61 protein-coding genes, 2 pseudogenes and 1 riboswitch (2 of these 64 cut by a window edge) are annotated in these 56,606 nt (G+C 43.5%); of the genes and pseudogenes, 51 read left to right on the top strand and 12 right to left on the bottom strand.

All coding sequences use genetic code 11. The features are described 5' to 3' along the window. Positions 1–65, top strand: the final stretch of a protein-coding gene (locus MHI53_RS15400) for an SDR family oxidoreductase (RefSeq protein ID WP_061144366.1). It extends 727 nt beyond the left edge of the window; 65 of the gene's 792 nt are visible here — the last part of the coding sequence; the start codon falls outside the window, past its left edge; it ends in the stop codon at positions 63–65. 317 nt (positions 66–382) lie between these two features. Here MHI53_RS15400 and MHI53_RS15395 read toward each other — a convergent pair whose 3' ends face one another. Next, positions 383–781: an effector binding domain-containing protein gene (locus MHI53_RS15395; protein ID WP_061144365.1), complete on the bottom strand. Its 399-nt coding sequence runs from the start codon at positions 779–781 to the stop codon at positions 383–385. Between the two features lie 210 nt (positions 782–991). On the opposite strand from MHI53_RS15395, the gene MHI53_RS15390 reads away from it, so the two are divergent. Next, positions 992–1,519, top strand: a complete 528-nt coding sequence (locus tag MHI53_RS15390; protein ID WP_061144364.1) for a hypothetical protein — start codon at positions 992–994, stop codon at positions 1,517–1,519. Positions 1,520–1,732: 213 nt separating this feature from the next. Here the strand turns inward: MHI53_RS15390 and MHI53_RS15385 are convergent, their stop codons facing one another. Next, on the bottom strand, positions 1,733–2,392 hold the full coding sequence (locus tag MHI53_RS15385; RefSeq protein ID WP_340371682.1) for an NlpC/P60 family protein: 660 nt from the start codon (positions 2,390–2,392) through the stop codon (positions 1,733–1,735). Between the two features lie 423 nt (positions 2,393–2,815). Here MHI53_RS15385 and MHI53_RS15380 point away from each other — a divergent pair, with 423 nt between their 5' ends. The 3 genes from MHI53_RS15380 to MHI53_RS15370 all read left to right on the top strand — a co-directional run bounded on the left by MHI53_RS15380 (position 2,816) and on the right by MHI53_RS15370 (position 4,920). Then, the gene (locus MHI53_RS15380) at positions 2,816–4,078 is read left to right on the top strand and encodes a UV damage repair protein UvrX (RefSeq protein ID WP_340371681.1); all 1,263 of its coding nucleotides are present in this window, start codon (positions 2,816–2,818) and stop codon (positions 4,076–4,078) included. A 29-nt stretch (positions 4,079–4,107) separates the two neighbouring features. Next, positions 4,108–4,443 carry a YolD-like family protein gene (locus MHI53_RS15375; protein WP_061144361.1) on the top strand — a complete coding sequence of 112 codons (336 nt, stop codon included), beginning with the start codon at positions 4,108–4,110 and terminating at the stop codon, positions 4,441–4,443. A 153-nt stretch (positions 4,444–4,596) separates the two neighbouring features. Then, positions 4,597–4,920 carry an iron-sulfur cluster biosynthesis family protein gene (locus MHI53_RS15370; protein WP_340371680.1) on the top strand — a complete coding sequence of 108 codons (324 nt, stop codon included), beginning with the start codon at positions 4,597–4,599 and terminating at the stop codon, positions 4,918–4,920. 19 nt (positions 4,921–4,939) lie between these two features. On the opposite strand, the gene MHI53_RS15365 is transcribed toward MHI53_RS15370, so the two are convergent. After that, positions 4,940–5,869 (bottom strand): alpha/beta hydrolase, encoded by a 930-nt coding sequence (locus MHI53_RS15365; protein ID WP_340371679.1) that lies wholly within the window; start codon positions 5,867–5,869, stop codon positions 4,940–4,942. Positions 5,870–6,001: 132 nt separating this feature from the next. Between MHI53_RS15365 and MHI53_RS15360 the strand changes: the two genes are divergently transcribed. Together MHI53_RS15360 and MHI53_RS15355 are read left to right on the top strand one after the other, a co-directional pair. Then, positions 6,002–6,259, top strand: coding sequence for a YqkE family protein (locus MHI53_RS15360; RefSeq protein WP_061144358.1), 258 nt, complete (start codon positions 6,002–6,004; stop codon positions 6,257–6,259). A gap of 167 nt (positions 6,260–6,426) precedes the next feature. Beyond that, complete coding sequence (locus MHI53_RS15355; RefSeq protein WP_061144357.1) at positions 6,427–6,864, top strand: MarR family transcriptional regulator; 438 nt, start codon at positions 6,427–6,429, stop codon at positions 6,862–6,864. A 59-nt stretch (positions 6,865–6,923) separates the two neighbouring features. Here the strand turns inward: MHI53_RS15355 and MHI53_RS15350 are convergent, their stop codons facing one another. The 3 genes from MHI53_RS15350 to mciZ form a co-directional block, all read right to left on the bottom strand. Continuing rightward, the gene (locus MHI53_RS15350; protein WP_061144356.1) at positions 6,924–7,349 is read right to left on the bottom strand and encodes an Ohr family peroxiredoxin; all 426 of its coding nucleotides are present in this window, start codon (positions 7,347–7,349) and stop codon (positions 6,924–6,926) included. A 254-nt stretch (positions 7,350–7,603) separates the two neighbouring features. Beyond that, entirely contained in the window at positions 7,604–8,512 is a 909-nt protein-coding gene (locus MHI53_RS15345) for an aldo/keto reductase (protein ID WP_340371678.1), read from the bottom strand. Positions 8,513–8,569: 57 nt separating this feature from the next. Next, positions 8,570–8,731, bottom strand: coding sequence for a Z-ring formation inhibitor MciZ (mciZ, locus tag MHI53_RS15340; protein ID WP_081092573.1), 162 nt, complete (start codon positions 8,729–8,731; stop codon positions 8,570–8,572). A 75-nt stretch (positions 8,732–8,806) separates the two neighbouring features. On the opposite strand from mciZ, the gene MHI53_RS15335 reads away from it, so the two are divergent. Both MHI53_RS15335 and MHI53_RS15330 read left to right on the top strand, forming a co-directional pair. Further along, entirely contained in the window at positions 8,807–9,358 is a 552-nt protein-coding gene (locus tag MHI53_RS15335) for an NUDIX hydrolase (protein WP_061144354.1), read from the top strand. After that, a complete protein-coding gene (locus MHI53_RS15330; protein ID WP_061144353.1) occupies positions 9,359–10,537 on the top strand; it encodes an endonuclease Q family protein in 1,179 nt (392 codons plus the stop codon). A gap of 183 nt (positions 10,538–10,720) precedes the next feature. On the opposite strand, the gene MHI53_RS15325 is transcribed toward MHI53_RS15330, so the two are convergent. Further along, positions 10,721–11,284: a GNAT family N-acetyltransferase gene (locus tag MHI53_RS15325; RefSeq protein WP_061144352.1), complete on the bottom strand. Its 564-nt coding sequence runs from the start codon at positions 11,282–11,284 to the stop codon at positions 10,721–10,723. Positions 11,285–11,422: 138 nt separating this feature from the next. On the opposite strand from MHI53_RS15325, the gene spoIIM reads away from it, so the two are divergent. From spoIIM to lysA, 17 genes are all read left to right on the top strand, one after another. Continuing rightward, positions 11,423–12,070, top strand: a complete 648-nt coding sequence (gene spoIIM / locus MHI53_RS15320; RefSeq protein WP_340371677.1) for a stage II sporulation protein M — start codon at positions 11,423–11,425, stop codon at positions 12,068–12,070. 119 nt (positions 12,071–12,189) lie between these two features. Next, on the top strand, positions 12,190–12,648 hold the full coding sequence (locus MHI53_RS15315) for a Fur family transcriptional regulator (protein ID WP_061144437.1): 459 nt from the start codon (positions 12,190–12,192) through the stop codon (positions 12,646–12,648). 184 nt (positions 12,649–12,832) lie between these two features. Further along, positions 12,833–13,060 (top strand): YqzK family protein, encoded by a 228-nt coding sequence (locus MHI53_RS15310; RefSeq protein ID WP_057914302.1) that lies wholly within the window; start codon positions 12,833–12,835, stop codon positions 13,058–13,060. A gap of 2 nt (positions 13,061–13,062) precedes the next feature. After that, positions 13,063–13,956 (top strand): site-specific tyrosine recombinase XerD, encoded by an 894-nt coding sequence (gene xerD / locus MHI53_RS15305; RefSeq protein ID WP_061144350.1) that lies wholly within the window; start codon positions 13,063–13,065, stop codon positions 13,954–13,956. A 295-nt stretch (positions 13,957–14,251) separates the two neighbouring features. Then, entirely contained in the window at positions 14,252–15,439 is a 1,188-nt protein-coding gene (deoB, locus tag MHI53_RS15300) for a phosphopentomutase (protein ID WP_340371676.1), read from the top strand. Between the two features lie 15 nt (positions 15,440–15,454). Next, complete coding sequence (locus tag MHI53_RS15295) at positions 15,455–16,267, top strand: purine-nucleoside phosphorylase (protein ID WP_061144348.1); 813 nt, start codon at positions 15,455–15,457, stop codon at positions 16,265–16,267. A gap of 65 nt (positions 16,268–16,332) precedes the next feature. Then, on the top strand, positions 16,333–17,637 hold the full coding sequence (locus MHI53_RS15290; protein ID WP_061144347.1) for a pyrimidine-nucleoside phosphorylase: 1,305 nt from the start codon (positions 16,333–16,335) through the stop codon (positions 17,635–17,637). Positions 17,638–19,030: 1,393 nt separating this feature from the next. Then, entirely contained in the window at positions 19,031–20,197 is a 1,167-nt protein-coding gene (locus MHI53_RS15285) for a D-alanyl-D-alanine carboxypeptidase family protein (protein WP_340371675.1), read from the top strand. Between the two features lie 129 nt (positions 20,198–20,326). Further along, positions 20,327–20,677: an anti-sigma F factor antagonist gene (spoIIAA, locus tag MHI53_RS15280; protein WP_061144345.1), complete on the top strand. Its 351-nt coding sequence runs from the start codon at positions 20,327–20,329 to the stop codon at positions 20,675–20,677. A gap of 1 nt (position 20,678) precedes the next feature. Further along, positions 20,679–21,119 carry an anti-sigma F factor gene (gene spoIIAB / locus MHI53_RS15275; protein WP_057914309.1) on the top strand — a complete coding sequence of 147 codons (441 nt, stop codon included), beginning with the start codon at positions 20,679–20,681 and terminating at the stop codon, positions 21,117–21,119. 13 nt (positions 21,120–21,132) lie between these two features. Beyond that, a complete protein-coding gene (sigF, locus tag MHI53_RS15270) occupies positions 21,133–21,900 on the top strand; it encodes an RNA polymerase sporulation sigma factor SigF (RefSeq protein ID WP_061144344.1) in 768 nt (255 codons plus the stop codon). Between the two features lie 310 nt (positions 21,901–22,210). After that, positions 22,211–23,500, top strand: coding sequence for an NCS2 family permease (locus MHI53_RS15265; protein WP_061144436.1), 1,290 nt, complete (start codon positions 22,211–22,213; stop codon positions 23,498–23,500). Positions 23,501–23,637: 137 nt separating this feature from the next. Continuing rightward, positions 23,638–24,261: a stage V sporulation protein AA gene (locus MHI53_RS15260; RefSeq protein WP_061144343.1), complete on the top strand. Its 624-nt coding sequence runs from the start codon at positions 23,638–23,640 to the stop codon at positions 24,259–24,261. Then, positions 24,251–24,673 carry a stage V sporulation protein AB gene (locus tag MHI53_RS15255; protein WP_061144342.1) on the top strand — a complete coding sequence of 141 codons (423 nt, stop codon included), beginning with the start codon at positions 24,251–24,253 and terminating at the stop codon, positions 24,671–24,673. The genes MHI53_RS15260 and MHI53_RS15255 overlap by 11 nt, the downstream gene beginning before the upstream one ends. A 40-nt stretch (positions 24,674–24,713) precedes the next feature. Continuing rightward, positions 24,714–25,319 carry a stage V sporulation protein AE gene (locus MHI53_RS15250; RefSeq protein WP_061144341.1) on the top strand — a complete coding sequence of 202 codons (606 nt, stop codon included), beginning with the start codon at positions 24,714–24,716 and terminating at the stop codon, positions 25,317–25,319. Continuing rightward, positions 25,276–26,760 (top strand): spore germination protein, encoded by a 1,485-nt coding sequence (locus MHI53_RS15245; protein WP_260320340.1) that lies wholly within the window; start codon positions 25,276–25,278, stop codon positions 26,758–26,760. The genes MHI53_RS15250 and MHI53_RS15245 overlap by 44 nt, the downstream gene beginning before the upstream one ends. Positions 26,761–27,047: 287 nt before the next feature. Continuing rightward, the gene (gene lysA, locus MHI53_RS15240) at positions 27,048–28,376 is read left to right on the top strand and encodes a diaminopimelate decarboxylase (protein WP_061144339.1); all 1,329 of its coding nucleotides are present in this window, start codon (positions 27,048–27,050) and stop codon (positions 28,374–28,376) included. A gap of 87 nt (positions 28,377–28,463) precedes the next feature. On the opposite strand, the gene MHI53_RS15235 is transcribed toward lysA, so the two are convergent. Next, positions 28,464–29,333 (bottom strand): DUF1002 domain-containing protein, encoded by an 870-nt coding sequence (locus MHI53_RS15235; protein ID WP_340371674.1) that lies wholly within the window; start codon positions 29,331–29,333, stop codon positions 28,464–28,466. A 557-nt stretch (positions 29,334–29,890) separates the two neighbouring features. Here MHI53_RS15235 and MHI53_RS15230 point away from each other — a divergent pair. Beyond that, complete coding sequence (locus MHI53_RS15230) at positions 29,891–30,235, top strand: GNAT family N-acetyltransferase (RefSeq protein ID WP_061144338.1); 345 nt, start codon at positions 29,891–29,893, stop codon at positions 30,233–30,235. Between the two features lie 28 nt (positions 30,236–30,263). Here the strand turns inward: MHI53_RS15230 and MHI53_RS15225 are convergent, their stop codons facing one another. Next, positions 30,264–30,800, bottom strand: a complete 537-nt coding sequence (locus MHI53_RS15225; RefSeq protein WP_061144337.1) for a DUF309 domain-containing protein — start codon at positions 30,798–30,800, stop codon at positions 30,264–30,266. A gap of 159 nt (positions 30,801–30,959) precedes the next feature. Then, on the bottom strand, positions 30,960–31,052 hold the full coding sequence (locus tag MHI53_RS15220; RefSeq protein ID WP_072273196.1) for a YjcZ family sporulation protein: 93 nt from the start codon (positions 31,050–31,052) through the stop codon (positions 30,960–30,962). Positions 31,053–31,269: 217 nt separating this feature from the next. Between MHI53_RS15220 and MHI53_RS15215 the strand changes: the two genes are divergently transcribed. The 18 genes from MHI53_RS15215 (at position 31,270) to MHI53_RS15130 (ending at position 49,357) form a co-directional block, all read left to right on the top strand. Next, the gene (locus MHI53_RS15215; protein WP_340371673.1) at positions 31,270–32,037 is read left to right on the top strand and encodes a segregation/condensation protein A; all 768 of its coding nucleotides are present in this window, start codon (positions 31,270–31,272) and stop codon (positions 32,035–32,037) included. Continuing rightward, positions 32,024–32,605, top strand: a complete 582-nt coding sequence (gene scpB / locus MHI53_RS15210; RefSeq protein WP_061144335.1) for an SMC-Scp complex subunit ScpB — start codon at positions 32,024–32,026, stop codon at positions 32,603–32,605. Before MHI53_RS15215 ends, scpB begins: the two co-directional genes overlap by 14 nt. 55 nt (positions 32,606–32,660) lie before the next feature. Beyond that, the gene (locus MHI53_RS15205) at positions 32,661–33,077 is read left to right on the top strand and encodes a hypothetical protein (protein ID WP_061144334.1); all 417 of its coding nucleotides are present in this window, start codon (positions 32,661–32,663) and stop codon (positions 33,075–33,077) included. A 22-nt stretch (positions 33,078–33,099) separates the two neighbouring features. Beyond that, positions 33,100–33,585: a YpuI family protein gene (locus tag MHI53_RS15200; protein ID WP_061144333.1), complete on the top strand. Its 486-nt coding sequence runs from the start codon at positions 33,100–33,102 to the stop codon at positions 33,583–33,585. A 123-nt stretch (positions 33,586–33,708) separates the two neighbouring features. Further along, positions 33,709–34,584, top strand: coding sequence for a superoxide dismutase (locus tag MHI53_RS15195; RefSeq protein ID WP_061144332.1), 876 nt, complete (start codon positions 33,709–33,711; stop codon positions 34,582–34,584). Between the two features lie 437 nt (positions 34,585–35,021). Continuing rightward, positions 35,022–35,585 carry an alkyl hydroperoxide reductase subunit C gene (ahpC, locus tag MHI53_RS15190; protein WP_061144331.1) on the top strand — a complete coding sequence of 188 codons (564 nt, stop codon included), beginning with the start codon at positions 35,022–35,024 and terminating at the stop codon, positions 35,583–35,585. A 115-nt stretch (positions 35,586–35,700) separates the two neighbouring features. Next, entirely contained in the window at positions 35,701–37,347 is a 1,647-nt protein-coding gene (locus MHI53_RS15185; RefSeq protein ID WP_061144330.1) for an FAD-dependent oxidoreductase, read from the top strand. Between the two features lie 332 nt (positions 37,348–37,679). After that, positions 37,680–38,840, top strand: a complete 1,161-nt coding sequence (locus MHI53_RS15180) for a D-alanyl-D-alanine carboxypeptidase family protein (protein WP_061144329.1) — start codon at positions 37,680–37,682, stop codon at positions 38,838–38,840. Beyond that, positions 38,833–39,426, top strand: coding sequence for a nucleoside recognition domain-containing protein (locus tag MHI53_RS15175; RefSeq protein WP_061144328.1), 594 nt, complete (start codon positions 38,833–38,835; stop codon positions 39,424–39,426). The genes MHI53_RS15180 and MHI53_RS15175 overlap by 8 nt, the downstream gene beginning before the upstream one ends. A 4-nt stretch (positions 39,427–39,430) precedes the next feature. Beyond that, a complete protein-coding gene (locus MHI53_RS15170; RefSeq protein ID WP_155645593.1) occupies positions 39,431–39,967 on the top strand; it encodes a spore maturation protein in 537 nt (178 codons plus the stop codon). Positions 39,968–40,282: 315 nt separating this feature from the next. Then, complete coding sequence (gene rluB / locus MHI53_RS15165) at positions 40,283–41,023, top strand: 23S rRNA pseudouridine(2605) synthase RluB (protein ID WP_061144327.1); 741 nt, start codon at positions 40,283–40,285, stop codon at positions 41,021–41,023. 205 nt (positions 41,024–41,228) lie between these two features. Then, positions 41,229–41,759 (top strand): thiol-disulfide oxidoreductase ResA, encoded by a 531-nt coding sequence (gene resA, locus MHI53_RS15160; protein ID WP_061144326.1) that lies wholly within the window; start codon positions 41,229–41,231, stop codon positions 41,757–41,759. A gap of 18 nt (positions 41,760–41,777) precedes the next feature. Further along, positions 41,778–43,427 (top strand): cytochrome c biogenesis protein ResB, encoded by a 1,650-nt coding sequence (locus MHI53_RS15155; RefSeq protein WP_340371672.1) that lies wholly within the window; start codon positions 41,778–41,780, stop codon positions 43,425–43,427. Beyond that, entirely contained in the window at positions 43,420–44,598 is a 1,179-nt protein-coding gene (gene ccsB / locus MHI53_RS15150) for a c-type cytochrome biogenesis protein CcsB (protein WP_061144324.1), read from the top strand. The genes MHI53_RS15155 and ccsB overlap by 8 nt, the downstream gene beginning before the upstream one ends. A 293-nt stretch (positions 44,599–44,891) precedes the next feature. After that, entirely contained in the window at positions 44,892–45,608 is a 717-nt protein-coding gene (locus tag MHI53_RS15145) for a response regulator transcription factor (protein ID WP_064463121.1), read from the top strand. Continuing rightward, complete coding sequence (locus MHI53_RS15140) at positions 45,605–47,392, top strand: ATP-binding protein (RefSeq protein WP_061144322.1); 1,788 nt, start codon at positions 45,605–45,607, stop codon at positions 47,390–47,392. Before MHI53_RS15145 ends, MHI53_RS15140 begins: the two co-directional genes overlap by 4 nt. A gap of 224 nt (positions 47,393–47,616) precedes the next feature. Then, positions 47,617–48,177, top strand: coding sequence for an RNA polymerase sigma factor SigX (gene sigX / locus MHI53_RS15135; RefSeq protein WP_340373696.1), 561 nt, complete (start codon positions 47,617–47,619; stop codon positions 48,175–48,177). Beyond that, the gene (locus tag MHI53_RS15130; RefSeq protein ID WP_340371671.1) at positions 48,143–49,357 is read left to right on the top strand and encodes a hypothetical protein; all 1,215 of its coding nucleotides are present in this window, start codon (positions 48,143–48,145) and stop codon (positions 49,355–49,357) included. Before sigX ends, MHI53_RS15130 begins: the two co-directional genes overlap by 35 nt. Positions 49,358–49,422: 65 nt before the next feature. Here MHI53_RS15130 and serA read toward each other — a convergent pair whose 3' ends face one another. Continuing rightward, positions 49,423–50,997 (bottom strand): phosphoglycerate dehydrogenase, encoded by a 1,575-nt coding sequence (gene serA / locus MHI53_RS15125; protein ID WP_340371670.1) that lies wholly within the window; start codon positions 50,995–50,997, stop codon positions 49,423–49,425. A 633-nt stretch (positions 50,998–51,630) separates the two neighbouring features. Beyond that, positions 51,631–51,767, top strand: a riboswitch (FMN riboswitch). A gap of 166 nt (positions 51,768–51,933) precedes the next feature. Here serA and MHI53_RS15120 point away from each other — a divergent pair. The 3 genes and pseudogenes from MHI53_RS15120 to MHI53_RS15110 form a co-directional block, all read left to right on the top strand. Then, positions 51,934–52,515, top strand: a complete 582-nt coding sequence (locus tag MHI53_RS15120) for an ECF transporter S component (RefSeq protein WP_340371669.1) — start codon at positions 51,934–51,936, stop codon at positions 52,513–52,515. Positions 52,516–52,847: 332 nt separating this feature from the next. Further along, positions 52,848–53,085 (top strand): annotated as a pseudogene (locus tag MHI53_RS15115) (transposase); the annotation flags it as partial. Next, positions 53,074–53,220 (top strand): annotated as a pseudogene (locus MHI53_RS15110) (transposase); the annotation flags it as partial. The pseudogenes MHI53_RS15115 and MHI53_RS15110, both read left to right, overlap by 12 nt. Positions 53,221–53,446: 226 nt before the next feature. Here MHI53_RS15110 and MHI53_RS15105 read toward each other — a convergent pair. Beyond that, positions 53,447–53,695, bottom strand: a complete 249-nt coding sequence (locus MHI53_RS15105; RefSeq protein ID WP_034308087.1) for a ferredoxin — start codon at positions 53,693–53,695, stop codon at positions 53,447–53,449. Positions 53,696–53,984: 289 nt separating this feature from the next. On the opposite strand from MHI53_RS15105, the gene MHI53_RS15100 reads away from it, so the two are divergent. The 3 genes in view from MHI53_RS15100 to MHI53_RS15090 are tightly spaced (each overlapping or abutting the next) and all read left to right on the top strand, a layout consistent with a single transcriptional unit that may run on beyond the window. Then, entirely contained in the window at positions 53,985–55,049 is a 1,065-nt protein-coding gene (locus tag MHI53_RS15100; protein ID WP_340371668.1) for a helix-turn-helix domain-containing protein, read from the top strand. Next, on the top strand, positions 55,049–56,560 hold the full coding sequence (locus MHI53_RS15095) for an ATP-dependent DNA helicase RecQ (RefSeq protein ID WP_081092577.1): 1,512 nt from the start codon (positions 55,049–55,051) through the stop codon (positions 56,558–56,560). Before MHI53_RS15100 ends, MHI53_RS15095 begins: the two co-directional genes overlap by 1 nt. Next, positions 56,550–56,606, top strand: partial view of a type II CAAX endopeptidase family protein gene (locus MHI53_RS15090; protein ID WP_340371667.1) — the 5' end (the start) only. The gene runs 570 nt beyond the window's last position; 57 of the gene's 627 nt are visible here — the first part of the coding sequence; it begins with the start codon at positions 56,550–56,552; its stop codon lies off the right edge, out of view. The genes MHI53_RS15095 and MHI53_RS15090 overlap by 11 nt, the downstream gene beginning before the upstream one ends.

Below are 56,606 nucleotides of genomic sequence, written 5' to 3'. Positions count from 1 at the left end.
AATGGTATACCTTGTTTCCGGGAATCACCGAATTTTTAGGAAAAAAAGCATTTTTTAAAAAATAATTCATGTACGGATCCATATCCAAGCGTTCAGACAGAAGGGTTTTGAAATGGAAACATTTCGAAGCCTTTTTTTTGAAGCCTGTATAAGAAAGTCCTCATACATATTGCAGGGGAAAACGAACGGTCAAAGTACAAACCTCCAAATCTGTAAGCAATTGGGACGTCACTTTCGTTTTAAAGCAAAGTGGGGAGTGTAACGGTCAAATTGTAAAAATGAAAAAACAGCAGACAAGCTCCATTTTGATCGGAGTTTGTCTGCTATATCGAAGACCTTATTTTGGTGTGATCGTTTTTCGTCATTCATCCATGCATGCACACTATCTTAATGCTATGTAAACTTCAATTTCTCCATTAGGGTAATATTTTTCGAAATCAAATGAATATGCCCTTTCCAATGTACCCGCATCCTCACGAGCCCATATTTCTTTCCAGGTGTTGATGACTCCATGTTCTACCTTTGTATCCACGATGAAGATTTCATATTTTACGTTATTCGGAATTTCCAGTGAAGGTTCCCCATCATCATCTTCAACAGTTATACTTAATGAATAATCACCTTTATAGTCACTTTCATACTTATGATATACAGCGTGGGTAATTCCCTGGTGATCAGCCAGACGATCGGAAGCCTTCTGCCATAATTCCGTAATCCTTTGCATCAAACGTTCGTCATTAAAATTATTGGTTCGTATGCTGTTTATGACTTTTAATTTCATGTGTTTTCTTCCTTTCAAAAGTTAGTATGTACTAATTCTATAAAAACACGTGAATTCCCTTCCTAAGATGACTGAATCATCAGGTATCGAGATCCCATTTTCCTTACAAAAAACGAGGTACGGATCCTATTTTTGCGATGGGATATTTATTTTTAATCGATTGGTAACCAAATCATGGTGAATTGCGTCTATTTCTTAGGAGGGATTTTCATGAAGAAGATGGTGAACCTTTATATGTTTTTGCTGGTCGTCTGCATGCTGGGGGGCTGTCAAACCTCCGATTGGAACAAGGAGGACATTGATAAGGGAGAAGAAGGCTTCATTACGGATCTTGATGATAGAAGGCTCCTGATTAAAGGAACGTACTATAAGGTGACCAATGATACATATATTCAAGATCAACATGGAAAGAACCTCGATTATTCCGAGTTGGAGGTTGGGATGAAAGTGAAGCCGTGGCACAGGGGCGGGGTCACGAAAAAAACATTTCCTGGGAAAGCGAAAGCAGAACTGATTCTTGTTTTGACGGATGAGAAAAGCGCAGCCGAGCAGCGGGCGGTCACTGCTGCCCTCGAGCATGTCAGCGAAGCCGACAGTCAGCGATTCATCATTCTTGAAGTCACTCATCTGCCGTCAGAGCATGTGTACACGATCGAAATGATGAATCGTTCCAATATGGATTCTTCCTTCATGGTGACTGTAGAGGATGTAACGGATGAAATCTTATATTTAAAATAGTGTAGGAGCAACCGGGGCAGGTTCCTTTGACAATGAGGTGATGAAGATCACGGATTGTGGATTCACGGTTTCTTAGTTCATTGTCATTCACTGCGGTCCACACCTAAAAGTACCCTTCAAGGGTCTTTTTTTGTTCGGGCTCAAACAATGAAATGGCCTAAACAAAATAAAGAGCCGGACAGAAGATCTATCCGGTTCTTTGACGTATGGGGTTTATAAAGTTTTTGCACCTAAATACCTTGGTTTCCAATAAGAATTATCCATATCCGTGATGGTTACTCCTTTTGAAGTCGAAGCCTGAATGAATTGGCCATTCCCGATATAGATGCCAACGTGTGATACACCTGTTCTTCCGGAAGAAGTATCAAAGAATACAAGATCCCCCTTAGAAGGTGACGAAACTTTTAAACCTGTATTGGAATAGAGCAAGGATGTGGTACGCGGAAGGGTGATTCCTTGTGACTTCTGGAACACGTAATAGATGAAGCCGGAACAATCGAATCCAGCCGGAGTCGTTCCGCCCCATTTGTACGGTTTGCCCATCAAGGTTTTTGCATAGTTGATCATGCTTGTATTATTGACTTTATAAACGCCAAGTGCATTGAATGTGGCTCGGCCGGCGATTCCGTCGGCTGTTAGGCCTTTAGCTTTTTGGAATTTTTTTACTGATGATGTGGAATAGGTTCCATAATATGTAGTCAGTGAACCTGAATATGTGAAATAACCTTTGGTTTTTAAAAGTTGTTGTAGTTGTTTGACATCGCTATGTGTCATTCCGGGTCTGAGGGTTTGGTCTCCAATATTAGCAAAGGCTTGCAGTGGGGTTAGCGTCATGGCAGAAGCAACAGCAGCTGAAGCGATCCATTTCTTCATTATTTTCATTTCCTCTCTATCTATCTCACGATTGTTCTTAACAATATTATCCTACAATACCATTATGACAATTAGACATATTTTTAGTTACAATTACATTACAAAAATTAGATATAAAGACCTAGATAAATGTCAGGCGAAAGCCTATTGAAATTAACTGTAATATAGAAGAGTCAGTAAGCATTTGGATTCATTTCCAATAATTCAAGCTACGAATTGTTTGATTATAAAAAAACTATATGGGTATACAGAGAAATATTGGATATTCATCCATTGTTAGGATGAATATATTTTCTTGAGGAAATTGCAATAAAAAGTAGAAAATTGGCTGAAAACTTCCATTGAACAAGAACGTATATTCGGTTAAAGTAATGAGTATAATATAAGCGAACATATATTCTTGTTAGAGCGGATGGATGATGGATGATGGATTATGGGACGATGCCGAACCACTCAATTATGTGTATCGATATGAAGAGCTTTTATGCAAGCTGTTCAGCGGTCATGCTTGGTTTGAATCCGCTTGAGTGTTATCTGGCGGTGGTTGGTGATTTGCAAAGGACGGGGAGCATCGTGCTTGCTGCTTCCCCAAAGATGAAGAAGGAATTTGGCATCAAAACGGGTTCGCGGATGTTTGAGATTCCGAATGATCCAAGGATTGTCGTCGTTGAACCGAAAATGGCAACCTATTTAAGGGTCTCGACGGAAATCACCCGGCTGTTCAACCGTTATGTGCCCAAAGAAGCGATTCATGTATATAGCGTGGATGAAAGTTTTGTGAAAGTCGATGGGGCGGCTTCTTTATGGGGAGATGCCCGGATGATAGCCGGAAAAATAAGAGATGAAATCGAAAGGGAATTACAGCTTCCCTGTGCCATTGGAATTGGTCCGAACATGCTTATGGCTAAGCTTTGCTTGGATTTAGAAGCCAAGCATGAAGGGATTGCCGAATGGAAGTATGAGGATGTGCCAAACAAGCTTTGGCCGATTTCCCCGCTTCGTGAAATGTGGGGCATCGGCAGGCGTGTGGAAAAAACCCTTCATGGAATGGGGATATTTACGGTTGGGCAGCTGGCCAATTATGATCTTGAATTACTTGAAGCGAAGTTTGGCATTATGGGCAATCAGCTTTACCACCATGCGTGGGGAATAGATTTATCGGAGATGGGGGCACCGATTATCGAGGGACAGGTGAGCTTTGGCAAAAGCCAGATTCTGCTGCGGGATTACAAGGAAGAGCATGAAATCAAGCAGGTGATGCTGGAGATTTGCGAAGAAGTCGGAAGAAGGGCACGCACCCATCACAAGGCAGGCAGGACGGTCAGCCTGGGCATTGGTTACAGCAAGGATGAATTTGGCGGAGGGTTTCAGCGCTCCCGTTCAATAAGCGAACCGACCAACATTACGATGGAGCTGTATAAAGTTTGCCTGGAGCTTTTCCGTGAAAACTATACCAAGCAAAAAACGGTTCGGAGCATAGCGGTCACACTCTCGAATATTGTCGACGATAACGAGATGCAGCTGACTTTATTTGATATGTCGCGCTGGAAAAAGCGGGAGCTGAGTTACACGGTCGATCGAATTCGCCATAAATATGGATCGAAAGCGTTATTGCGTGCCGTTTCGTATACAGAAGCGGGTACAGCCGTTTACCGAAGCAGGCTGCTTGGCGGACATAAAGCGTGAGGCTGGAATTTTGAAGGGAGAGGAAAAGGATGATTCGTGATCGAGGCCGTATCAAATGGACATCGATGATGCTGCCGGAGCATGTGAAAATGCTGCGGGATTGGGCGGGGGAGGATGGTTATGAAGCGAAGCGCACCCTTGATGAGCAGCAGCTGGAGGAAATGAATGCCGTGATGGGGGAGGCGATGGAGGGGAGAAAGGATGTCACGATTGCTCATTATGAAGGAAGCCGGTATCAGCTGTTAATTGGCCGGATCCATTATTATAATGAACTCAGTCAAAAACTCCATATCGTCGATCATTTCCAGCAGGCCCACTATATCAAGCTTTCTGATATAGCGGATGTGAGGATAATGGAAGGCTGATGCGGAGGGACCGCCTCTTTTAGAAGGAGGCAAATCGCTTGAAACAAAACAAATCGGCAATCCAAGAACATCAGTGGAGCAGGCAGATTCGTTAACAGCGGCGTTTTTATCGTTTATAATGGGGGCAGGCAAAGACATCGGGAGGCATGTAACATGTATATTGAATGGACGGAAAGAGCGGCAGGGAAAATAGCCGATAAGCTAGAGGGACGAAAAGGACATTTACAGTTGAAATATGACACGGATGGCTGCGGCTGCGTTGTAAGCGGTGTGACGGCGTTATGGCTAGTCAACGAAGCGGAGGAAGGGACCGAAAAGGTGGAAACGAACGGTATCCCTCTATTCGTGGAAACATCAAAAATGATTTTTCTCGATGAAAGCATGAAAATAGACTTTGTACCGGAAGCGAACAGTTTTCAGTTGAAAAGTCCGAATCAAATCTTGAATCCTAGAATGAGCTTTTTTAACAAAATGTAAATGAAGAAAAGAGGGAGGATTAGATCCCCTCTGTTTCCTTTCTCTTTTTCAGACAAGTTTCTAGAAACTGATCGATTTGAGCTTCATATTCTTGCGGATTCTCATTATAAGATTGAGCATGGGCCCCTTTTTTAGCGATGTACAGCTGCTTTGGGCCCTCTTTTGCTGCATATAATTCCATCGTCATCGAAACGGGAATGAAGGTGTCCTTTTCACTGTGAATGAAGAGCACTGGGCTGCGGATGTTTTTAATATACTTGATCGGGGACACTTCATTGGTCCAATATCCGTCCCGGAGTTTGATGAACATACGTCCAAGCGGAAATACGGTCCATGAAGGAATGGGGATTTCCGCCTTGAGCTGATGTTGAATCTGATCCTCGAAAGTTGAAAATGGACAGTCGGCAATGTAAAAGTCAGCGCCATCTTCCAGCATCCCGGCATATAACAGCAAGGTTGCGGCCCCCATGGACTCCCCGTGAATGCCGATGGTAAGGTCACGGCCTTTACGCCGCTTCAATTCATCGATTACGGCCTTCAGGTCGAGCTTTTCATAATGTCCATAGCTGCTCGTCTTGCCGCCGGAATCCCCGTGGCGACGGTGATCATAAATGATGGCATTAAAGCCCCGCTTAAGAAAAATATTCATATACTTAATCGAATTGACTTTATTTTCCGTCACACCGTGGGAAATGACAACCCACTGATTGGTTTCATGCGGTTCGACAAACAAGCATTTCAATGCATAGCCCGAGGGTGAGGATACCCAGATTTCCGTTTTGGGCAGATTATCAAAATCCTCCCTGTTCAGGCGTTTGGCCAGGATTTCCCGGTTTTGGATAAAAGCATCTTCCTTTTTTTTCATGTACATGATCCGATTGGAGAAATAAAGGCCTACGCCGATGATATAAGTTAGAATTCCAACTAATGCAAGCCACCATTTTTTCATGAAGGATCCCCCTCGTTTGATTTTCTTTATTTTACCATGAGGGAAATGGGAAAACACGGTTTGAAAACCGTAACGGGAAAAACGGCAATCATGATATAATCAGGTCATAATAAGGGCTAGGAGGTTTTAAGGATGAAAAAGAAACAGCCACGTAAGCAAAATCCGAGTAAAAACCAAGAGAAAGATTCATCATTGAAACTTGGCGATATGCTCAATCAGGATATCATGTCCCAGCTTCGTCAAAAGCAAAAAGAACTGAACGAGGCGGAAGTTGAGAAAAAGGCCGCTGAAGAAGAAAAGAAACGCGCAGAAAGAAAGCAGCGGGAGAAAAATAAATCATTCGAAGAGCTATTGGGTGAAAGCAATTTGAACTGGAAGAATTATAAATAAAGAACAAAACGGAGTGAAGGATGGGGCTGTTCCTATTTTCGGGATTATTTATAACGGAGAGCTGCCTTTCATCCATCCGGATATTCCTTTATTTTATACAGCAGAACGATTATAGTAAAGATAAGTTCCGATGAAGATCGGACTGACTAAGACTAGCTGGTGATATGATGCAAAACAAACTGGAAAATGTGCTTGAAAATCAATTATGTTTCCTGCTTTATGCAAGCTCAAGGGAAATGACGAAAAAATATAAACCGCTGCTGGATAAACTTGATGTGACGTATCCTCAATATCTCGTCCTTCTCCTGCTGTGGGAACAGGATACACTCACGGTCAAAAAATTAGGGGAACTGCTTGCCCTTGATTCAGGAACGCTTACCCCGATGTTGAAACGAATGGAGCAGAATGATTTGATTGTCCGTGAACGTTCCACCCAAGATGAGCGTTCCGTGATGATTTTGCTGACGGAAAAGGGACGCGGCTTGCAGGCAGAGGCCTGCTTCATTCCCGATCGCATTTCAGCTATATCAGGCGAAGATAAGCGGGTGGTCGAAGATTTGAAAGCTTCGTTGCTGCATCTGCTGAAAACTTTACAGCAATTTTAAAGAAAAAACGCTTTGGGTGAGATTTCACCCGAAGCGTTTTTGTTGTTGGTGGATATTCATTAATCTACATCGATCTCAATGGCGACGTCGACATTGCCATTGATTGCTTTTGAATAAGGACACATTTGATGTGCTTTATGAACAAGGGCTTCGAACGTCTCTTTATCGATGCCCGACCCTTTCACAGCCAAAGTGACAGCCAAGCTGTACTGATGCATCTCACCCATCAATAAACTGACGCTCGCAGTGACCTTTGAAGCGAATGAAACACGTTCGACTTTCCCGACTGATTGCAACGCACTATCGAAGCATGCTGCATACCCAGCAGCAAAAAGCTGCTCCGGATTGGATGCTTCAGGCATCTGTTTGGCCCTCGGTGTTCCCGGCATCGCGATATCAACCGTAAAGTTACCATCCGCAGAAATGGCCGTTCCTTCTCTTCCGCCGTCAACCGTTACAGATGTAGTGAATAAGGTTTTAGTCATTGTCATTCTCCTTGATTTTTTGTATTTTAAATTGTGTACAACTGAATTGTACAACATCTATTTGGGGATGGCAACAAAAAAGATTGATTCAATGACTGGGCGTGACCCCATCGTTTCCGGACACGTTAGAAAAAAATAATATTGTTGAAACTGCAGGGCGGGCAATCCGAAAGCAAACGGAAACAGGCTGCCCCCTCCCGCTGGTTAAACGTGGATGGGGCAGCCTGTTTCCGTTTAGTTCACGATTTCATCTATCAATCTCGATGGCTTTCATATCGGCTCGCTTTGGTCAGCTGCTTCAAGATGTCAAACTCGGTTTTTGACAAGGAAGGGCTGCTGGCGGCCCGGCAGTTTTCACGGAGCTGCTTTACTGAACTTGCTCCCGGGACAACGGTAGCGACGCTTGGGTGTGACAATATATATTGAAGCGCCGTTTCATTTAATTTCCGGTCAGAAAGCTTGTCCTTTAATTGCGGAAGCAAATCTTTCAGTTCGTGATAGCTATAATCAAGATATCCATCCTCATGTGCTTTTTCGAGCATTTTCTCGCTAAGCAGGCCTTTGGCAAGGGGGCCTCGTGCGATGATGCTGATCTGTTTGCTTGCCAAAAGGGACATCCACTCTTCAGGGCGGCGGTCAAGCAGGCTGTACTGCATCATTACGGAATCAAGCTCGGACTTTTCAGTGAATTCCTTGATCACGTTCGGGCGGATCGAGGAGATGCCATAATGACGAATATAGCCTTCCTTTTTTAGCTCTTCAAACGCTTCTACCGTTTCTTCGATATTATCTGCGAGAGTTCCTCCATGTAGCTGGTAAAGATCGATGTAATCCGTTCCGAGCCGCTTTAAGCTATCTTTTACAGCTGTTTTGATATAGGCGGCAGAAGGGTCCCAAGACCAGGAATCCTTATTTTCATTCCAACGATTCCCGACCTTGGTGGCAATGTATACCTGTTCGCGAACCGCCTTTACATTCCTTCCGACGATTTCTTCATTCACACCGAAATCATACAGATCTGCGGTATCAAAATAATTGATCCCTTCATCTAAAGCGGCTTGGATGATTTCGGATGCCTGTTTTTCATCAGTCCCCAATGACATGCATCCGAGCCCAATTTCAGAAACGAGCAACTCAGAATGACCAAGTCTGCGTTTTTTCATATATCCACACTCCCTTTACGTTCATTGTAAAGGAGAATTCCATTTCACTCAAAGAATTCACTTGATTCTTTTTAAAGGAGTTTGGGGAACCTGATGGTGTATGTCGGCAATCCAATCATTGATATAGACATATTGATCTTGCAATTGTTTTAGCTTTTGCAGGATTTCCCAGCTTTTACCGGATAAAGTAACGCTTTTTTCCAACACATAAATCTTCATTAAATCGCCCTCCATCTCTAGTATGGTAAAATGTATGAGAAATCATGCTGCAATTAGAACAGAGGAGTGTTCAGGATGAAAAAATTTGAAGAAAAAACGCTGTCATCGGAAAAAATCTTCACAGGAAGGGTAATCAGCCTGCAAGTGGATAAGGTGGAGCTTCCCGATGGGAAAACAGGTAAACGTGAAATAGTCAAACATCCGGGCGCCGTTGCGATCATAGCCCTTACGGATGAAAATAAAATCATCATGGTTGAACAGTATCGTAAAGCGCTGGAAAGAAGCTTGATAGAAATCCCTGCCGGAAAGCTTGAAAAAGGAGAGGAACCGGTTCTATCAGCAGAACGGGAGCTGGAAGAAGAGACAGGTTATGAATGCGAAAAAATGGAGCATATCATCTCTTTTTACACATCGCCAGGCTTTGCTGATGAATTGGTCCATCTGTATGTGGCCCATAATTTGAAGAAGAAAGAAAATGCGGCACCGCTGGATGAAGATGAATTTGTCGAGCTGATCGAACTTACGCTGGAGGAAGCCCAAAATTATTTACTGGAAGGAAAAATCCAGGATGCCAAGACGGCATATGCCGTTCAGTATCTGTTGCTGAAAAAGGCGATGACTTCATAAATGAAAGAGTTTTACGCTGACCTCCATATCCATATAGGCAGGACGGGAAGCGGGAAGGCCGTGAAAATAACCGGTGCTAAAACGTTGACCTTCAGCAACGTCCTGCAGGTGGCAAGTGAGAGGAAGGGCCTTGATTTAATCGGGATCATTGATTGCCATTCGCCGGAAATCATCGAAGAGATAGAAGCGGCGATTGTGGATGGGGAAATCATCGAGAAGCGTGAAGGCGGTCTCCTGTACCGGAATACGACGGTCATTCCCGGCTCGGAGATTGAAATTTATGATCAACATTGCAATGGACCGATCCATGTTCTTGCCTATTTCCCCAGCTTAACGGCGATGAAGGAATTCTCCGCATGGATGAGCGGCCATGTTAAAAACATTACATTAAGTTCGCAAAGGATTTATTGTGATGGCAGGACGCTGCAAAAAATCGTAAAGTCACTCGGCGGTCTGTTCATCCCAGCCCATGTTTTCACCCCATTTAAAAGCTTATATGGAAAAGGGGTGCGATTCAGTCTGACGGAAGTATTCGATCCAAGGCTGATTGATGCCATCGAGCTTGGTCTAAGCTCGGATACAGAAATGGTCGAGGATATCGCGGAGCTGGAGTCCTATCCCTTCGTGACGAACTCCGATGCGCATTCGCTTGGGAAAATCGCTCGGGAATATCAAAAAATCCAGCTCAAGGAACCAACCTTCGCTGAGCTGGAAAAAGCGCTTCGAGAAGAGGGGAATCGTAAAGTCCTCGCCAATTATGGTTTGAACCCTCTATTGGGGAAATATCATAAAACCGTATGTTCAGCATGTTTCCACGAGGTATTGAACGGAAATGGGCCATGTAGCGAATGCGGAAATGAATCAATCATAAAAGGAGTATCTTCCCGCATCAAGGAACTGTCCATGTCAAAAGTGGATGGAGGATGCAAAAGGGAAAGACCGCCGTATATCCATCAAGTGCCACTCGACTTCATCCCTGGACTTGGACCAAAAGCCATGGAGAAACTGCTGGAGGCGTTTGGAACGGAAATGAACATCCTTCATGGAGCTACGCTCGAACAGCTTAAGGAAATCGTCTCCGATAAGCTGGCAGGCTACATCAATGCAGCCGGGAAAGGGACGCTAATCTTGGAAGCGGGGGGCGGAGGAAAGTACGGAAAGGTCAAAAAGGAAAGCTGAAGGGTTAAGGGCAAAACCAACCTGATGAGATGCTGTCTGTCTAGTGCAGGCGGCATCTTTTTTTAAGATTCCGGAGCTAGAGCCACGAGAAACATTTTCTTCTTATAAATAAACGGACCCTGCAGGATAGACTTTTTTAAAAGTGTCCATTCCATAGGGTCCATGTTAAGCTGTCAGGGTTAGTTAATTTGTCGTTTTGGCATAGATCGAGGTGCTCCGCAATTCCTTGCCATCTGCACTGAGGCTATCATTTTGCAAGATTCCTTCAAGCGTATACCCCAGCTTCTCGGGAATGCGTGCGCTGGCAATATTATTGGGATCACAGCGAATTTCAACTCGCTTGGCTCCATAATGGTAAAAAGCGAACTTCGTCAACTTTTCTATCGCCTCCGTAATGTACCCTTTTTTACTGTACCTCGTATCAATCCAATAGCCGATTTCAAATTTAGGAATATCCCAATCAATTCGGTGCAGGCCGGTGGAACCGATGAACTGGTCGTCTTCCTTCCTATAAATAAGCAGCCGGATATCCTCTTTTAAAATAAAGTCCGCTAAGGATTTCAGGATGTTCCGCTCGGAAATTTCCGCTGAGGCCTCCTGATGGGCAAATGGGAGCCATTGTTTAAGTTCATGTTCAGAATGAATAATGGCTTCGTAAACATCAAGGCCATCGCCTGGCTGGCATGGCCTTAAATATAATCGCGGGGTTTCGATTTTTTCTGGGAAATCCATCAATATCGCTTTCATAACGTACCTCCATCCAATGATTATGGGAAATTATAGCACAAATTCCAGTTCAAGTGTTCGCTTGCAGCGAAAGTTTTCTTGGCATAAATGAGAGAGTGAAAACATAGATTCTAGTAAGCGGAGTTGGGAGGATGAAAGATGAAAAAAAAATCTGTCGTACAAAATGCCGTAATGAAACATATTAACGAACATTCCTCATTATATGTCTTTATCACTGTGCTTTTTTTGATGGGTGTCATTTTTGGAGCGGTGCTGGTGAATAGTTTGAGCTTTACCCAAAAGGAGGACTTGTTCTATTATTTATCGCAATTCTTCGGACAAGTATCCAAAGGTGAATTTGCCTCTTCGCATGATATGTTCAGCCAAAGTATCATGCATAATATAAGATATATCGGCTTCATTTGGATACTGGGAATTTCCGTCATCGGCTTGCCGGTCATTTTGGTATTGTTATTCATAAAAGGGATGGTAGTCGGATTCACAGTCGGTTTTTTGGTCAACCAAATGGGATGGAGTGGGTTCTTATTATCTTTCGTCTCCATTTTGCCCCAAAATATCTTCATCGTGCCGATCTTCATCGTGATAACGGTCCTTGCCGTGTCACTATCGATGAAAATGATCAGCCGGATTTTCCTTAAGCAGGTTCGTGAGCCGCTTAAGCCAATCATATCAAGGTATATTTTCTCATTGGTCCTGTCTGGTTTGTTTTTGGTAACAGCTGCAGCATTTGAAGCGTACCTATCACCTTCCTTGATGAAAAATGTCGTGAGTTTATTGGGGCATTGACGGAAATTTGCCTTTATCGCAAATTTTTTTATCATTAACAAGAAATCTATTTTGACAGTTTTCCCTCATTTGATATAATGGATAAGATAGCGGCGCGGGAGGGAATATTAGGTATGGAAATAGAAAACAGAATCGATAGGATAAAAAAGCAGTTGCACTCGTCCAGCTACAAATTGACGCCTCAGCGAGAAGCGACCGTCCGCGTTTTACTTGAGCACGAAGAGGATCATTTAAGCGCAGAAGACGTTTACCTCCTTGTCAAAGAAAAGTCGCCGGAAATTGGATTGGCAACAGTATACCGTACGCTAGAGTTGCTGACTGAATTGAAAATAGTGGATAAAATTAACTTTGGAGACGGGGTTTCCCGTTATGATTTAAGACAAGAAGGAGCTGCGCATTTCCATCATCATCTTGTTTGTGTGGAATGCGGTGCAGTGGATGAGATCCAGGAAGACTTACTTGAAGACGTGGAATCCATCGTGGAACGCGATTGGAACTTCAAGATAAAAGATCATAGATTAACCTTTCATGGCATTTGTCATCGCTGTCATGATAAACAAGAAAATAAAGGTGAATGAAGACAGACCTTTTCCATTTACTGGAGAAGGTTTTCTGCGTTTTAAAAAGACCCGAAACCTGTAACGGGCAAGTGGATGTCCGCAAAGGAGAGGCGTTTTTTTCCTTCTCCCCATCGAAACACGTATAAAACTTGTCCTGTTGGGCATAGATTGATACAAGGGATCGAATGGGAGGGGAAAGATGATGAAAACATCATTATCGCTTGTTTTACATACGGCTAAAGTGATGGTGCTCTTCGTAAGCTTCACTGTCCTTTTTTATATAGGGATGGTATGGTTAAATCAGGAATACCAAAGTTATCATCGTTATGACGAACCGAAAGGGATGGCCGTGAAAGTATCGAAGGCCGTCGACACGGGTGATGATGCATGGCTGGAACGGTTAATGCTGTTTTATTTAAACGGGGAGTGACTATGGAAAATCAAATCAGGGATTTCATTCATTTTTTAACGATTGAAAAAGGTCTTGCCAAGAATACGCTCGTTTCCTATGAGCGCGATTTAAGATCCTATTGGAAGTATCTGATGGAAGTTGAATCCATCGGTGACTGGAACGGTTCACGGCGTGTGAATATCCTGCATTTTCTCATTCATTTGAAGGACCAAGGGAAATCATCGAAAACGGTTGCTCGCCATATTGCCTCGATTCGGTCTTTTCATCAATTCCTTCTGAGGGAAAAAGTGACCGATCAGGACCCGTCGATACATATAGATACACCGAAACCGGAGCGTACCCTGCCGAAAGTGCTGAGCATGGAAGAGGTTGAAGCGTTATTGGAAGCCCCGAAAGCGATGGACGAATTCGGCTTGCGCGATAAGGCGATGCTTGAATTGATGTATGCGACGGGAATGCGGGTCAGTGAGCTGATATCGTTGGATGTGAGTGATGTTCATGCTTCGATGGGGTTTGTCCGTTGTGTCGGGAAAGGAAATAAAGAGAGGATCATCCCGATTGGACAAACGGCATTGGGAGCCATTGAACATTATTTAAAGAGTTCCCGAGGGAAATTGGCAAGCCTAAAGCACAGGACGGATTCACTTTTTTTGAATCATCATGGCAACAGGCTGACACGACAGGGGTTTTGGAAGATTCTAAAGAAACTTGTAAAATCGGCCCATATAGAAAAAGAAATCACACCGCATACGCTCAGGCATTCCTTTGCGACCCATTTATTGATGAATGGTGCTGATTTACGAGCCGTCCAGGAGATGCTGGGACATGCGGATATTTCGACAACGCAAATTTATACACATATTAGTAACGTTCGCATCAAGGATGTGTATTCAAAATTCCATCCGCGGGCATAATAGAATGGTAGAATGATAGAGCGGTTGCTTCCTTCCTGCAGATCAGGGAGGGGAGCGGCCTTTTTATGGTAAGTGCGAGTAGCGAAAATCCGGCTGGGAATTCCTGCTCATGCTTATCAACACTTCGTTGTTTTTTTGAAATATATTATTTGTCTCCATCTAGGTAATCGTTTACAATATAGAGAGGTCAGACTTCTGACGTTCTCGCGATTTGATTTTTTTACAGAGTAACTAAGCTGGATAAGGGTAATATAAAGAGTATAAAAAGCGATTTACTATTTTAGGAGGAATGAGCATGGAAGGGAATTCAGCTTTTAAACGTATATTTGTAGTGGTCATGGATTCGGTTGGAATCGGCGAAGCACCCGATGCGGATTTATTCGGCGATAAAGGGTCCGATACACTCGGGCATATTGCAGAAGAAATGAATGGGCTGCACATGCCGAATCTGGCAAAACTCGGTTTAGGCAATATCCGTGAAATAAAAGGGATAGATAAAGCTCAGCAACCTCTCGCATACTATACGAAAATGAAAGAAGCATCAACGGGAAAAGATACGATGACCGGGCATTGGGAAATCATGGGGCTGAACATCTCCACGCCATTCCGTGTGTTTCCAAACGGATTTCCTGAATTGTTGGTCAATGAACTTGAAGCGAAAATGGGCCGTGGAATTATAGGAAACGTCCCAGCAAGCGGAACGGAAATCATGGAAAGGCTTGGCGAAGAGCATATGAAGACGGGCGCATTGATTGTTTATACATCAGCTGATTCCGTTTTGCAGATCGCTGCACATGAAGATATCGTTCCGATTGAAGAATTATACAAGATTTGTGAAATTGCACGTGAAGTGACAATGGCTGATGAGTACAAAGTCGGACGCGTGATCGCGAGACCTTTCACTGGGGAACCGGGCAGCTTCAAAAGGACGTCTAATCGTCATGATTATGCATTGAAGCCTTTTAATCGGACAGTGATGGATGAATTGAAGGATTCGGGATTCGATGTTCTTGCAATTGGGAAAATCTCGGATATTTTTGATGGGGAAGGCGTAACTGAATCACTGAGGACCGTATCCAATATGGACGGAATGGACAAATTGATCCAAACGATAGACCAGGACTTCAGGGGACTGAGCTTCCTTAACCTAGTCGACTTCGATGCTTTATACGGCCACCGTCGCGATCCGGAGGGATACGGTAAGGCATTGGAAGAATTCGACGCCAGGATGCCGGAAGTCCTTGAAAAGCTGAAAGAGGATGACTTATTGATCATCACTGCCGATCATGGAAATGACCCTGTACATGAAGGAACCGATCATACACGTGAATATGTGCCATTACTGGTCTATTCCAAACGATTTAAAGAAGGAACCGAGCTTCCAATAAGAGATACATTTGCAGATATCGGGGCGACAGTTGCTGCTAATTTCGATGTGAAAATGCCTGCCTTCGGGAAAAGTATATTGGGCGATTTAAAATAAGGGGGAGAGAAATAGATGTTCAATAAAATAGAGACAGCTGCAGCATTCATAAAAAATAAGATAGAAGGCTCTCCGGAAATAGGACTGATACTTGGTTCCGGACTGGGAGTATTGGCAGATGAAATAGAAAATCCGATCACGATTCCTTACCATGATATCCCGGAGTTTCCGGTATCGACTGTTGAAGGACACGCAGGTCAGCTTGTCATTGGCCAACTAAGCGGTAAAAAAGTGGTGGCGATGCAAGGTCGTTTTCATTTTTATGAAGGCTACTCAATGGAGAAGGTCACCTTCCCTGTACGTGTAATGAAACTTCTCGGTGTGAAACAGTTAATCGTGACGAACGCTGCCGGAAGTGTTAATGAAAGCTTCGCACCAGGAGATTTGATGCTCATTACCGATCATATCAATTTTATGGGGACAAACCCGCTGATCGGCCCTAATGAAGATCGTTTCGGTCCTAGGTTCCCTGATATGTCTGAAGCTTATAATAAAGACCTACGGGCTAAAGCGAAAAAAATCGCATCTTCACTTGGCATGGATATTAAGGAAGGCGTCTATGTGGGGAATTCAGGGCCGACCTATGAAACACCGGCAGAAGTGAAAATGGCAAGGATCCTTGGAGGGGATGCTGTTGGCATGTCCACTGTTCCCGAAGTCATCGTGGCTAGACATAGTGACATGAAAGTTCTCGGGATTTCATGCATAACCAACATGGCCGCAGGCATTCTGGATCAGCCGTTGTCACATGAAGAGGTAATCGAAACGACTGAAAAGGTGAAAAGCAGTTTTCTGGAATTTGTTAAGCAAATCGTTAAGGACATATAAACCGATCAAAAAAAATACAAGTGCACCCGAGAACGGCGGTGCCTTTAAGAAGTGGGGATTCTAATATGAGAATGGTAGACTTAATTGAGAAAAAACGTGATGGAAAGGCCCTTTCAACAGAGGAAATCCAGTTCATTATCAAAGGCTTCACGGATGGAACGATTCCTGATTACCAAATGAGTGCTTGGTCAATGGCTGTTTATTTCAAAGGAATGAATGAGCAGGAGCGCGCTGATTTAACGATGGCAATGGTCGAGTCGGGTGATCAAATTGATTTATCGATGATTGAAGGGATCAAGGTCGATAAACATTCAACAGGCGGTGTTGGCGATACGACGACACTAGTGCTTGGACCATTGGTCGCTGCGGTAGGTGTTCCCGTTGCAAAAATGTCAGGACGAGGTCTTGGCCACACGGGCGGCACGATCGATAAGTTGGAATCTGTTTCGGGTTTTCATGTAGAAATTGAAAATGATGAATTCATTCGACTTGTGAATAAAAACAAAATCGCAGTCATCGGACAAAGCGGGAACTTGACCCCAGCCGATAAAAAACTGTATGCCTTGCGCGATGTAACGGCCACCGTCAATAGCATCGGTTTGATTGCCGGCTCGATCATGAGCAAGAAAATAGCTGCCGGTGCCGATGCAATTGTACTTGATGTTAAAACGGGAGCAGGGGCTTTCATGAAAACCCTTGCAGATTCGGAAGAATTGGCGCATGCGATGGTGAGTATCGGGAACAACGTCGGAAGAAATACGATGGCTGTCATTTCCGACATGAGCCAACCGCTTGGATATGCAATCGGAAATGCCCTGGAAGTGAAGGAAGCAATCGATACGCTTAAAGGAGAAGGACCGGAGGATTTAACGGAACTTTCTTTAACACTGGGAAGCCATATGGTATACCTAGCAAAAAAAGCAAGCTCATTGAAAGAGGCAAGAACATTGCTTGAAAATGCAATCAAAGATGGATCTGCACTTAACTCGTTCAAGATATTCTTGGAAGCGCAGGGTGGCGATGGATCGGTTGTCGATCATCCGGAAAAACTTCCGCAGGCGTCTTATACCTTTGAGCTGGAAGCGAAAGAGGACGGATATGTATCGGAAATCATCGCTGACGAAGTGGGGACGGCAGCCATGCTTTTAGGCGCAGGCCGGGCGACGAAAGAATCGGAAATCGATTTGGCAGTCGGGCTTGTACTCCGTAAAAAAATTGGGGAAACCGTGGCAAAAGGTGAATCCCTTGTAACGATTTACAGCAACTTTGAAGATGTTTCAAAAGTGAAGGAAAAATTGTATGAAAGCATTGCGGTTTCAAAAGCGAAAGTTGAAAAACCGACATTGATTTATAAAGAAATTATGGAATAAGAACATTTGCCAAAATGTCACTGTAGACAAACTCGATAACCATTGAGTTTGTCTACAGTTTTTTTAGATTTTGGATTTAATGCCCCTTTGCTCGACCACTAGGACGGATCCCGACAAAGTTTAAAGAATCTAAACGTAGACCGTTTCATTGCACTGCAGGCGTTCCCTTTCCGCGGGCGGTCCGTGAGCCTCCTCGGCTTTCAGCCTGCGGGGTCTCACGTAGACACGCATATCCCGCAGGAGTCTCCCGCCTTCCGTTCCATTCCACTCTGCTTGACCACTAGGACGAATCCCGATTGTACAAAGTTTGGATAATCTGAACTAGACCGTTTCATTGCACTGCAGGCGTTCCTTTTCCCGCGGGCGGTCCGTGAGCCTCCTCGGCTTTCAGCCTGCGGGGTCTCACGTAGACACGCATATCCCGCAGGAGTCTCCCGCCTTCCGTTCCATTCCACTCTGCTTGACCACTAGGACGGATCCCGATTGTACAAAGTTTGGATAATCTGAACTAGACCGTTTCATTGCACTGCAGGCGTTCCCTTTCCGCGGGCGGTCCGTGAGCCTCCTCGGCTTTCAGCCTGCGGGGTCTCGCGTAGACACGCATATCCCGCAGGAGTCTCCCGCCTTCCGTTCCATTCCACTCTGCTTGACCACTAGGACGGATCCCGATTGTACAAAGTTTGGATAATCTGAACTAGACCGTTTCATTGTACTGCAGGCGTTCCCTTTCCGCAGGCGGTCCGTGACCTCCTCGGCGTTTGCGCCTGGGTACCACATAGACATGCATATCCCTTAGGAGTTCTGCGCACCCGTTCCATTTCACTCTGTGTGACCATGTAAATGGAATCAGGTTGGCGCAAAATTGTTGGCGAGAAACGGTACAAAAAGCATGTAAAAAGTTTGATTTTTATAAGAATGCGCCTCAAGTTCTAGGCAAAGTTAAACTCGCGAGTAAAAGTGCCGAACTGGCTAATAACGCTCCGAACTGGTGAAAGAACGCATCAACTCGAGCCAAATTCGATAATAATGCGAATGGAGCAGTCAAGAAACGATCGCAATTGTGTGTGAAAAGCGCGAAATTCACGAAAAACGGCCTCGAATTCCATGCAAAACCCGGGTTCGTGAGTAACTTGTACCTTAGACCGCCTCATACCACTGTGTGTGACCAACCACGAAGATGGAATCCATATTACCGACAGTTGGAGATCTGAAACTCAACCGTTTCATTTTACTTCTGGAGCCGCTTATCCAGAGTCGGTCGGGGTGAGCAGAGGGGAACATATGCATACTCTTTTATCTTATGTGTCTGTTGAAAATTCAAAATTGATCTTTATTTGTATAAAAATGGGTTTTGTGGAAAAAATAAATGATATAAAGATTGGAGGGTATGGAGATGAAGCGGGTTCTTTCTCTATTTTTAATGGTATTAATCGCAATAAGTTTTGGCATCCCACATACAAAGGCAGCGGAAAATAAAGGAGTGGACTTGGCAGCGAATGCTAAATCCGCTATTTTGATTGAACGGGATACAGGTACTGTTCTATATGATAAAAATTCGGATGTTCGTCTTTCACCGGCAAGCATGACGAAAATCATGACGATGCTGCTGATCATGGAAGCGATTGATAAAGGCGAGCTTAGCATGAAGGAAAAAATCAGGACGAGCGAGTATGCAGCATCGATGGGGGGATCCCAAATTTTCCTCGAGCCAGGTGAAGAAATGACCACAGAGCACATGCTTAAAGGCATCTCGATTGGTTCTGCGAATGACGCATCGGTGGCGATGGCTGAACACCTTGCCGGTTCGGAAGAAGAATTCGTTAAGAAAATGAATGAAAAGGCAAAAGAACTTGGTTTAAAAAATACAAAGTTCCAAAACGCAACAGGCCTTCCGGTTAAGGATCATTACAGTTCCGCCCATGATATGTCGATCATGGCGAAGGAGCTATTGAAATACGATACGATTACAAGGTTCACGGGTACATATGAAGATTATCTCCGTGAAAATACGGAAAAGAAATTCTGGCTTGTGAACACGAACAGATTGGTGAAATTTTACCCAGGCGTGGATGGCCTGAAGACAGGATTCACGAATGAAGCGAAGTACTGTTTAACAGCAACGGCAAAAAAGGGGAATATGCGCGTCATTGCCGTCGTATTCGGAGCTGCTTCCCCAAAGGAACGGAATGCACAGGTTACGAAGATGCTGGATTACGCATTTTCACAATACATCACCTATCCGATTTATAAGCGCGGAGAGGTGCTAGGGGAAACGAAGGTAAGTAAAGGCAATGAGAAATCTGTTGTTGGTGTGACAAGCGAGCCTATTTCAGTTTTGACGGCCAAGAACGGAACGGCCAAGGACTTCACTAAAAAAATCACACTTAATAAAGATTTGAAAGCTCCGATTCAAAAGGGTGATGAAATCGGGACGCTTGAATTGAAGAAAAACGGAAAGGTATATGTAAAATCGCCAATTGTTGCGAAGAAAACGGTTAAAAATGCGAGCTGGTGGCAACTGTACAAACGTGCTTTCGGCATGTTTACCCAAGCCAAATAAGAAAAATGTCGCAATGGCTGGTAATAGTACTAATTTAGGCGAAACGGCACTAGTTTTGTTGTTAAGAAGGAATCGGCAGGTGAAAAAGAGAATTTGACTCTTATAAGACAGTGAAGGAGGCTGTATATAGTGAGTCTTACGATTAATATGGAGGCGAAGAATCGTGTATTGTGCATTCGTCTCAAAGGTGATTTGGATCATCATACAGCAGAAAGATTGAAAAACCAGGCAGAGGCAGCCATTCAAAAGCATAACATCCAGCATATTATCCTCAACATGGAAGAATTGCATTTTATGGACAGTTCAGGGCTCGGCGTCATTTTAGGGCGTTATAAGCAAGTCAATAAAAAGCAAGGCGAAATGGTGGTCTGTGCAATTTCTCCAGCAGTAAAGCGGTTATTTGAGATGTCAGGGTTGTTTAAAATTGTTAAAATGGAACTATCCGAAAAAAACGCTTTGCAAAGACTGGGGGTTGCCTAATATGAAAAATAAAATGGAAACGAAATTTTCTGCACTAAGCCAAAATGAATCTTTTGCCAGGGTAACTGTTGCGGCTTTCATCGCCCAATTGGACCCGACGATGGATGAATTGACGGAAATCAAGACGGTCGTGTCTGAAGCGGTTACGAATTCAATCATTCATGGGTATGAGAGTGACCCGGAAGGTTGGGTATACATTTCAGCGGTCATCGAAGGCGATACCGTCGAGCTGACCATAAGGGATGAAGGACTGGGCATTGAGGACGTCGAAGAAGCCAAACAACCGTTGTTCACGACGAAGCCGGAGCTTGAACGTTCTGGCATGGGATTCACCATTATGGAAAACTTCATGGATGAAATCAATATCGTATCCCATAAGGGCGAAGGCACGATCATTCGATTAAAAAAGCACTTAACTACAAGCAGAGCTTTGTGCAATTAAGGGAGACTTGCATATGGATGTGGAGGTTAAAAACGAGAAGAGCAAAAAAGGTCAGCCCCATTTAAAAGATGAGGAATTGCGGAGTTTAATCCAACGCAGCCAAAGCGGTGATCAAGACGCAAGAAACCTGATCGTCAATAGCAATCTTAGGCTTGTATGGTCAGTGGTGCAAAGATTCCTCAATCGAGGTTACGAACCGGATGACCTGTATCAAATTGGCTGTATTGGTCTGTTGAAGTCCGTGGATAAATTTGACTTATCGTTTGAAGTGAAGTTCTCAACGTATGCTGTGCCAATGATCATTGGTGAAATCCAACGTTTTATCCGCGATGACGGAACTGTAAAGGTCAGCCGGTCCTTAAAGGAAATGGCGAATAAAATCCGCAGGGCGAAAGAAGAACTTTCCAAGACGTATGGCCGTGTCCCGACTGTCAATGAACTGGCGGAACACCTCGACCTATCGCCTGAGGAAATCATCATGGCCCAGGAAGCAAGCAGGAGCCCTTCATCCATCCATGAAACGGTTTACGAGAATGATGGGGACCCGATTACGCTTCTTGATCAGATTGCCGATAATAATGAAACATCATGGTTCGATCAGATCGCCTTAAAAGAAGCAATCCAGGAATTGAATGAAAGAGAAAGACTGATCGTTTTCCTGAGATATTACAAGGACCAGACACAATCGGAAGTGGCTGCGAGGCTTGGAATATCGCAAGTTCAAGTTTCTAGGCTAGAAAAAAAGATTCTTCAGCAAATGAAAAACCACATGAATCAATGATTCATGTGGTTTTTCATTTTTTTCTGGAGATAAATCTCTTGTTTGGAAGAAAGTGAAAGTGATTGACTCCCTTTCATCCGGGAAGGATAAAAAAATATGAAAATATCGCTGTCCATCCAATTTTTTTATTGAATTTAGAATTAAAAACGAATATTATAGTAAAGGTCGCGCTTTTCATTCGTTTTTTTTCGTTCATTCAACGAATGTTTCAACAGGAAAAGCGTCGTTGCAGTATAATTCTAGGGCACCAAGTCTTTGCATGCAAACGGTTGTCGGTGTTTCCTTTAGATCTGGAGGTCTAAATATGTTTATGGAAAAGTTTTTCTCCCTGAAAGAAAATGGGACGGATATCCGTACGGAAGTCATGGCGGGTGTTACGACATTTTTGACTATGGTTTATATCCTGATTGTGAATCCCGCTTTGCTATCTTCAATCGGAATTCCGTTTGAACAAGTTTTCATGGCAACGGTCATATCAGCTGTGATAGGTACCCTTTTAATGGGGCTGGTCGCGAAATATCCGATTGCAATAGCGCCGGGCATGGGTTTGAATGCTTATTTTGCTAGTGTTGTGGGAGCGCAGGGCCTCTCCTATCAGACGGTATTCGGGACTGTTTTCATCGCAGGCCTGCTATTTTTATTAATTAGCGTGACGAGCTTGCGTAAAATGATTATTGATGCCATTCCCAATTCTTTAAAGTATGGCATTACATCCGGAATCGGTTTATTCATCGCGTTCATCGGATTGAAGAATGCAGGGATCGTTGTTCCTAATGAATCAACGATGGTGACTCTCGGTGATTTGCATCAGCCAGGAACCGTTTTAGCTTTAGCTGGCTTGTTCATTACTTTGATTTTGATGGCGCGCAATATTAAAGGGGCCATTTTCATTGGGATGATCGTTACGGCCGTAATCGGCTATTTCATTGGATTGCTCGATTTCAATGGCGTCTTATCGGTGCCTCCCACACCGGTATTTTTTGATATCGATATTGCTGGGGTCTTCACCCATTCTTTATATTCGGTTGTTTTTGCCTTTCTGCTTGTAACGATCTTTGATACGACAGGTACCTTGATTGGTGTGACGGAGCAGGCTGGGCTCACGAAGGACGGTAAAATCCCACGCGCCAAGAAGGCATTTTTGGGTGATGCAATTGCAACGACAGTGGGCTCCATGTTTGGTACAAGCCCATCGACTGCTTACGTTGAATCGAGCACGGGTGTGGCTGCAGGCGGGCGTACCGGTTTAACGGCAACAGTCGTGGCAATCCTGTTCGCTGCTTCGATTTTCTTTTCTCCTCTTATATCTGCAATCTCGTCAGTTGCTGCGATCACGGCTCCTGTTTTGATTATCGTCGGATGCTTCATGATGGAAGGTTTGGCGAAAGTCAATTGGAAAACATTCGATGAGGCATTTCCGGCGTTTGCGATCATTTTGACAATGCCGCTTACGTCAAGCATATCGACTGGGATAGCAATTGGGTTCATTACCTATCCACTTATGAAGCTTTTCAGCGGAAAAGGGAAATCGGTTCATCCGCTCATTTATATTTTTGGAGTAATCTTTTTGGTGCAACTCATTTTCTTCCCTACTCATTAATTACAAAAAAGACATGCTGTCATTGCAGCGTGTCTTTTTTTTGTAATTAGTAATATATGGACATGCGTCACTTCCTGCATTTTCATTCTGCTTGGAATCCATACTACTATCATAAGGAAATAAAAGGTCGGGATGTGATGAACGTGGCGGTTGTATATATCAGGATGAGGAACCGTGTACAAGTAAATGGAAATCAGACGGTGAGGATAAAAGATATAGCAAGGATAATCGGGCCTGAAGATGAAATTGGAATGATTGAAGAAATCTTGTTACTGACCGTCAAGAAGGAAGACAGGAATATCATCGTCATCGATCTGGCCCAAGTGATCATGGCCATTCGAAAAGTGGATGCATCCATTGAAGTGGAAACCTTCGGGCCATCCCAAACGATCATCGAAATCATTCTCACGAAGAAGAAAATGTCATTTCTCACATTCGCGCTAGTTTGGTTCTTACTGTTCATCGGCGGTGCGATGACCATCATGAATTTTCATGTGGATGTCAGCATGGGGGAAGTGCATCAAAAAATCTTTACGATCATTACGGGGAAAGTGGAGGAAAAACCGTTATTGATCCAAATTCCATATAGCTTTGGTCTTGGGATAGGGATGATTTTATTTTTCAATCATTTCTTTAAAAAACGCTTCAATGAGGAACCTAGTCCACTCGAGGTTGAAATGTTCAACTATCAGCAGGACTTGGACCGTTATGTCACCATGAATGAAAACAAGGAGAACGTGCGTCATCTTGATGACAGGTAGAATTATCTTTGGGATTTTTGCCGGTTTAGCCGGTGGTTTCGCGACAGGTGCAGGTTTTGTAGCGTTTTTAACTGTACTTGGCGTGATTCCGAGACTGACTCAGCTGACAAAAACAATGAAAATGATCCATTACTACGAAGGAGCCATCATCGCCGGTGTTGTCGCGGGCACATGGTTCGGACTACAAGAGACGGAGTTTTTCCTGCCTCCATTCTTATTGATTCCGATCGGATTGGCTGACGGGGTCTTCAATGGGATGCTGGCAGCTGCCCTGACCGAGGTTCTCAACGTTTTCCCCGTTTTGTCAAAGCGAATCGGCATTCAAGAGAAAATCATTTATCTATTGATGGCACTCGTTTTGGGAAAGATAGCCGGGTCGTTATTTCAGTGGATTTATTTTGTCGATATGTAAATTTTTCAAGTAACTATTCCTGATGAAAGGTAGGCCCAAGATGGTGACCAAACGAAATGTGATATTGATTACCGATGGAGATGAATATGCGAAACGGGCCGTGGAAATTGTAGCCAGGGAAATTGGGGGGCGATGTATCTCCATGTCCCAAGGTAATCCATCACGATATACGGGCTTGGAGCTAGTTGAATTGATTAAAAAGGCGAAGTATGATCCGGTATTGGTCATGTTTGATGATAGCGGCTTTATCGGGGAAGGATCCGGTGAACAGGCGATGAAGGTGGTTGCCGGGCATCCCGATATGAATGTCCTTGGAGTGATAGCGGTCGCTTCAAAGACTAGAAGGGAAGAATGGACCAAGGTCGATGTCTGTATCGATCGTGATGGGAATTTGACACCGAATGGCGTCGATAAGTTCGGTGCCGAGGAATTCGAGTTGGGAAAGATTACAGGAGATACGGTGTATTGCATCGATGGCTTGCATGTCCCGATCGTAGTGGGGGTAGGGGATATCGGTAAAATGTCCCGCCAGGATGACTGCAAAAGGGGTGCACCGATCACGAAGCTAGCGGTGGAAATCATTTTGGAAAGGAGTGGTCATGATGTCTTCAGAAAAACCGCAAAACATGAAACCGATTCCGAATAAGGTAGCGGAAGTAGACGCGTACATGAAAGAGAGAGTGGGTCTTGGCGTCAGCTTTGACTTGGGCGTAAGAAAGATCAAAGTCTTAAAAAAAGATGTACACCTTTACTATATAAACGGTCTGACCGATACGGAGTACATCATAGAAATCCTTGACTCGCTGATCCATAATAAAAACACGGAAATCATGACTACGAAGATTTTTGATGTAGTCAAAGGGTTGCTCGTTCACCAATCCGTTGAAGAAATAAGCACGATGGATGAGCTTGTCGATCAAGTATTATCCGGTTTGATCGTCATCGTTGTCGATGGTAAACCAGTAGGCTTGGTCGTAGATGTCAGGAGTTATCCCGGAAGACAGCCTGAAGAACCGGATACCGAGAAAGTCGTTCGCGGTTCCCGGGATGGTTTTGTCGAAAACATCATCGTGAATACGGCAATAACGAGACGAAGAATCCGGGATGAACGATTGCGCTTTGAAATGCTGCACGTTGGCGAACGCTCCAAAACGGATATTTCTATTGGATACATTAAAGGGATCGCCGACCCCGATTTGATCGATATCGTTCGTAAGGAATTGGAAAGCATTGATGTCGATGGATTAACGATGGCTGATAAAACGATCGAAGAGTTCATCGTCAAGCAAAGATATAATCCATATCCGCTCGTCCGGTATACCGAACGTGCCGATGTTGCGGCAACGCATTTACTTGAGGGGCACGTCCTGATCTATGTGGATACCTCCCCGAGTGTCATTATCACCCCGTCTACTCTTTTCCATCATATGCAGCATGCTGAGGAGTATCGGCAGGCACCCGCTGTTGGAACGCTGGTACGCTGGACACGTTTTTTCGGGATTTTCGTTTCGCTATATTTGCTGCCGATTTGGTTATTGTTTTGTTTGGAACCGTCGCTTTTGCCGGAGAAGTTCGAGTTTATCGGACCGAACGAAAAAACGCATATTCCCATTGTGGTCCAAATCTTCATTTCCGATATCGGGATCGAGTTCCTGAGGATGGCAGCCGTCCACACCCCGACGCCGCTTTCGACGGCAATGGGCTTGGTTGCGGCAGTGCTCATTGGGCAAATAGCGATAGATGTCGGCCTATTTGTCCCAGAAGTGGTCCTCTACGCTTCCGTGGCGACAATCGGCACCTTCGTCACCCCAAGCCTGGAACTCGGTGTGGCGAATAAGATTTCCCGTCTGTTCTTGCTGGTGTTGGTCGCTTTGTTTAAAGTGCCTGGCCTAGTCATTGGCATCACGCTCTACATTATTTTATTGACGGGCATTAAAGCTTTAAATACACCGTATTTATGGCCGCTTATCCCATTTCAACCGAAGGCTCTGTCACATATAATATTCAGAAGACCTTTTCCAGGATCAGTGGAGCGTCCAAGTATTGTGCATCCCCAGGATAAATATAGGCAGCCGAGAAAACCTTAAGGTTGATGTTGTCGAAAAGTTGTGGTAATTTAATTTTATTCGGATAAAGCGGTAAAGTTAGGTTTCACAGACAGATAGAGCCTTCATGACTCTTTGACGTTAAACCAATGGCTTTCCCTTCGAACTACTTAGCAGTCATAGATAACAATACTTAAATGGGATGATCGATTGATTCGGATGAGGCTTGTCGATATGGAGGACCCTTCACGAGCATAAGGGGTTCATCATTAGAGGCTGCCTCATTTCTTATTAATCTTTAGTTTCTAAGTCAGGAAGGTGAGGCTATCATGCATTTGTACGGAACCAGCGGTGTCAATGAGCGGGGGCATCTGGAGATTGGCGGAGTGGACACGATCGAGCTGATCGAGCAATTCGGGACACCGTTATATGTTTATGATGTAGAACTGATACGTGAACGGGCAAGGGGGTTCAAAAGGACTTTTGAAGAATTGGGGATTTCAGCACAAGTTGCTTACGCAAGCAAAGCCTTCTCTTCGATTGCCATGATTCAGTTGGCAGATCAAGAGGGACTTTCTCTCGATGTTGTCTCGGCAGGGGAATTGTACACGGCCATTAAGGCGGATTTCCCGACTGAACGCATCCATTTCCATGGAAACAACAAAAGTGAAGAAGAGCTACATATGGCTTTGGATTATAGAATTGGCTGTATAGTAGTCGATAATTTTTCAGAGTTGACCCTTTTAGAAGAGATTTGTACAAACCGTGAACAAAAGATGAAGATCCTTCTTCGTGTTACACCGGGAATCGAGGCCCATACGCATGATTATATCTTGACAGGGCAGGAAGATTCCAAATTTGGTTTCGATCTCATTAATGGCCAGGCGGAAGACGCCCTTAGACAAGCGCTACAGAGCGAATGGCTGGAGGTCCTGGGTCTGCACTGCCATATTGGATCGCAGATCTTTCAAACGACAGGCTTCTTGCTTGCTGCACAAAAAATCATCGGCAAGCTTGATAGCTGGCATGGCTCGATAGGGTATCAGCCAAAGGTTTTGAACCTCGGCGGCGGCTTCGGGATTCGCTATACACAAGAGGATGACCCGCTTCCGGCTTCGCAATATGTCGAAGAGATCGTTAGGGAAGTCCAGAATTTGGTTGCTGATTCTGATTTGCAAATGCCGGAAATCTGGATTGAGCCTGGCCGGTCATTGGTCGGGGATGCGGGTGTGACTTTATATAAAGTGGGCTCTGAAAAGCAAGTGCCCAATGTCCGTAAATATATTGCGGTGGATGGAGGCATGAGTGACAATATACGTCCAGCTCTTTATGAAGCCAAGTATGATGCCATTTTGGCAAACCGGCCGCTTGATCCTGTAGAAGAAACGGTATCGATCGCTGGTAAATGCTGTGAAAGCGGGGATATGCTGATTTGGGATTTACCTTTGCCAAAAGCTGGGCGCGGGGATGTGTTGGCAGTCTTTTGTACAGGGGCATATGGATATTCCATGTCCAATAATTACAATCGAATTCCAAGACCGGCTGTCGTTTTTGTTGAAAATGGGGAAGCACGGCTTGTCATCAAACGTGAGACCTTCGAGGATCTTATTCATTTGGACTTGGCCCTTCATGAAGCGGCTGTCACGAACAAAGAATAAAAAAGAGGCGGCAAAAGCCAACCTCTCAAGCTGTAGGGAAATCCGATAATAATGGGTTTCCCTGCAGTTTTTTTCATTTGGTTAAAATCAGTTGAAAAGTGATTTGATAGCGTCTATTAAACTGCTGAAAACTTCTTTCAGTTTATCCAAAAATGATTGGCCTTCTTCGGATTCAAGAAACTGGGATAGCTTATCTTTTGCTGCTGTTAACTGATCCCCGACCGCGTTCCAATCAATGTTCAATTCTTTTAGCTTGTTGAATAGGTCAATAAGACTTTGAATTTGGGCATCATTCAAGGATATTCCAAGTTCTTTCGCCGAAGATTCGACCACATTGCGCACTTCTTCGGTATTGGCTGGCGGATTTTCAGCCATATTCTCTTTAATTTTCGTTACCAGTGCAGATGCTTCCTCTGTACCGATTTCATCCCCCAATTTGGCCGTTTTCACCATTTCTTCATTGGCGGCCTGCTTCACGTCTTCCGGAATCTTCTTATCCGAAGACAGCTCATATGCTTTAATGACACCTGTCAAAGCTGCTGTACCGGAAACGGGAATCGGCGCCGTTACATAAACGGTAGCATCTTTCACTCCAGCAGTGGCCAAGGCATTGATGTACATTTCATCGGTGACCCAGTTAATGTTTTTCGACTCAAGTTTGAGGCCAGTGCCCTTTTCCTCCAATGTAATGGCGGAAGAGGAAATCGCCTTTGTACCGATTAACCGGCTGGCGATATAATCTCCTAGATATTCATGTTCCTCCGCATTCGTAACGGTTAGAACCTCTACATCTTTGGGGGCTTTCATTTCCGACAAAATCATATTCTTTTGTTCATTTGACAAGTTTTCTCCAAGAGTGACGATCATTTCACCGACAGCTGCATCTGCAAAAGCCTTATATGGCAATAATAGACAAAGCAATATGGTCAAAATGACCCATTTATTCATTTTTTTCATCGTAATCCTCCTTAACATTTTCCTGCTGAATTCAAATCTTCATCTAAAGGGATGCGCTTTAAATGAAGATTCATAGTATTGGACGAAACAAAGGACAGAAAAGATACATATTTTCATAAAAAAATATTCTCTAGCCGAAAGACTGCCCATGAATTCTCAAGGCACGACGGTAGCTTTTGTCCCCAGCATGCCCGATATGAACGAAGAGCACTTTATCAATGTAGTAAAATCGAAGCAAGATTGCAAGGGATATTTGTCAGATTGTGTTAAGTTATAGTAAAATGAATTCGGTATTCGAAAATTTGTACCGTTCATAAAAGGAGTATGGGATGACGAAACGGAATAGGACTCTTTTACTTATGATGCTTGCAACCGCTTTAATTTGGGGGATTGTTTATTGGCTATTTATCGCGTAGTACATAGCACAAGGCATATCCATAAATCAAGTGCTGAAAGTGATGTTGAAACGAACGAGGTTTTTATGTATGATGGAAATGTTATAAATTCAAAGCGAATCAGGTAGATAATAAAAACGTTATTTAGTAACGAGGGATATTATGTTGATTAAGTATAAGAAAAGCTATGAGAAGTTTGCCATGGGATTATTATCTTTCATGCCAAATGAAAAAGAGATAAAAGTGCTCCGGAATACCATGAAGAATTATGAAACAGCTGATAATCTACAGCTGTTCTTATGGAAAGATGAAGAAATTACAGGTTTGATCGGAATAGAGATTTCTCAACAACACATTGAGATACAACATATATCTGTAAATCCATCTTTTCGGCAGCAAGGAATCGGTAAAACGATGGTCAGGGCTATTAAGGAGCAATATCCTGACAAGGAATTAAAGGCAAACGAATTTACGGAGAGCTTTCTTGACCGGTGTGAAGAGGTCTGAATGGGAAAGTGAGAATGGAGGGCCGCCTTTAAGGGCGGTCCTCCGTTTTTGATTGTCGCAGGGATAGTTGCCGGGCCCTTTCAGAAATGACATCCGATCGATCACGGAGCAGATGCTTATGGATTAAAGCTGCATTACCCATGTCGCTTTTCCTGCACCATATGTATCCTTCCTTCACGCACATGGACTGGCATATCTCGATCAACCGAAGATCGGCAATCGGAAGGCTGATGCTTTCATATGGGCTTCCGGATAGCATCCGTTCATGGATAGCGCCGAGCATCTTCAACAGTTTTTCGGGATCAAGTCCCAAATTGAGGAGCTCAGGCTTTTTAGCATGGAGATTTGCAATCGCTTTTGCCATTGTCCGAGCTGCCCCTTTTTTATTTCCCCTTCGATCATGGTACAGGGCAACGGCTATTTGGATGAGGCCGACCCAATGGGAGTCACGCTCCTTTGGGGCGGTTTCCTTCCAATATTCCTCGAGAATTTCATGACATTCGAAGTAATCCCTTGAACCGTGGAAATGGACCAGGAAAGAAAGGTAGTCTTCCGCGTAATTCATTAGGAGCCCCCCTTTTATTTGATGAATCACATAAGGACATGATGCCAGTTTCAAAGCATAACAATCTCGAAGTATCTGTCTAAGTGTAGCATAGAATTTTTTCTTGGAAAATAAAGAAAGCCGATTGCTAAGCAATCAGCTTGATTCATCAGCCTTCCATTAACACCAAGAAGCACCGACGATAACTAACAAAATGAACAATACTACGATAAACGCGAATCCGCCGCCGTTTCCGAAACCACCTGCACCCATAATGAGTACCTCCTTTGTGTTCTGCTATTCTTACATTTCTAGGTTATGTTGGTTTTAAGAAAGTGATTGGGCATAGACCCAATTGTTTCAAATCCGTTTAAGAACTTTCTAAGTCCCAAAATTATTATTATTGGATAAAGGCCGGCAATCCACTATACTTGAATAGTAAAAGAAAAGAGCCTAATCTAGGCCAATTAGATTTAAATGGGGTAATTTAATGGGTTATAATATAAAAATTGATGCGTTCGAAGGTCCGATGGATTTACTCCTGCACTTGATTAATCGCCTGGAAATAGATATCTATGATATTCCGATGGCTGATATTACAGATCAATACCTAGGTTACATCCATACGATGCAGCATCTTGAATTGGATGTCGCCAGCGAATACTTGGTAATGGCTGCAACACTGCTTGCCATCAAGAGTAAAATGCTGCTGCCAAAGCATGAAGATGAACAGTTGATCGATGAAGATGGGGAACTATTTGAAGAAGATCCACGGGATGAGCTTGTGGAGAAACTATTAGAATATAAAAAGTATAAACATGCCGCAGAAGAGTTCAAAGAGCTGGAGGAAGAACGCAGCTTGATGTTCACGAAGCCTCCAAGTGATTTATCGGTGTATGCCAAGGAGGCTGAAAGCGATAAACAGGAATTGAATATAAGTCTATATGATATGCTGGGAGCCCTGCAAAAACTGCTCCGACGGCAAAAGATACAAAAGCCGCTTTACACGAAAGTGACAAAACAAGAGATATCGATAGAAAAGCGGATGGATGAAATCATGTTGGAGCTACAATCGATCAAAGGGAGGAAGAGCTTTTTCGAACTGTTCCCTGTTCCGGTTAAAGAACATATCGTCATCACCTTTATGGCGGTGCTGGAACTGATGAAGCTGAATGAAATCATCGTTGAACAGGAAGATAATTTTTCCGAAATCATGATTGGCGCTAAGGAAGGTGTAGAGACAGTTGGAAGTTATTAATTGGAAAGGGATTCTTGAGGCATTGCTGTTTGCTGCTGGAGATGAAGGACTCTCCGTCAAACAGATTGCTTCTGTCCTCGATATAACGGAATTTCAAGCAACGGACATCGTTGAAGGGTTGAAGGAAGAATATGTAGCGGACGTACGCGGGATCCAGGTAATCGAAATTGCAGGTGTTTATCAAATGACGACAAAAAAGGAACACTCGGATTATTTGAAAAAACTAGTAGAAACATCAAGCACCCAAGGCTTATCACAGGCAGCTTTGGAAACACTCGCGATCGTTGCCTATAAACAGCCGATCACCAGGGCGGAAATCGATGAAATTCGCGGTGTGAAAACGGATCGTCCGATCCATACACTGGTCACGAAAGTCTTGATTAAAGAGGTCGGCCGTGCGGAAGGGTCGGGTAGGGCTTATTTGTATGGTACGACAAAGGAATTTTTGGATTACTTCGGGCTCAATTCCATTGATGAGCTGCCGTCTCTTGCCGATCCATCCGATGAAAGCTTTGAAAATGGTGAAGCGGATTTATTCTTTGAAAAATTTCAGCAAACAATCGAATAACATTTTCCCTTAAATTGTGATAATATAGAAAAAAATGAATGCGGGGGGATTGCAGGTGAGGATTGTTGCATGCAATGGATTTGGGCTTGAAAAGGAAAAGTCGAATTCGCCTGAGGAATTTTTTAATCGATCCGTTATACAATACATAAAGGATGGAGAAGAAAAGGCATTGAATGTCCTTTATCTACGTTATTTTGACGAGATGGTCACGCAATGGACGCCCTATCATGCCAATCCTGTATTCCAAACCCCAAAAAGAGAGATTTTCATGGCTGATCTCATCGCACTAGTCTGCTTACTCAGAGATCAAAGCTTGTTGAACCGAAAACGGTTGTATATAAATTCAGAAAAAGAGTTAGCTGGTTACTTCGAAAATATCGATTTTCAAAAATTGGAGAAAGTGTTTATATCGATTGACCAAGCTAAACCATATGATATAGAAACACCTGTTGACTATTATATTCAATCTTAAACATTTTGAGGAGGGTTCACGGTTGGGGAATACATTGGTAAAATCTCAGCTTGAGGATGTAAAAAGCTTTTTAGAAGTGACAGTGGCTCAGCTAGAGGAATTTATGAATGAGACGACCTATTCTAAGCTGCAAGCGGAAAAAAGCGGCGATGAAATGTACTATAAAGGGGTCCTTTCTAGTTTAAGAAGAATGCTTGTCAGTTGTGAAGAGGGCTTGGAAGCCTGCCAAATCGTCCTGAAAAATGAAAACTTCAATAAGGCTGCAGCCGAAAAAACGCTTTATCGAGTCTATCATCAATGTATCGAAGAATACTTTTCCCCAAAATCAGATCGCTGGTTCGAGGACAGCAGATCGGCTTACACAGGAAAGAATTCGATCAAATTCCACAAAACCGTACCGGACAGCATCATATCGATCCTGAAGGCCTTAGAGGGCGGTTTCCAGTCGATGCGTGAAGAGTTGGAGTTTTATGAAACGGACTACCGCACGAAAATGTTACAGTCATGATAAAAAACAGCAAGGCTCACAGGCCTTGTTGTTTTTTTTATTCATAAAATGGAATCTCCGCCTAATCGAAACATAAAATACGTTGATGATTTATGTGCAATAAGGCTACAAGGAGGCGCAAAGATGTCTGAAGTAAGAGAGTATGCCAAAGAGGTAAGTGATTGGATTGATGAAATCATGGAATACCTCGAAAAAATCGATATCACGGATTCGTCATTGCTATCAAATATTGAACGGCTTTCCCAGTGGACCAAGGATTTGGATGAGGAAGAAATGGATTATGAGGATATGGCCGAGATTGAAGAAGAAATGTCACGCGTTTACGCTGAAGTTGAACAAATCGCTTTGGAATTCAGGAGCAAGGAAAGGCAATCCGTCCCTATCGGGCAGCATACACTCCCGCCATTGCCTTATCCCTATGATGCGTTAGAACCGACGATTTCGAGGGAAATCATGAGGCTGCATCATGATAAGCACCATCAATCCTATGTTGATGGTTTGAATAAAGCGGAGCTGATGATGGAAAAAGCGAGGGAAACGAAAGATTATGCCTTGCTGAAGCATTGGGAAAAGGAAGCAGCCTTTCATGGGTCGGGTCATTATCTCCATACATTATTTTGGGAAGAAATGATTCCAGGAGGAGGCGGGGAGCCAAAGGGGGATTTACTTAAACGGATAGAGAAGGATTTTGGAAGCTTTGCGGCCTTTAAAAGCCATTTTAGCGAAGCGGCCAAACAGGTTGAAGGTGTTGGCTGGGCAATTTTAGTCTGGGCGCCACGGGCGCGGAGGCTTGAAATTCTACAATCGGAGTTGCATATGGTCCTGACGCAATGGGATACGATTCCAATCCTTGTTCTTGATGTGTGGGAACATGCCTATTACCTTCAATATAAAAATGATCGAGCGAGCTATGTGGATAAATGGTGGGATGTGGTGAATTGGCCGCAAACGGCGGTGAGGTTCTCCGAGGCGAAGAAGCTTATCTGGAAAAAACAATAGCGGAAACAGCATGAAAGGAAGCTGCGATCAGCAAAAAAAGGAGCCGGGCCGTGATGGTTCGGTTTTTTTGCTTTGGTATTTCGAATCATTTATGGGGAAAATGGGAAGGTTATAAAAGAATGACCTGGCCGGTTCATTTGATTGGTGGGTCTATTGATTCTCATTTGGGAAAGTATATTAGTTTGAAAAGGAGGCAGTGGCAACTTTCAAAATAATGAGTTTGAGTTTCGATATTACCTTGAGATAGTATTGAGAATGTATAAAATGAGCCAGTTTTATGTACGCTGGGTAAATAAACTCAATAAATGTATATCAATATATAAACTGTGACTAATTTGTGAACATGAAAATTATTAAGGGATATTTATTGACTAATTTCTATTTAATAATTATTATAAATAGGAGCAGATAAAAAAAAGCCATTGGAGGAATTCAATATGTCATTGATTAACAAACAAGTTGAAGATTTTAAAGTACAAGCTTACCATGCAGGAGAATTCAAAGAGGTTACACTTGAAGATGTTAAAGGGAAATGGGCTGTATTCTTTTTCTACCCAGCTGACTTCTCATTCGTATGTCCAACAGAATTAGCTGACCTTCAAGATAACTATGAAACATTCAAGGAAATCGGTTGTGAAGTATACTCCGTTTCCACAGATACTCATTTCAGCCATAAAGGATGGGCTGACGCTACAGATACAATCGGTAAAATCCAATACCCAATGTTAGCTGACCCAGCAAACGTATTATCCCGTCAATTCGGTGTATTGATTGAAGAAGACGGTCTGGCACTGCGCGGGACTTTCATCGTCAACCCAGAAGGACAAATCAAAGCATACGAAATCAATGACCTAGGAATCGGCCGTAATGCAGAAGAGCTTGTCAGAAAAGTGCAAGCTGCACAATTCGTAGCTGAACATGGAGATAAAGTGTGCCCTGCTAAATGGACTCCAGGTGAAGATACATTAGAACCGAGCTTAGACCTAGTAGGAAAACTTTAATTTTTAACGGGACGAAACAGCATTAAAGCAAAAGGCACTTACCTAAAATAAGTGCCTTTTGTTTTTCAATATAATCGGATGGACGCGAAATTAATTTACAGCAAGGAGCACAAAAATGAAAAACATATATGATTTATTGATTATTGGCGGCGGCCCTGCAGGCCTCTCAGCTGGCGTTTATGCAGGGAGAGCCAAATTGAAGACCATCATTCTTGAAAAAGGGACCGGGGGCGGACAAGCTGCAACTACATCGGAAATAGCCAACTATCCTGGTATCCGCCATATTTCCGGCCCGAGGTTAGTGGAAGAAATGAAGCTTCAAAATGAAGACTTTGGCGTGGAATTCGCAAAAGCCGACGTTACGGGCGTCGATTTCTCCGGGGAGGTAAAAGTCGTTAAAACCCTTGGCGGAGACTACCATGCCCGCGCGATCATCATCGCAACAGGTGCTTCACCGAGAACACTTGGATTTCCGGGTGAAGAGGAATTTACAGGACGCGGCGTAGCTTATTGCTCAACGTGTGATGGTGAATTCTTTGATGGGCTGGAGGTTTTCGTTATCGGTGCTGGATATGCAGCTGCCGAAGAGGCCATCTTCCTGACCCGCTTTGCTACGAAAGTTACCATAATTGCCCGGGAATCAAGCTTCACTTGTGCCCCGTCGATCGTGGATAAAGTAATGGCAAATGATAAGATTGAAGTGAAATTCAATACGGAAATCCTTGGTGTATATGGAGACGGGATGATTCAAAGTGCCCGCTTCATCAATAATAAGACCAAAGTGGAATTTGAATATATGGCGAAAGAAGAAGATAATACATTCGGAGTATTTGTATTCATAGGATATGAGCCGAAAACGGAAATCTTCCGCGGTCATATCGAAATGGACCATGCAGGTTACATTCTTACGGATGATGATATGAAGACGACTGTGAATGGGGTATATGCGGCTGGTGACTTAAGGCCAAAATCCCTGCGCCAGATAATCACGGCCGTATCTGACGGTGCGATTGCGGCAACGGATGCTGGCAAATATATCGCCGAGGAAAAAGATCGCTTAGGCATCAAGGATGAGCCTGAGGTGGAAAAACCGGCGAAGAAGGAACAAGCTGCCGTCCCGGCTGGGAAGAGCGCATTATTAAGTGATGCATTGCGCGGCCAATTGAAGGGAATCTTCGGCAAGATGGAGAGCGACGTTACATTGGTATCCATCGTGGATGAAAGTTTGCCAAAGTCAGTGGAATTGCGTGACTTCTTACTGGATGTTGCCGAACTAGGTGACAAGCTTCATCTTGAGTTGTTCTCGAAGGGCGAGAATAAGGAAATTGAGGAAAAAATCAATGCTGATAAATTCCCTGTCGTTTCCCTCCTGAATGCGAGCGGTGAATACAGCGGGGTCAAATACCACGGTGTACCAGGCGGGCACGAATTGAATTCGTTCATCTTGGCCATCTATAACTTGGCTGGTCCTGGTCAGGCTTTGGATTCAACGGTATTGAATTCGATTAAAGGAATCAGTAAAAAAGCGAACATTAAGGTTATGGTTTCATTGGCGTGTCATTATTGTCCGGATGTTGTGGTCGGTGCACAGCGCATTGCAATCGAAAACCCTAATGTTGAAGCGGAAATGGTCGATATCAGTAATTTCCAGGAAATTAAAAAGAAATATAAAGTCATGAGCGTTCCGGCTATGATCATCAATGATGAAGAAGTCGTATTCGGTGCCAAGAAAATCGATGAAATCGCTGCATTATTAGTATAATAGAAAAATAATTCGATAGGGGCTCCTATCGTTTCAGTTCGTAGATAAAAGGGGGACGGAATGTAACATTCCGTCCCCCTTTTGAAATTCTCTTTGAATGTTCGCCTGAATTTTAAAGATCAGGGCTCTACGAGTCCTCTTTGTTAGGCCAGTTTTGGACCTTGCCATGTCCTAAAGCAGTCCAACGCATACAAAAAAAACGATGGGGGCTCCTATCGTTTTTTTTGTATGCCTGTAGGAGTTATACAGCCACTTTCAATTCTTTTTAATCATAACACTTGTCCCCCTGCATAAACTTGTACAAAAACAAGTAAAGAGACGAGGGGGCACTCATGCGTTTTCCATATAAAGGGTTATCGAGTTTATGTATCGTCATTCTCCTGTTGTCTTTCATGGCACCTGTACAAAGCGCGAAAGCAAATGTAGCCGTCAGCGCCCATAGTGCGATCCTTATGGATGAGGAAAGCGGGAGGGTCATTTATGAAGTGAATGCTCATGAGAAGAATCGCATAGCAAGCATCACAAAAATCATGACGGCGATTCTCGCCATCGAATCCGGAGAAATGGATGAAAAAGTAAAGGTAAGCAGCAATGCTTTCGGGACGGAGGGTTCTTCCCTTTATTTAAAAGAAGGAGAAAAGATCAAGCTTGAAGATTTGGTTTATGGGCTGATGCTGCGTTCAGGAAATGATGCAGCCGTTGCAATCAGCGAAAAAGTTGGCGGGAGCCTGGATGGGTTCGTCTGGATGATGAATCAAAAGGCGGAAGAGATTGGCATGAAAAATACACACTTTTCAAATCCACATGGACTTGATAATACGAAAAACCATTATTCGACTGCTTATGACATGGCCATATTGACTCGTTATGCCATGCGAAATGACACGTATGCAAAGATTGCCGGCACGAAGGTGCATAGGGCCCCCAATTCAACTGAACAATGGGATTATGTATGGAAGAACAAGAACCGCCTTCTTACACAATTATATGAGTATTGCACAGGCGGCAAAACCGGCTATACGAAACTGGCAAAACGCACCTTGGTCACGACGGCAACAAAAAATGGTCATGACTTGATTGCGGTGACATTGAATGGACCCGATGATTGGAATGATCATATTCAAATGTATGAATCCGCTTTTAAGGAGTACAAGCGGACGGAAATCTTGCCGCAAGGCCCGGTAAAGGACTTGAAAAATAAAACGTATAAAGGACATGTATACATTAAGAACGATTTCACGTACCCACTGACAAAGGAAGAAAGCGACCTGATCAAGGTAAAAATGAAATTGCTGAAGCCGAAGAAGGCTTGGGAGGACAAACGGAAAATTCCGGAAGTGGTCGGCAGGGCTTCCATTTATCTTGATGGAAAGAAAATAGGTACGCGCTCGATTTTTTATGGGGAATCAAAAGAGAGCTTCAAGCAGCAATCATTCCAATCATCTTGGGCTGAGATGTTCGAAGCGGTGTTGGGAATAGAACGCAATGGTTAATTACATCTGGGGTGGAATGTTCGTCATAGGGATTGTATTTGGCATGATCAATGGGACGATGGATCAGGTGAATGAAGCCCTTTTTGTCAGCGCGAAGGAAGCGGTCACCCTCTGTTTGGGCCTGATGAGCATCCTTGTTTTTTGGCTTGGTTTGATGAAGATTGCCGAGGAATCGGGACTGCTTGATAAGCTATCCACCTTGTTCAAGCCATTCATGCGATGGTTATTTCCTGAAGTCCCGCCCAATCATCCTGCCATGGGGTATATTCTCTCGAATATGATGGCCAATACATTCGGTCTAGGGAATGCCGCTACTCCCCTTGGGATAAAAGCCATGGAGCAGCTGAAAAAATTAAATGGCGGTAAAGCGACCGTCAGCCGGTCGATGGTTACTTTTTTGGCGATCAATACATCAAGCGTAACGTTGATTCCAACGACAGTCATCGCAATCCGCATGAATTACGATTCCCATTCACCAACCGACATCGTTTTTCCGACCATAATAGCCACGGCCATTTCTGCCATCGGAGGAATTGCGATCGATCGATATTTCTATTACAGGAGAAAAAAGAACGGGAGGGAATAGAATGTTGCATTGGATGACCACCATTTCGATTTGGATGATACCGCTTTTGATTCTCTCCGTATTGCTGTACGGTACACTGAAAAGAGTCCCGACCTATGAAACCTTCGTCGAGGGGGGGAAAGAAGGAATTAACATGTCCTTTTCCCTCATTCCTTTCTTGGTGGGGATGTTAGTGGCAATTTCGGTGTTTAGGGCATCTGGTGCTTTGGATTACTTTGTCCAATTAGTAAACCCCTTGCTTGCGCTTTTGCATTTTCCGTCAGAGGTGTTACCTCTTGCGATAATCAGGCCCATATCGGGTACGGCTGCATTGGGCATGACCAGTGACCTGATTTCGGTTTATGGGCCGGATTCATTTGTTGGCCGCCTAGCAGCCACCATTCAGGGAAGCACGGACACCACCTTCTATGTATTGACCGTTTACTTTGGAGCAGTCGGCATCAAAAAAATGGGCGACGCCCTGAAGGTCGGCCTCTTGGCGGATTTAATCGGAATCATCGCCGCCGTCATCGTCGTTACACTCGTTTTCGGAATGAATTAAAGATCAAGGAAATGGGCGTCCCATTTCTTTTTTTTTGTCTTTTTTCGGTTAAATGACCCCCTAGTGCGGGCCTGGTTTTTTTTATGAGTTCAAACTCCTCTCAAAAAGGAATATTTTTTTGTATGGAAAAAAAAGCTATGTTACACTCATTATGGAAACCAACCCATTTAACTGTCCCATTATTGGTGCAATATGAAAAGAAAAGTTCATTATCGCGAAAAACCTTTTGTTTTTGTCACTCCATATGTAATAATTGTATGATTGTGTATTTGTAGACAATAACAAACCAATGATTAAACTATGAGGTGAAGATAGATGGAACGATTACAAAAGGTGATAGCACATGCTGGACTGGCTTCCCGCCGTAAAGCAGAAGAGTTGATTCTGGAAGGTAAGGTAAAAGTGAACGGCAAAATAGTGAAGGAATTGGGTGTGAAGGTGGGTCCCAATGATAAGGTCGAGGTCAATGAAGTCCCGCTTGAAAAAGAAGCTCCTGTTTATTTCCTCTTCTATAAACCGCGCGGCGTCATCTCGGCCGTTTCGGATGATAAGAATAGAAAGGTCGTAACGGACTATTTCCCTTACATCAATGAAAGGATTTATCCGGTTGGCCGGTTGGATTACGACACTTCAGGTTTGCTTGTTTTGACCAATGATGGAGAATTTGCAAACACATTGATGCATCCCAAGCATGAAGTGGATAAAGTGTATGTGGCAAAAGTGAAGGGGATGCCTCTTCGTGAGAGCTTGAAAAAGCTAGAAAAAGGCATCAAGCTGGAAGATGGCAAGACAGCTCCAGCCAAAACCAGGGTATTGTCGACCGACAAGAAAAAGGAAACGGCCATCGTTGAAATCACGATACATGAAGGCAGGAACAGACAGGTGCGCCGCATGTTCGAAGCGATCGGCCATCCCGTGATTAAATTGAAGCGGGAACAATACGGATTTTTGACCTTGGACGGCTTAACCGCTGGAGATTCCCGGGAGTTGACTCCGCATGAGGTCAAATTGATGCGCACCATGGCATCGACCGACCCTAAACAAAGAAGGATGTAAGCAAGATTTTACTTGTATTAATAGGTTGAAACCACTACCCCATTTTTCCCTGTGAAGAAGGGGTGGTGGAAAACAACCTGTAAATACCTTTTCTTTCATGCTACGGTAATGAATGTCACAAAACCTTCGGAAATGCAAAAAAATGACATGGTGTTAAATGGTATAATGGTAGGGTTAAATTTAGTGTTGCCTTAGGAGGATTTCTATGGAAAAAAAGAAGCGACGCTTAATAAGCAGAACCATCATTCTTCTGTTGTTAGGTGCAGCTTTAGTGTTTGCCCTTTATACGAACTTCACTAAAGATAAGAATGAAAGTCTTAGAAAAGGATCAGATGCCCCCAATTTCGTTTTGACCGATATGGAAGGCAAAGAACATAAACTGTCCGATTATAAAGGGAAAGGTGTTTTCCTGAATTTTTGGGGTACATATTGTAAGCCGTGTGAATATGAAATGCCGTATATGGAGCATCAATATCAAAACTATAAAGACCAGGGTGTGGAGGTATTGGCGGTCAACGTCGGGGAATCCGATTATGCTGTCGATAATTTCATCACAAAGCATGATCTTACCTTTCCAGTCATGATCGATCAAGGCAGGGAAGTGGAAAATGCTTATCGCGTGGATATATTACCCGTTACTTTTTTGATTGATAAAGAGGGACAAGTGATAGATATCATTACCGGAGCTTTGACAGAAGAGAGCATCCAAAAGCATATGGAGAGAATCAAACCATAATACTGGGGAGTTTTTGACATGAAAGAAGTAAAATGCGATTGTGGTCATGTAAATCCGTTTGGCACGGAGATTTGTGGAAAGTGCGGCATGGTGCTTAGCAGTGAAAAAGAAAATAAGCTTATCGATATGCGCTATGAAGGAAGTGCGAGGCGTTCGCAAACCTACAAGAAAACGATCATTGATAAAATATGGAACTTTTTTTCATCCGTCAAGGTGGGGGTGTCGCTCATCGTCATTGCCTTGATCGCTTCAGCCATCGGTACGATTTTACCGCAGGAAATGTATATTCCTTCTACGGCTACGCCGGCAGAGCATTATGAACTGGAATACGGCTGGTTCGGAAAGTTGTATTATGAGCTTGGATTTCATAATTTGTATAGTTCATGGTGGTATTTGCTCATAATCGGCATGCTGGGCATATCACTGCTGGTTGCCAGTATCGATCGTTTCTTTCCTTTATATCGTTCATTAAAAAAACAAGGGGTCACCCGGCATGACGGGTTCATGAAGCGGCAGAGGATATATGGGGTAACAAAGCTTGATGATCAGGATATCGATCTGGATAAAGTAAAGGCTGAACTGAAAAGGCAGCGTTATCATATTCGTGAGGAGAACGGCCATATACTTGCCGAAAAGAACAGGTTTTCACGGTGGGGACCCTATGTTAATCATATCGGACTTATCATTTTTTTAATGGGTGCCTTACTGCGTTCCGTCCCGGGCATGTATATCGATAAAGTCGTTTGGCTCAGGGAAGGAGAGAGAAAAGAGATTCCTGGCACGAATGGCGAATACTATCTCCAGAATAACGAATTCACCTTAGAGGTTTATGATAAAGGCAACAAAGAGGACGAGCAATACAGCGCCGCCATCGATAAGACCGGTACGATAGCCAAAACCTATCAATCCGATGTTACGCTCTATGGACGCAAGGGGGATGCTTTACCAGGGGAGAAAGTCGGCCTTGAAAAGATTAAAGAGTATAAAATCAAAGTCAATGAACCTCTGAAACATGATCATTACTCCCTCTATCAAGTAGATTATAAGCTGGATGAGCTCAGTACGATGTCTTTTAATTTGATCAACAAAAAAACGGAAGAGAAATTTGGCAGTGTGAAGATCGATTTGAATGATCCGCAAAAGAAATACGAGTTGAATGAGGGCTATTCCGTAGATCTGATCAGTTACTTCCCTGATTTCGAGTTTGATGAAAAAGGCGAACCGAGGACGATATCGAAGATTCCGAATAATCCAGCATTTATCTTTAAAATGCATACACCGGATAAGCCTGAGGGGGAAGTCAGTTTCGTGGCGATTAAAGAGACTGCCGAGCCATTAGGTGAAAACACGTACAAAATGGCTTTCAACGGTGTGGAAACACAAGATGTCACGGCCTTGACCGTTCGGAAGGATTTAACGCTCTGGATTCTTTTCACTGGGGGAATCATCTTCATGGTGGGTGTGGTCCAAGGCTCGTATTGGAATCACCGCCGTATCTGGATCAAAAGGAAGCAGGATGAGATAGTAATGGCCGGCCATACGAACAAAAACTGGCACGGCATTAAAAGAGATATCAAAAAAGCGATAGAATCGACATCTCTTTCTGAACCAACAGATCAACTTGAAGAGGAGAAATCTTCTACTAAGGGGGAAGTTTTAAATGGCTGAAATGAGCAGTAACTTTTTATATGCAGCTTTCATACTATACTTACTCGCCACTTTCTTGTTTGGGGGGGCGATAAAGGATAAACGGGGAGCGGAGGAAAAGAAACAAAATAAATGGGCTATGCTTGCCATTTCCGTCACCATTCTTGGTTTCGCTGCGCAAATTGGCTATTTCATCACTCGATGGATTGCTGCGGGCCATGCCCCTGTAAGTAATCTGTTCGAATTCACGACCTTTTTCGGAATGATGCTGGTCGGTGCATTCATATTAATTTACTTCCTTTATAAAACACCCGCACTTGGGTTATTCGCTTTACCGATTGCGTTATTGATCATTGCCTATGCCAGTATGTTCCCGACCGAAATATCACCGCTCATCCCTGCATTGCAGAGTGATTGGCTTCATATTCATGTTACGACTGCAGCAGCGGGACAGTCGATACTTGCGATCAGCTTCGTGGCAGCCATCATCTATTTAGTTAAATTCGTCGATCAAACACATGCCAGTAAAAGAACGTTCTGGCTTGAGGTCATCATGTTCACGTTAGTCAGCACCATCGGTTTTGTCATCATCACTTCTACCTTTGCAGCAACGGATTACAAAGCGAATTTCGATTGGATCGATAAAAAGGGTGCAGCGGACAAGCAGGAATTCAACCTGCCTGCGTTAGTGGGGCCCCATGAAGGGAAACTGATCGAGCAGGATCGGCTTGAGCCGCTTGTAAGCATGCCTGCGATCATCAATGCCAAAAAACTGAATACAGTCATTTGGTCTACAGGAGCCGGGATCGTTCTTTACGGTCTGATAAGATTGATAACTCGCAGAAGGGTAGCGGCCTTGATAAAGCCAATCGTTAAAAATGTGAATTTGAGCCTGTTGGACGAGATCAGTTACCGTTCGGTCCTTATCGGTTTTCCAATCTTTACACTCGGTGCCCTCGTTTTTGCCATGATTTGGGCACAAGTGGCATGGACAAGGTTCTGGGGTTGGGATCCAAAAGAGGTCTGGGCGCTTATAACCTGGTTGTTTTATGCAGCATTCTTGCATCTGCGCATGTCAAAAGGATGGCAAGGGGAAAAATCAGCTTGGCTTGCCGTCATTGGTTTCGCCATCATGATATTCAATTTGATATTCGTTAATCTGGTAATTGCCGGTTTGCATTCATACGCATGATTCTGTATTGTAATATGTAGCTGAAGGGGGTCTTTTGATAGAAATTCGAGAAGATGGATGATCGAATTTTCTAGAGAATGATCCCTTTTTCTATAGCGCCCAATAAAAAAGGATCACGCGGTGAAGTGCATGACCATTTCTCGAACCATGCATACAGCCGATTAATGTGACAAAATGGTGAAATGTCCGTGGTAGTGAAGCGGAATCGCCGTTTTATCATACTTTGGATGGAAATAATATTAGTCATCGAAGTATTCATTTTGTAGAATATAGGATAGGAGGCTGATTACATAATGTATAATGCGATTAAAATTCTCGTGGTGGATGATGAGGAAAGAATTCGCCGATTATTAAAGATGTATTTGGAAAGAGAGGAATACATAATCGATGAAGCGGAAAATGGTGATGTAGCATTAACGAAAGCCCTCGAAAATGACTATGATTTGATTTTATTGGATATTATGATGCCCGGTAAGGATGGAATCGAAGTTTGCCGAGAGCTGAGGGAAAAGAAGACGACGCCGATCATCATGCTGACTGCTAAAGGGGAAGAAGTGAACCGGGTACAAGGGTTTGAAGTGGGGACCGATGATTATATCGTGAAACCGTTCAGTCCCCGTGAAGTCGTGTTAAGGGTCAAAGCTTTATTGCGCCGTTCTTCAAGCACGAGTTACGTTCAGACGGAAACGACGGCAAAAGATGTGATCGTTTTTTCCCATTTAACCATAGATAATGATGCCCATAGGGTGCTTGCCGATGACAAAGAGGTTTCTTTAACTCCTAAGGAATATGAATTATTATATTTCCTGGCCAAATCCCCTGATAAAGTTTTCGATCGGGAGCAGTTGTTAAAAGAAGTGTGGCACTATGAATTCTTTGGAGATCTTCGAACTGTCGACACACACGTAAAACGCTTACGTGAAAAACTAAACCGAATATCGGAAAATGCAGCCAAGATGATTGTTACGGTTTGGGGTGTCGGTTACAAGTTCGAAGTCATTAATGACTGATGCTATGGGGCAGTGTTGTAGGGAAGCTGTGGGCGACGATCCTATTGCTTGTGTCCTTTGTATTGATCGTTTTGACCGTCCTGCTCGTCGAATTCTTTGAGAATTTCCAAATTGAAAATATCGAAAACGACTTGACGAAGACGGCTGAACAAATCATCAAGGTGACAAATGACCATCAAGGGTCTCATGCGGATGTTTTGCAAATAGCTTCGGAGCTGATAGGCAATGAAACGAAAATGATCATTTTGAACGATGATAAAATGGTGTTCTCATCCATTGGTGACAACGAGGTTGAAATAACGCCGCAATCCATCAAGGCGGACTCCGAATTGCTTAAAGTTTTTACGGAAAGGAAGACCGTGAAAAAGGAAATGGCGCTCTCCGACGATAAGGATCAGGAATTATCTGCAATCGTTGTAGGCGTGCCGCTGGAGTTGAATGGCGAACAGGACGAAGTATTCCTATTTCAATCGTTGGAGTCCATGGAAGAAACGACTAAATCGACGACACAGTTCATTTTATTGGCCGCCGGGATCGCCATTATTTTGACGACGTTTTTTGCCTTCTTTTTATCTACCAGAATAAATGCTCCATTGGTGAAGATGAGGGAAGCTGCACTGGCCATCGCACGAGGGAAATTTGATACAAAGGTTCCGATCCTGACACAAGATGAAATCGGCGAGCTGGCGATAGCGTTCAATCAGATGAGAAAGCAGCTGAAATTCAATATGAATGCGCTCAGCCAGGAAAAGGAGCACCTTTCAAGCATTCTAAGCAGTATGGCAGATGGGGTCATCACCTTCAATAAAGATGGTACGATCCTTGAGACCAATCCGCCAGCCGAAAGGTTCCTGCAATCCTGGTACTTCGAGAAGGGCTATAATCGGGAAGATAATGTGAATGTCCCGTTGGTGCTGATGAACTTGTTTGATGAATCCGAGTCTCTGGATAAGGAGCAGGTCGGGGAAATTACGTTGCAGGGCCGTGACTGGGGCTTGATTGTCAGTCCCCTATATACCAATCCCGACAATATCAGGGGTGCTGTGGCCATCATCCGCGATATGAGTGATGAAAGGCGGATGGATAAACTGAGAACCGATTTCATTGCAAATGTTTCCCATGAGCTGAGAACGCCGATTTCCATGTTGCAAGGATATAGTGAAGCGATCGTTGATGACATAGCCAGCAGCGAAGAGGAAAAGATGGAAATGGCCCGCATCATTTATGATGAGTCCTTGAGGATGGGACGTTTAGTCAATGATTTACTCGACCTGGCTAAATTGGAATCGGGAAAAATGAATCTTAGCTACGAGCGTGTTCCCATTTCTTCTTACTTGAAAAGGATTACCAGCAAGTTTTCCGTGCTGGCCAAGGAAAAGGGAATCTCCATATCCACGAACCTCCAAGACAGTGATATTGAATGGCACTTCGATCCGGATCGTATTGAACAAGTCTTGACGAACTTGATTGATAATGCGATCCGCCATACTCCTTCAGGAGGTAATATTGATGTCATTCAAAGGACCAGTGATCGAAGAGGGCTGGTCATAGATGTTAGGGATTCCGGATCGGGTATTCCAGAAGAGGATTTGCCTTTTGTATTCGAAAGATTTTACAAAGCGGATAAAGCAAGGACCCGCGGCCGGTCAGGCACGGGATTGGGATTGGCAATCGCAAAAAATATCATCAATGCCCATGATGGCTACATTTCGGTGAACAGTTTACCGGATAAAGGGACAACATTCAGTTTTATCCTGCCTCGAATCATGGAAAATACTGAATGATTAACGGAGAGTTTGCCAGAAAATCTTGTTTCATGAGAAACGGTGAAAAACAAAGGCATGTGGACGAAATTCCAACCTGCCTTTGTTTTTTTTCTCAGGCGTGATCCAAGAAAAAATGCCGGATATGTGGAAATTGGTTCAAAGTTATAATAAGAATGAAGCGGGTTTATGTAACTTTTCATTCAAGTTTGACGACTATATTTATGAACGGATGTGGGGAAATGATGAATTCCGTTTTCCACGATCTTTATGAAAAATATCATCATGAAATCTATCAATTCATTTATTATATGACTAAAAATCGAGAAACGGCCGAGGATCTTGTACAAGAGGTCTATATCCGCATCATGAAGGCCTATGAACGATTCGAAGGTAAAAGCAGTGAAAAAACCTGGATGTATTCCATCGCAAGAAATGTGACGATTGATCATTTCCGTAAGCAAAAAGGATGGAAGGATAAAATTTTTGCCAACTTTGATTGGGATCGGCAATCGATTGAGGATACCCAGCCGATTCCTGAAGAAGTGGCAATCTTGAATGATGATATCCAAGCCCTTTATCAATGCTTGAACCGATGCACCACAAATCAAAGGTCCGTCATCATTCTTCGCTATATACAGGGGATGTCGATAACGGAAACCGCTGAGATATTGAACTGGAGTGAAAGTAAGGTAAAAACGACCCAGCACCGTGCCATCAAGGTAATCAAAAAGCTGATGGAAGATTTATCAGGGAAGGAGGCGCGCGGCATTGAGAAAATCCCGTTGGAACGAAAAAGAAATTGAAGACATGCTACGCGAGCTTCCAAAAATGAAGGATGACAGAACCAAGGCAGAAGTAATGGCGGGAATATATGATAAAAAGAAAAAGAAACGCTCATTACATCTATTGGCTGGCGTTGCCTCCCTATTCCTGATGATTGTTGTGGCGTCAGCATTGATGACTGGAAAAGATGGGGGAGTGGGTCCGGAAAAAAGTGACGGCAGCCGGAAGTTATCCGTTACTGAAAGTAAGGAATCAGCAGATTATGGAGCTAAATCGAAAGAAAGCAGCTCGGGAGATATCCAGGAAAACCAAACGCTTTCGGGCAACCATGCCGAAATGGAAGCTAAAGACGAGGAATTGGATATCGAACCTTTTAATGAAAGTCAGGAAAAAACGTTTGCACATGCGATTTACGAGAATGACCTGAAAAATGTCTCGGTCATTACGCTGGGCATTCCTGATGATCAAATGAATGTCATCGTCCCTGTTTCCTTCAAGCTTAGATCCTTTGACGAATCGGATACACTGAACCGGATGGTCAAGCAAATGTCCAAGGTCGATGAAGAGCGATATGGTTTATCTGACTATTTTCCGCTTGATGTAACGATTAGTGAAGGCAGCGATAGGAAGACTGCTCACCTTGATTTTCGAGAAGGTAGTCCACTATTGGATGAGGATGAACTTTTTCTCTCTTCCATGGAAGAGACCCTTTCCTATAATAATATAACGAAGATGACTTTTGCTACAGATGGTAAGCAAGGGGCGAGGTTTTTGCATGCAGGTTTCTTAAAGAAGCTTGATATACCCGAACATAAACGCCGAACTTACCACCTTTACCAAAAAAATCAATCCTCTCCAAAGCTGCTCGTCCCAAGCTCTGTCCACTATCAGGAGTTTGCCGCAGCGCTGCAAGCGGGAAAAAGGCAGTCCGAATTAAAAGGAATATCACCTGCCATCCCAAAAGACCTGGAATGGGAACGGATTAAGTCTAAAGGAAGTCATGTGACCATTCATTTAGCAGAAAATATGATTATGGAAAATAGTGAGCGGAATCTTCAAGCCATAGAAGCAATCCTTTTCATTGCAAAGGATTTTGGCTATGAAACAGTGAAGTTCGAAAATGCTTCGATCGAAAAAGTGGGGCATCTGGATTTAACAGGCGAGATAACAGTGCCGAGGGCACCTAACCAAATGAATTGAGACGAAGGCTATTTTCTATCAGGACAAAAGCAAAAGCGCCCATGTTGCGGGCGCTTTTGCTTTTTTTATAAGGATATGCGGGCCATAAAGGTGATCTCTTTTGTTTCCATCAAGACTTGTTTGAGATCATCCTCGAGCGGGGCATCAAAGCTTAATACCATGATGGCCTCCCCTCCAGCTTCTTTACGGCCTACCTGCATCGTGGCGATGTTCACCTCGTGATCTCCTAGGATCTTCCCTACGTTTCCGATTACTCCAGGTTTATCTGTATGCTGGATATACAGTAAATGTGGTTCCGGATGAAAGTCGATTTTGAAACCATTCAAATTCACGATCCGTGATCCGTAATTTTCGATATACGTACCGCTGATCGTTAATTCCCGGTTATCCCCCTTGACCTTCAGGCTGATCAAGTTCGCATATCCTAAGGGGTCCGTGGAGATTTTTTCCCCGACTGTGATGCCGCGCTCTTTTGCGACCAGCAGGGCATTCACCTCATTGACCGATGCGTCAACTCTAGATTTGAAGAAACCTGAAATTAAACTTTTTGTCAGAATCGCGGTATCAAAGTCGAGTGATTCTCCTGCGTAGGTTACCGAAATTTCTTGAATTCCTTCTTTCATGCACTGTGAAGCAATCGATCCCATTTGCTGGACGAGTTGATAGAAGGGTTGGACCCTCTCAAACACTTCTTTGGAAATGGCTGGAAGGTTGATGGAACTAGAGACTGGATTTCCCTCGAAATAGGTCAATACTTCCTGTGCGACCTGTACGGCCACATTCAATTGGGCTTCCTTCGTGGATGCACCCAGATGAGGCGTGGCAATGACACGATCAAGTTCGAGCAGTTTATGGCCAAGCGGGGGCTCTTCGACGAAAACATCCAGCGCAGCGCCGGCTACATGACCTTTAACGATCATTTCGTATAAATCATCTTCGTCGAGAATTCCGCCGCGGGCACAATTCAATACATAAACGCCTTTTTTACAAGTGTTCAATTTTTCTTTATTGATTAACCCCCTCGTTTCAGCGGTTAGTGGAGTATGTACAGTAATGATATCTGCTTTAGGAAGCAATTCATTCAAGGGCAAGGATGTTACGGACATTTTCTTGGCACGATCAGCGGTCAGGAATGGATCATATACAATGACATCCATGCCAAACACTTTAGCGCGCTTGGCAATTTCGCCTCCAATACGTCCAAATCCAACAATGCCCAATGTTTTGCCGCGGAGTTCCGTACCTGTGTAGGAAGAACGCTTCCACTCCCCATCCTTCAGTGAGGCGTTTGCCTGAGGGATGTGGCGCATAAGTGAAGCCATCATGGCAAAAGTATGTTCAGCTGTAGAAATGGTATTGCCGTCAGGCGCATTAACCACTAAGATTCCGCGCTTCGTTGCAGCGGGGATGTCAATGTTATCGACGCCTACACCTGCGCGGGCGATGATTTTTAAATGAGGCATCCTGTTCATTAAATCTACCGAGACCTGCGTTGCGCTTCTTACAAGGATAGCATCAATCTGTTCAAGTTCGTTTGCTGCTTCCTCTACCGTCTTTTGAATGAGAAAAATATTGGATGCCCCTGATAGCGGACCGAGTCCTTCTTGTTGGATAGCATCTGCTACTAAAATTCGATACATGACTACACACCTTCCTAGTGGATAATTATCTTAAATTTCAGTTAATTTTACAATTTAACGATGGAGGATGTCAATTTGGGATCATTAATTGTGTTAGCTCTTAGGTTGGCAGCTTGCGTACGCGTACGCCATATCATCGGTTTTAACATAGAAAACTATATAAGCAAAAAGAATTGCATCCATTAAGTTTGAATGCCCCGCTAAAGAGAATGCTTGCAATGGAAATCAACGAATTGCAAAGGCAACTCCCCACTGCGAAATTGGTTCGAAAGAACTTTTGCTGGAACCAAAGAAATTCAAGGAGATTAAGTGAGGATGAAGGCAGGTATATGGGCCCTTAGCCAATTCCCGTTTAAAGTAATAAACGTGGGTTGCAAATTAAGTAAATTGGGTTGAATTGAATGAAAAAGCGGATGAAATCAGGAATTTATTTCTTGCATTTTTTCAATTACATGTTAAACTCAAGTAAATTAGGTGGAATTAAAACGGTAGGCTATGGGTAGGGAAACTTGGCAGGAAAAACGAGTTCTCAAGGGATTGTTGAAAAACACATAAAATCCCCCATACGCATAAAATACCGATGTAAAGCCACTTAATCCTTTCGGTAACGGAAGGAAACAAAAAATTTTATAGGTCTATCTTCGGGGCGGGGTGCAATTCCCCACCGGCGGTGATGAAGAAAAAGCTTCTTCTAAGCCCGCGAGCCTTTCGGGGCAGGATTTGGTGCAATTCCAAAGCCGACAGTATAGTCTGGATGGGAGAAGATGGAGGTTCCTGATTGCGTTTCAACAATCATTTGCTGAACGTTTGTTTGATGTAACCTTTAATTAATCCCTTTAATTCAATCGGAATTAGAGGGTTTTTTATTGCACATCAGCATGTTGATGGAACCCAAACCTCTTTTTCAGGTAGATCGGAAAAGAAGGAGAGAGAACTATGAAAAAGAACAAAGTGAAAAAAACGGTCACACTGGCCATGATGGGGAGCATTTCATATTTATTGATGCTTTTGAATTTCCCATTTCCGGGATTCCCGTCATTTCTAAATGTTGATTTTAGTGATATTCCCGCATTGATGGCTGCCTTGATTTTTGGCCCGGTCGCTGGAATATTGGTTGAATTCATTAAAAACCTCTTGGATTTAATCATGACAGGCACGCTGACAGTTGTACCAATAGGGCACATCGCTAACTTTTTAGCAGGCATCCTATTCGTTTTGCCCACTTACTATGTGTTCAAGAAACTCAATTCGAAAAAAGGAATGACGTTCGCATTGCTTGCGGGCACCATTTCCATGGCGGTAGTCATGAGTGTCCTGAACTATTTCGTTTTTTTACCGGCGTACACCTTCTTTATGGGATGGGATGCCATGTCGGCAACGGAATCAAGGAAGCTCGTAACGGCTGCAATCCTGCCTTTCAATGTGATCAAGGGCTTACTTATCACCTCTGTATTCATGTTGCTGTTCATTAAATTGCAGACATGGATCAATAAGCAAACCATATATAAAAATGCTTAAGGGCATTGACGATAAAAAAAACGGATAGAGATATCCGGTTTCAGACTGTAGACAATAGACAAACTCGATAAGAATCGAGTTTGTCTATTTTTATGAGTTATACAATGTGGCCGTTGGTTTCCTCTCCAGGCACTCGCTTTCCGCGGGCGGTCCGGGAGCCTCCTCGGCTTTCAGCCTCCGGTGTCTCCCGTGACTCGCACTTCCCGCAGGAGTCTCGCACCTTCCGTTCCAACCAACTTTGTTTTACCTTTTAGTTAGAACACTTTTGCCTAGAGTCATTTTTGTACTAAATTTGTACTAAAATAGAAGGATTAAAACTTGAGGTGATGAGGTTGCTTTCTAAAAATGATTCTATTCTGCGAGATCAACTTGATGATTACGTTAGATCAACTGGTGCGACCGAACCAGTTGGTTCATAAAATTGAGGCTGCATTGGACTTCACTTTCATTTATGACTTGGTGAAAGATATGTATTCAGAGGTAGGACGCCCAAGTATTAATCCCGTTATATTATTGAAACTGACTTTCATTCAATATACCTTCGGTATTCCTTCCTTGCGTGAAACGATTGATCGTGTATTCGCAGATGCAAAAGAAAAGCATGGTATGCGTTGGACTACTTTAAGGGGACTTGAAAAATTGTCCATGCAGGCGATGCTTACTTTCGCTGCCATGAATGTAAAGAAGATGACCAATTGGACATGACAAGGTCCAAAAATGGCCTAACATAGTGGGCTCGTAGAGCCCCAATCTTTTAACTATAGGAGAAAATTCAAAGGGAATTTCAAAAGGGGCTCGGAATTTTTAAATTCCGAACCCCTTTTGTCTACAAACTGAAACCACAGAGATATCCGTTTTTTTTTTTGCTTTCCCAAAAGGGGAAGCGGTGCAAATAAAAAAAGCCATTCTCGTCTGAAAATGGCTTGTACCTTTATTCGAATTTCAGTGCGTCTCCGTCAAAGGCCTCGTCGGCAACTTTAATGGAATCGGTTGGACATCCTTCGAATGCGTCCATCATGTCATCTATAAGTACATCCGGGATTTCCACGATTCCCTCGTTATCGTCAAGGGTAACAAAAGCAATCCCTTCGTCATCATAATCATATATATCCGGCGCTGCCGCTCCGCAAGCCCCGCATGCAATGCATGTTTCCTTATCCACAATCGTAAATTTAGCCATGAATATAACCCCTCCTAAGTTGTTTAACAACTGATAATCTTTTTATCCAGATTATTATCTCTTTCTTATTGTAAGACCCAATGCCAAACTTTTCAATAGAAATTGTATTGAGAATAACTATCATAGAGCGGAATGTCAATGGAAAACATTCTAATATTTCATTTTACTCTTGCCTTGTTTCGTCATATAGTCACAATTTCTTCCTTATATTAAGCAATAAAAACGGCGACTTTTGCTGTTTTTTGTTACAATAGGGTTTACGGATCGATGAAATAAGGATGTGAGTCCCATGAATAATTATCTACAGGCAATCATTCTATATGCGATAAAAAAATTTCAAGGCGAGCGTTCCATTTATGCTATATACCATATGCTGCAGGGGAAGAAGTCGTCACAAACGATTCAGGATGCCCATTTATTCGGATTAACGAATATATTTGGGACGATGCCTGTATTTACCCGTCAGCTGTTAAATCAAAACATAGAACAATTCCTTAACGATGGCCTGATTGATCCAACGGATAAACCGGATGCCTATGAAATTAGTGAACATGGCGAGGAGACATTAGCCGGATATTTGTTCGATAATCCTTTTCCAACCTATCTGAATGGCTGGAAATATCAAAATATCACCCCTGTCTTCTGGGGCAGGTTAAATTTGCTCATTCAAACCATATCCCATATTGTCCACAATGAAAGACGTTTTTATCCGATACAGCGAAGCCCTAAGATCCAATATTTCGTAAAGGAATTCCTACATACGAATCGTCAGGACCGAGGCTTGATTGCGATGCATCTATATGAAGAGCTGGTTTCGCTATTGGAAGCGCAAAGTGAGTTGAAAAAGGATATATTCATCCTCAAATTAACGGGGGTAAACAGGATTGGCCTGACTTTTGAACAGATTGCCAAAAGGAAAGCAGCGGAAGAAGAATACGTGCGGTTCATGTTTCTTGACTCGTTGCATCAATTGCTTGCTGAATTGGGGGATGGAGCGGATCATCCGCTTTTGGCGTCGTTGACATTTGATTGGAAGAGGGGCGGGAACCCTCATTTGACCCAATCTACGCAAACGACGTTGCAATACTTGCAGGCAGGAAGAAGCATGGGGGAAATCGCTGAAATACGCCGTCTGAAGCAAAATACCATTGAAGATCATCTCGTCGAAATCGTGCTATCGGATAAAAGTTTTCCGATAGCCGATTATGTGTCGCTCGAGGATGAACGTGATATCGCGGCAGCAATCACGGAACTTGGCACAAAAAAGCTAAAGGCAATCAAGCAGATGGTCGATAATAAAGAAATAAGCTTTTTCCAGATCAGGCTTATACTCGCGAAGATGGGTGACCAATGATGAATATGGAACATTATCTCAAAAATAAATTCGGCTTTGATGAATTCCGACCGGGGCAAAAAGAAGTGATTGAATCTTTGTTGGCCGGCCGCCATACATTGGCGATGCTGCCCACCGGATCTGGTAAATCATTATGCTATCAGTTGCCTGCCTATCTTTTGAATAAAACTGTCCTGATTGTTTCCCCGTTATTATCATTAATGCAGGATCAGGCAGATCAGTTGAAAATGAATGGTGAAAAAAGCGTTTTGACACTCAATTCTTTTTTGACGCTGAACCAAAAAAGGATGGCATTCGATCGGTTACATAGGTACCGGTTTATCTTTTTATCCCCTGAAATGCTCAGCCTTGACGGTGTGATTCAGTCCTTGAAATCAATCGAAATAGGGTTGTTCGTCATTGATGAGGCGCATTGCATATCGCAATGGGGCTATGATTTCCGTCCGGATTATTTGAAATTAGGTGAAGTGAGGCGGGAGCTGAACGATCCGTTAACGCTGGCCCTGACAGCAACGGCAACCAATGAAGTCAGGCAGGACATCGTAAGTAAGCTAAATATCGGGCAGGCAGAGGAAATTGTTTCATCCGTAGACCGTGAAAATATTACGATACTGCTCGAACGTATGCACAGCTATGAAGAGAAGCAACTACGAGCATTGGAGCTAGTGAGGAAATTCAGCGGCAGTGGAATCATTTATTTTTCATCTAAAAAAGTGGCCGAGGCAGTCACTGGTTTTTTTCAGGAAAATGGAATAGATAGTGTCAATTATTATCACGGCGGGATGGAGCAGGAACAAAGGATGCTGATTCAGCAGCAATTCATTTCCGGTCAGTTGAAAGTTATCTGTGCGACAAGTGCCTTTGGCATGGGAGTAAATAAAGCGGATGTCAGATATGTCATCCATTTTCATATGCCATCGACAATGGAGGCATACCTTCAGGAAATAGGCAGAGCAGGGCGGGATCGGAAGCAAAGCGTGGCCATTTTATTATATAGTGATGGCGATGAAGGACTTCCGCTGCATTTGATGGAGCAACAATTGCCGACCGATGTTCAAATTGAAGGGGTATGCTCGTACTTGGGCGCTTCAGGCTTGACGCTGTCCCATTGCACCCTTCCTGAAAAAGAACAGCTCTCGCAAGCCTATTCCTTGAACGAAATCCAGCTTCGTTTTTTCACTCAGCTCATGACAGCCAATGAAAATCCGTTACACCAAGTGGCGGAGATGAAGCAATATTGCCAAAAGCGAAAGTCCGCCAATCAAGAAAAGCTGCATAGGTTCTTGAATTGGATTCATGCAAAGGAATGCCGGCGCATAGGTGTACTGGATTACTTTGACGAAAAGCAGCAAATAGTAAACCCGCAATGCTGTGACTACTGTGGAATGGACGCGCAAAAAATGGTTGATGCATGGCCCGATGTCAAGCATGATCAGGTTCATTCCTATTCCACATGGAAAGAGGAACTGGCTTTCATTTTATTAAAAAAGGAAAATGGGAATGAAAAATAAGCAGGCTGAATTAATTAAACAACTGACAGATAAGCAGTTGCTCCAA

The sequence above is a fragment of the Peribacillus sp. FSL E2-0218 genome, assembly GCF_037992945.1.
In the GTDB taxonomy this organism is placed as follows: Bacteria; Bacillota; Bacilli; order Bacillales; family DSM-1321; genus Peribacillus; species Peribacillus simplex_B.
The sequence above is the reverse complement of the archived record's forward strand: the minus strand, read 5'-3'. Positions and strand labels throughout refer to the sequence as shown.

Bases quoted from the DNA above. Each gene is read 5' to 3' on its own strand.
- MHI53_RS15395 (WP_061144365.1), bottom strand. From the start codon at position 781: ATGAAATTAAAAGTCATAAACAGCATACGAACCAATAATTTTAATGAC.
- MHI53_RS15390 (WP_061144364.1), top strand. From the start codon at position 992: ATGAAGAAGATGGTGAACCTTTATATGTTTTTGCTGGTCGTCTGCATG.
- MHI53_RS15385 (WP_340371682.1), bottom strand. From the start codon at position 2,392: ATGAAGAAATGGATCGCTTCAGCTGCTGTTGCTTCTGCCATGACGCTA.
- MHI53_RS15380 (WP_340371681.1), top strand. From the start codon at position 2,816: ATGATGGATTATGGGACGATGCCGAACCACTCAATTATGTGTATCGAT.
- MHI53_RS15375 (WP_061144361.1), top strand. From the start codon at position 4,108: ATGATTCGTGATCGAGGCCGTATCAAATGGACATCGATGATGCTGCCG.
- MHI53_RS15370 (WP_340371680.1), top strand. From the start codon at position 4,597: ATGTATATTGAATGGACGGAAAGAGCGGCAGGGAAAATAGCCGATAAG.
- MHI53_RS15365 (WP_340371679.1), bottom strand. From the start codon at position 5,869: ATGAAAAAATGGTGGCTTGCATTAGTTGGAATTCTAACTTATATCATC.
- MHI53_RS15360 (WP_061144358.1), top strand. From the start codon at position 6,002: ATGAAAAAGAAACAGCCACGTAAGCAAAATCCGAGTAAAAACCAAGAG.
- MHI53_RS15355 (WP_061144357.1), top strand. From the start codon at position 6,427: ATGCAAAACAAACTGGAAAATGTGCTTGAAAATCAATTATGTTTCCTG.
- MHI53_RS15350 (WP_061144356.1), bottom strand. From the start codon at position 7,349: ATGACTAAAACCTTATTCACTACATCTGTAACGGTTGACGGCGGAAGA.
- MHI53_RS15345 (WP_340371678.1), bottom strand. From the start codon at position 8,512: ATGAAAAAACGCAGACTTGGTCATTCTGAGTTGCTCGTTTCTGAAATT.
- mciZ (WP_081092573.1), bottom strand. From the start codon at position 8,731: ATGAAGATTTATGTGTTGGAAAAAAGCGTTACTTTATCCGGTAAAAGC.
- MHI53_RS15335 (WP_061144354.1), top strand. From the start codon at position 8,807: ATGAAAAAATTTGAAGAAAAAACGCTGTCATCGGAAAAAATCTTCACA.
- MHI53_RS15330 (WP_061144353.1), top strand. From the start codon at position 9,359: ATGAAAGAGTTTTACGCTGACCTCCATATCCATATAGGCAGGACGGGA.
- MHI53_RS15325 (WP_061144352.1), bottom strand. From the start codon at position 11,284: ATGAAAGCGATATTGATGGATTTCCCAGAAAAAATCGAAACCCCGCGA.
- spoIIM (WP_340371677.1), top strand. From the start codon at position 11,423: ATGAAAAAAAAATCTGTCGTACAAAATGCCGTAATGAAACATATTAAC.
- MHI53_RS15310 (WP_057914302.1), top strand. From the start codon at position 12,833: ATGAAAACATCATTATCGCTTGTTTTACATACGGCTAAAGTGATGGTG.
- xerD (WP_061144350.1), top strand. From the start codon at position 13,063: ATGGAAAATCAAATCAGGGATTTCATTCATTTTTTAACGATTGAAAAA.
- deoB (WP_340371676.1), top strand. From the start codon at position 14,252: ATGGAAGGGAATTCAGCTTTTAAACGTATATTTGTAGTGGTCATGGAT.
- MHI53_RS15295 (WP_061144348.1), top strand. From the start codon at position 15,455: ATGTTCAATAAAATAGAGACAGCTGCAGCATTCATAAAAAATAAGATA.
- MHI53_RS15290 (WP_061144347.1), top strand. From the start codon at position 16,333: ATGAGAATGGTAGACTTAATTGAGAAAAAACGTGATGGAAAGGCCCTT.
- MHI53_RS15285 (WP_340371675.1), top strand. From the start codon at position 19,031: ATGAAGCGGGTTCTTTCTCTATTTTTAATGGTATTAATCGCAATAAGT.
- spoIIAB (WP_057914309.1), top strand. From the start codon at position 20,679: ATGAAAAATAAAATGGAAACGAAATTTTCTGCACTAAGCCAAAATGAA.
- sigF (WP_061144344.1), top strand. From the start codon at position 21,133: ATGGATGTGGAGGTTAAAAACGAGAAGAGCAAAAAAGGTCAGCCCCAT.
- MHI53_RS15265 (WP_061144436.1), top strand. From the start codon at position 22,211: ATGGAAAAGTTTTTCTCCCTGAAAGAAAATGGGACGGATATCCGTACG.
- MHI53_RS15260 (WP_061144343.1), top strand. From the start codon at position 23,638: ATGAACGTGGCGGTTGTATATATCAGGATGAGGAACCGTGTACAAGTA.
- MHI53_RS15255 (WP_061144342.1), top strand. From the start codon at position 24,251: ATGACAGGTAGAATTATCTTTGGGATTTTTGCCGGTTTAGCCGGTGGT.
- MHI53_RS15250 (WP_061144341.1), top strand. From the start codon at position 24,714: ATGGTGACCAAACGAAATGTGATATTGATTACCGATGGAGATGAATAT.
- MHI53_RS15245 (WP_260320340.1), top strand. From the start codon at position 25,276: ATGTCTTCAGAAAAACCGCAAAACATGAAACCGATTCCGAATAAGGTA.
- lysA (WP_061144339.1), top strand. From the start codon at position 27,048: ATGCATTTGTACGGAACCAGCGGTGTCAATGAGCGGGGGCATCTGGAG.
- MHI53_RS15235 (WP_340371674.1), bottom strand. From the start codon at position 29,333: ATGAAAAAAATGAATAAATGGGTCATTTTGACCATATTGCTTTGTCTA.
- MHI53_RS15230 (WP_061144338.1), top strand. From the start codon at position 29,891: ATGTTGATTAAGTATAAGAAAAGCTATGAGAAGTTTGCCATGGGATTA.
- MHI53_RS15225 (WP_061144337.1), bottom strand. From the start codon at position 30,800: ATGAATTACGCGGAAGACTACCTTTCTTTCCTGGTCCATTTCCACGGT.
- MHI53_RS15220 (WP_072273196.1), bottom strand. From the start codon at position 31,052: ATGGGTGCAGGTGGTTTCGGAAACGGCGGCGGATTCGCGTTTATCGTA.
- MHI53_RS15215 (WP_340371673.1), top strand. From the start codon at position 31,270: ATGGGTTATAATATAAAAATTGATGCGTTCGAAGGTCCGATGGATTTA.
- MHI53_RS15195 (WP_061144332.1), top strand. From the start codon at position 33,709: ATGTCTGAAGTAAGAGAGTATGCCAAAGAGGTAAGTGATTGGATTGAT.
- ahpC (WP_061144331.1), top strand. From the start codon at position 35,022: ATGTCATTGATTAACAAACAAGTTGAAGATTTTAAAGTACAAGCTTAC.
- MHI53_RS15185 (WP_061144330.1), top strand. From the start codon at position 35,701: ATGAAAAACATATATGATTTATTGATTATTGGCGGCGGCCCTGCAGGC.
- MHI53_RS15180 (WP_061144329.1), top strand. From the start codon at position 37,680: ATGCGTTTTCCATATAAAGGGTTATCGAGTTTATGTATCGTCATTCTC.
- MHI53_RS15175 (WP_061144328.1), top strand. From the start codon at position 38,833: ATGGTTAATTACATCTGGGGTGGAATGTTCGTCATAGGGATTGTATTT.
- rluB (WP_061144327.1), top strand. From the start codon at position 40,283: ATGGAACGATTACAAAAGGTGATAGCACATGCTGGACTGGCTTCCCGC.
- resA (WP_061144326.1), top strand. From the start codon at position 41,229: ATGGAAAAAAAGAAGCGACGCTTAATAAGCAGAACCATCATTCTTCTG.
- MHI53_RS15155 (WP_340371672.1), top strand. From the start codon at position 41,778: ATGAAAGAAGTAAAATGCGATTGTGGTCATGTAAATCCGTTTGGCACG.
- ccsB (WP_061144324.1), top strand. From the start codon at position 43,420: ATGGCTGAAATGAGCAGTAACTTTTTATATGCAGCTTTCATACTATAC.
- MHI53_RS15145 (WP_064463121.1), top strand. From the start codon at position 44,892: ATGTATAATGCGATTAAAATTCTCGTGGTGGATGATGAGGAAAGAATT.
- sigX (WP_340373696.1), top strand. From the start codon at position 47,617: ATGAATTCCGTTTTCCACGATCTTTATGAAAAATATCATCATGAAATC.
- serA (WP_340371670.1), bottom strand. From the start codon at position 50,997: ATGTATCGAATTTTAGTAGCAGATGCTATCCAACAAGAAGGACTCGGT.
- MHI53_RS15120 (WP_340371669.1), top strand. From the start codon at position 51,934: ATGAAAAAGAACAAAGTGAAAAAAACGGTCACACTGGCCATGATGGGG.
- MHI53_RS15105 (WP_034308087.1), bottom strand. From the start codon at position 53,695: ATGGCTAAATTTACGATTGTGGATAAGGAAACATGCATTGCATGCGGG.
- MHI53_RS15100 (WP_340371668.1), top strand. From the start codon at position 53,985: ATGAATAATTATCTACAGGCAATCATTCTATATGCGATAAAAAAATTT.
- MHI53_RS15095 (WP_081092577.1), top strand. From the start codon at position 55,049: ATGAATATGGAACATTATCTCAAAAATAAATTCGGCTTTGATGAATTC.